The following is a 54680-nucleotide window of genomic DNA, read 5'->3' on the forward strand; positions in this document are numbered from 1 at the left end:
TCGAGCACTTGGGCAGGACTCCGACGGCCGAGCTGCGGCGGCTCGCGGACGAACGCGCCCGGAGCGCGCGGTTCATCCTCGACCTCGTCGACGCCACCCAGCCGGTCGGGTGAGTGTGGCGGCGACGTCCCGCCCGCGCGACCCGCGGGCCTCGGCGCTCGAGGGGGACGCGGCTCCTACCGCGCGAGGTTGTAGAGCCGCGACTCCCACGGCAGCAGGTCGAGGCCGTCCCGACCCGGGTGCGTGGCGAGCAGCACCCGGGCGCCCGCGAGGTCCGGCAGCTCGGCCGCCGGGGCGCTCACCGGCTGCGACGCGCAGTTCGCGAGCACGAGCAGCCGGTCGTCCCCGTGGGTGCGCACGATGACCCAAAGCTGGTCGTGGTCGGGCAGCAGGAGCGCGAAGTCTCCCTCGGAGACCACGGGGAGCTTGTGCCGCAGGGCGATGAGGGCGCGGTAGTGGGCGAGGACCGACTGCGGGTCCGCCTCGGCGGCAGCGGCATTGATGAAGGTGTGGTTCGGGTTGACCGGCAGCCACGGCTCGCCCGCCGAGAACCCGGCATTCGGCGAGTCGTCCCACTGCATCGGCGTGCGGGCGTTGTCCCGGCTCTTGATCAGGAGCGAGCGCATCACTGCCTCGCGGTCGAGGCCCAGGCCCATCGCGCTCGCGTAGTAGTTCACCGACTCGATGTCGCGGTACTGCTCGATGCTGCCGAAGTCGGCGTTCGTCATCCCGAGCTCTTCGCCCTGGTAGACGTAGGGCGTCCCGCGGTGCAGGTGCAGCACAGTGGCCAGCGTCTTGGCCGAGCTGACCCGGTGCTCGGGGCTGTCGTCGCCGAAGCGGGACACCGCCCTCGGCTGGTCGTGGTTGTTCCAGTAGAGGGAGTTCCAGCCGACGTCAGCTAGACCCAGCTGCCAGGACTGGAGGTTGCGCTTGAGCACCGGCAGCGGCAGGTCGGCGATGTCCCACTTCACCCCGCCGGGCTTCACGTCGAGGTCAACGTGCTCGAAGGTGAAGACCATGTCGAGCTCGCGGCGGGAGGCGTCGGTGACGTGGCGGGCGAGCTCGATGGTCGAGCCCGGCATCTCGCCGACGGTCAGCAGGTGGCGATCGGTGAGCCCGACCTCGCGGTTCATCTCGGCGAGGAACTCGTCGAGTCGCGGACCGTTCGCCGAGCCGGCGAAGGGAGACCCGAGCGCCTGACCGGGGAGGACGGGGCCGTCGGGCAAGGTGGGGTCCTTGGAGATGAAGTTGATGACGTCCATGCGGAACCCGTCGACACCGCGGTCGACCCACCAGCGCATCATCGCGTAGACGGCCTGCCTCACCTCGGGGTTCTCCCAGTTGAGGTCGGGCTGCTTCGCGGAGAAGAGGTGCAGGTAGTACTCGCCGCTCTTCTCGTCGAGCTGCCAGGCCGGCCCGGAGAAGGCCGCGGCCCAGTTGTTGGGCTCCGCGCCCGGGCTGCCCGCCTCGTGCCCGGGGCGCGGTGGCCGCCACCAGTACCAGTCACGCTTCGGCGAGCTCGGGTCTCGCGACTCGACGAACCAGGGGTGCTCGTCTGAGGTGTGGTTGACCACGAGGTCCATCAGGAGCCGGATCCCGCGGTCGTGACAGGCCGCGATGAGGGCGTCGAGGTCCGCGAGGGACCCGAAGAGCGGGTCGACGTCCTGGTAGTCGCTGATGTCGTAGCCGTTGTCGTCCATCGGCGAGGTGTAGACCGGCGAGAGCCAGAGGACGTCGACGCCGAGCCGTGACAGGTGGTCGAGCCGCGACGTGATGCCGGGGATGTCGCCGACCCCGTCACCGTCGCTGTCGGCGAAGGAGCGGGGATAGACCTGGTACACCACGGCGGTCTTCCACCAGTCGGGTGCACGCAGTTCCGTGCTTCCGGGCACGCTCGTGGGCGACGTCGACGGAGACATGCTCGGATCCTTGCAGAAGGCGACCCCTCAGATCGCGGACCAGCCTCCGTCGCAGGGCAGGATGGCGCCGTTGACGTTGCTCGCGTCGTCGCTGAGCAGATAGGTGATCGTGGCGGCCAGCTGCTCCGACGTCGCGACTCCCGGGATCGTGGCCTGCATGATGGGCCCCAGAACCGCACCCGCGTGGGCGGACTTGAAGGGGGCCTCGATGTTGGTCGCCACCGCACCGGGCGCCACCGCGTTGCAGCGCACGCCGTCGCCCTTGTAGAAGACGGCGACGCTCTTGGTGAAGCCGTTGACGGCGTGCTTGGACGCGGCATACGCCACCCCCGAGGCGGAGGCCCGCAGGCTGGCTTCGGACGAGACGTTGACGATGGCACCGCCCCCGGCGCCGATCATGATGGGCAGGACGGCCCGCGTGAGGCGCATGACCGCGTTGAGGTTCACGTCGAAGACCCGCTGCCACGTGGCGTCGTCGACCTCCGCCGGGGGGAGGAACGCGTCCATGATCCCGGCCACGTTGGCGAGGCCGTCGACCCGTCCCTCGGCGGCCGCGACGACGGCATCGACGCCGTCCTGGCCGACGATGTCACCCGCAACGGGCACGAGGTCGAGGTCGGGGAACTCGGCGACGAGGGCGTCGAGCCGCGGCCCGGAGATGTCGGCCGCGACGACGCGCGCGCCCTCCTGCGCGAGCCTGACGGCGGTCGCCCGCCCGATCCCGGAGCCGGCACCGGTGACGATGACGGTCCTGCCGTCGAAGCGGCCGGGCGTGTGTTGGACGGACATGGTGACCTCCTGCGGTGTCGTGGGGCGCGAGCCGGCGGCCGGAACTGGGTCGTCTCGCCGCGTCCTACCGGACAACTCTGTCCGGTTATAGGTTATCCCCGTGTCCGACACGCGTCCGGAGAATCGCGGACCTGCCGCCGCAGGGGAGAACCGCAGGGCACTGCTCGCAGCCGCCCTCGAGGTCTTCGCCGACGGCGGCATCGACGCGCCGCTCAGCGCGGTGGCCCGGAAGGCCGGAGTGGGCCAGGGAAGCCTCTACCGGCACTTCCCCGACCGGACGAGCCTCGCCCTGGCGGTCTTCGAGGACAACGTCGCCGAGCTCGAGGCGCTCGCGGCCGACCCCGCGTCGACGCTCGACGACCTCGTCGCGCTCCTCACGGACCAGACCATCCGATCGGTCGCCTTCGTCGACATCCTCACGGCGACATCGTCCGACCCCCGGGTGCTGGCCGTCGCCGAACGCGTCCGGGCGGCGCTCGCCCAGGTCCTCGACGGGTCACGCGGGCCGACCCGTCTGCGGCCCGTGGTCACCGCGGACGACGTGCTCCTGGCGGTCGGGATGGTCGCCGCCGTCGTGGCCAGGACACCCGCCGCCGAGCGCCGCGCCGTTGCCGACCGGGCGTGGTCACTCCTCGACAACGGGCTCCTCGAGGGCCCCACCCGCTGAGGTCCGGGCGGCGAGGAGCTGTTCCCGAAGGATGTCGGCGTGGCCGGCGTGCTGGGCCAGCTCCCGGAGGAGATGGAGGTAGATCCAGCGGAGGCTGAGCGGACCGAACCGGTGGCCCGTGACGACATCGTCCAGCGTGAGATGTGACGCGGTCTCCACCGAGGCCGCGCACACCCGCCTGTGCGCCTCCCGGATCGACGCGACGGTGTCGTCGTCGGCGAGGAGGAAGGAGTCGTCCGGCGACGCGGGGAGCCCCAGCTGCTGACGCCGCGTGCCGGTGACCGCCTCGACGAACCACACCTGCTCGACGTAGGTCGCGTGCTTCACCAGTCCGAGCAGGGTCGTTCGCGAGGGCACGAGCCGCCGTCGAGCCTCCTCCTCGGTGATGCCGTCCAACGACTCGTTGACCAGGCGGCGGTACGTGTCGAGGAAGGCCTCGAGCTGGCTCCGCTCGTCCGACGTGTGCACGGCGTGCACGTCTGCGGTGAAGAGGTTCATGGTGCCCAGTATTGGCCTCCGCGCACGCGGGACGGGCGCCTCCGTCGCGAAGGTGGCTCAGCGGCATACGGCATCGTCCGGGAGCACGAGGACAGGTACGTCGCGGCCGTCGTCAGCGCCGTCTTCGAGCCTGGCTGCTGACACGAGTGCGGCACGGGGTGCATGTCCAGGCATGCCGCGCCTGACGCACGGGCGAGGCGCGGGTGGGGCAGGTCCGGGGTGGCTACCATGCGTAGATGCCAAGACTCGTGCTCACTGTCATCGGGGACGACCGCGCCGGCCTCGTCAAGGCCCTCGCCGAAGTCGTGACCGCCCACGGCGGCAACTGGGAGCACAGCCAGATGGCCGAGCTCGCGGGCAAGTTCGCCGGCATCGTCGTCGTCGCCATCCCGGCCGAGCGGGGCGACGACTTCGTGGCCGCCCTGCGCGACCTCGAGGGCCTCATGGAGGTCTCCGTCCACCCGGGCGCCGAGGCAGAGGCCGGCGCCCGCGAGGGGTGGCAGCCGCTCACCATCGACCTGCTCGGCAACGACCACCCGGGCATCGTCAACGAGGTGACCGGCGTGCTGACGCGGCACGGCCTCAGCATCGACACCATCGCCACCGAGACCCGGGACGCGCCGATGGCGGGCGGGCGGCTCTTCGAGGCCCACGTCGTCGCTCTGGTGCCGCCGACGGCCGACCCGGTTGCCCTGCGCGCCGACCTCGAGGAGCTCGCGACCGAGCTCCTCGTCGAGCTGGCCGTCGAGTAGTCAGGCGCGGCCGTCGGGCGGGGCAGCCGGGCGCCCGGCCGCCCGGGCGGCCGGGCGATCGACACGCGCCACCTCCCTCGCCAGCCCCACGGCCCGGGAGAGGGCACGCAGCTCCTCGGCGGACTGGTTCGGGTCGTGGCGACGCAGCGCCTCGGCGTTTGCGAGGTGGTCGGAGTACGGGGTCCCGACGCGTCCGGCGAAGGTCTCGAGGACGGCGCGAACCGCGGCGCGCAGCCCGTCGTCACCGACCCCGACGGAAGCCAGCATCCCGTCGGTCACGACGACCTGCGCGAGGATCAGGGCGGTCATGGCGACGTCGAGGCCGGCGTGCCCCGGACGCGCGTTGGACCAGTCGATGACGACCGGGTCCGTGCCACGCACGATCACGTTGAGCGGGTGGAGGTCGAGATGGAGGATCGACTCGCCGGGCTCGGCCCCCGGCCAGTCGAGGGCATGCAGCCGGTCGTGCAGCCCGGCGAGAACCGCCCCGACCTGCTCGGGCTGGAGACCACCCGCCATCGCCTCGACCAGCGTGGTCCCGTCGACCCGCTCCATCACGATGTCCGGCCCCGCGGCCGAGTGCACCGCCGGGACCGGGTAACCCAGCGCCGCAACCGCACGGATCGTCGCCGCCTCGGCCTCGGCGGACCGGCCGTCACGGTAGCGGCGGAGCACGAGCCCGTCGCCGTGGTCGAAGACGTCCGAGTCCCGTCCCGAGGCGAGCAGCTTCACGCGGCCACCCTAGCGACCGGTCACCGGCCTCCGAGCCCGCCGTGAACCGCGAGGAGGTCACCCCACGTCCGGACCCAGATTGTCCGGAGGAGCCCCTATCGTGCCGGCATGACCACGACTCAGCCGCCTTGGGATCCACCGCTCGCGGGCACCGAGGTCGAGCAGCTCACCGGAGCACTCGACCGGCTCCGCACGACCTTCCGCTTCAAGACCGACGACCTCGATGCCGCCGGGCTCCAGCAGCGCATCGGCGCGTCCACCCTGACCCTGGGCGGCCTGCTCAAGCACCTGGCCGCAGTGGAGGACCACCACTTCACCGTCAAGCTCACGGGTGAGCCGCTCGGCGGCCCGTGGGACTCGAACGGTTGGGACGGCAGCAACGACTGGGAGTTCGCGAGCGCCGCTGACGACACCCCGGAGGAGCTCTACGGCCTCTGGGACAGCGCCGTCGAACGGGCGCACGCCCGGGTCCGCGCGGCGCTCGACCGGGGAGGTCTCGACCAGCCGGTCCACGCGTCGATGCCCGACGGACGCCACGCGAACCTCCGCCGGCTCCTGTGCGACCTCATCGAAGAGTACGGCCGGCACACCGGCCACGCCGACCTCCTCCGCGAGGCCGTGGACGGCCGCACGGGCGAGGACCCGCCGGACGGCTGGCAGCCGCGGAGCGGCCGCTTCCCCTGGGAGTCGTGACCGGCATCTCACGAGCGGGCCGCGTCCGGGGTGTGGCACGTATGCCGCTGGGCGGGGTCACGCTCGAAGGCGCGCAACCAGCCCGCGCTGGCCGGACCGCATCATCCAACGGTGGTTCGCGCGGAGCACCGCGCCCGCGACGGGCACGAGCCGCCGGAGCCCGGGTGCCGTGACGACGGCCTTCTGGGTGTACTCGGCCAAGGTGTACTCGGCAACCGTCCGGCCGGTGCCCTGGCCCCGGTCGGGGTGGTGGGGGTCCGGGTCGGCCACGAGGCGCCACTGGCTCCACCCCTCGAGGTCGCCGGCGATTCTCACCCGGAGCACGAGACCCACCGGATCAGCGACCTCGCGGGTCAGGAACAGGTCGAGCGTGTAGGGCAGGAGGCTGCGGACGAAGGCGTGGCCGCTCTCGTCGTCGAGCCGTTCGATGCGGCGCACCTGGGGCCACCACTCGGCGTACCGGTCGACGTCGGCCAGCACGGCATACGCCGTGGTGACGTCGATGGGGAGGCGCCAGCGGTCGCGGAACTGGAACGTCCCCATGACCGCCAGCCTGCCACCCCTTCCTGCCCGGACCACGTTCGACGATGGAGTCACTCGATCCGAGGCTGCGACCCGAAGCGGCGAACCTCCTGGGGCCAGCCGCACGCCTCAGCTAGCTTGCCCGCCCACATCGTTGCGGTCTCGTCGTCGGGCACGTCCACGACGGCGAACCCGCCGAGGAACTCCTTGGTCTCGACGTAGGGTCCGTCGGTGACCATGACGGTGCCACTGGTGGGGTCGGCACTGTAGACCGGGCCGTCCTCCTCCAGCCCCCCGGCGAAGACGTAGACGCCGGCAGCCTTCATCTCGTTGACCGCCGCCATGGCGAGCGGCGCGCGGCTGCGGAACCACTCCTCGGTGTGGTCGCCCACCCACTGCTGGTTGAAGTAGAGGAGGTACTCGGTCACGACTGCTCCTTTGCTCTGGCGGGCCTGGTGGACCGCGTCCATACCCACTCCACGAAAGGCGACGGGCGAATCCGACACGGCCCCACCGGAAATGAAACACCGGCTCGAACGGGTCAGTGACCTCCAGGGGCAAAATCGCGTGCATTCGCGCCTCTTCGTCGGCTTTGATCCCTTTTGGCGTGGCCACGTGTACCGCCCGCGTCTGACCAGCACCCGCGACCGTGAGAGCAGAGTGACCACCATGCTGAACTACCCGCTCCTCGATGTCCGCGTCAGCACGCCGACGCTGGAGCTGCGCGCCGCCACAGACGAGCTGTTGGACCAGCTCGCAGATCTCGTGCGCTCGGGCAAGACCCACGCCGACCCAGCGCCGTACGACGACCCGATGTCGTTCTACGAGACCGACCCCGACCTCCGGGTCGCCAAGTGGCTCCAGGCGATCTGGCGGGGCCGAGGCAAGGTCGGACCCGACGCCTGGCGGCTGTACTTCGTCGTCATGGTCGACGGCCGGCCGGTCGGGGAACAGTCCCTCGCCGGGGTGAGCTTCTCCACGCTCGGAACGGTCACCACCTTCTCCTGGCTGTCCACCGATCTGCGGGGCAGAGGGCTCGGGCACGAGATGCGCGAGGCGATCCTGCACCTGGCGTTCCACGGCCTCGGGGCGAAGGAAGCAGCCAGCGACGCGTTCGTCGACAACCTCGGCTCCAACGCGATCTCGCAGGGTCTCGGCTACGAGCCCAACGGGTTCGACTGGGCGACGCGTCAGGGCGAACCCGCCCTGCTCAACCGGTGGCGGCTGACCAGGGACCGCTGGGAGCAGCGACGCAGGGACGACATCCAGCTCCACAACATCGAGGCCTGCCACGCCCTCCTGCCCCTGTCCTGAGGCGTTCTGACGACAGGATGCAGGCCCACCATTCCTTCGGGCTCGGGCTTCAGCCGAGGCAGGATCCTTGCTCGAACTCTCGAAGGGTGGTCACACGCATGAAGTCGTCGTTCTCGGCCCGGGCTTGCTGCTCAGGGCTACCTGTGGGCTCGCCTGCAGGGAGGGGCCGGGTGGTGTCGTAGACGCGGACCTGACCCGGCTTCAAGGCTGTGAGGTCCTCGGCAGTGAAGAGGACGTAAAGGCTGACGCCAGAGCCATCGTCAGCGCCCGCCTCGAGGTGATACACGACCCCCGGCTTCAGCTTTGGGACTGGTCTTCCGAGCACCCATCCGCCCTCAGGACTGCCGAATGACCAAGACGTCGAGCCCGTTGCTGGGGCCGTACGTCCCCAAGAGGCAACCGCAGGGGTGGTGTCGTTCAGGGGCTCGGTGTCGAGAAAGGCGCCGTCCATGTGCTCGCCGCGGCACACTCGCAGATAGCCGACAGGGTGCCCCGCAGCGTCGACACCCACGCCGATCGTTCCGGTTTGAGCCGGGCCGCAGGCGGACAGCACGCCCACGACCGTTAGGACGGCCGCGCCGGCCCGAATCCTGCGAATCGTAGACACGTCCGCACCATACGGCGGGCCGTGATTCGAAGTGCCGCTCACCGCCAAGCTGACATCGCACCGTGGCGAGGCGATTATCCGCAAGACTGCTCGGCGGCACACGCGGACTCTCGCGCTCATCCGCCGGCAAGAGGTCACCTCGATGAGAGCGGGTTGCACCATGCTGGCACCATGACTCGAGACGACCTCAGGGTTGCGCTTGAAGGCGCGACGGGAGAGGCGGTGCCGACGTGTCGCGCCGTGCTTGACGAACCGACCGCGCAGGTGGATGCCGACGCGATCCTTGAGCGCCTGGCCTCCACAACCAAACTCGTGACGCTCTACCGGGGTCGGGCCAGCCACGTCGAAGACATCGGGCTCCCGACGCTTGGGTTCCGAGACGTTGTCGACCGCTTGGAGGCAACGCCTCACGAGAAGCTGCGGCTTGCTCTCATCACCGGCCCGAGCGGGTACCCATGGTGCGTTCTGTTCCTCGCACCCGATCAGACCGAAGTCGTTGCCGCGCTCGCAGTTCTCGCGCCATTGAAGCCTGTGTGAATCTCGGCCGACATGCGACGAACGCCAGCGTCCTACGTGATTCGCAGTCCACCGACCGCTCATCGACAGACCCGGTGTGTCACGTCCCTCACAGGGCCGCCCCTCTGACATAGCGGCGGGCAGCGCATCGGCACCCTCGGCCTTGGGTCCGGTCAGCCAACGGGCGCCGGCGGGAACGGCTGGATCGTCAGCCCGGGTGAAGAGAAGCCGTGGGCGCGGTCGCAGCACGCGGCATACGCGACGCCGCGCATGGTCACGCCGCGATCACCCGCTGGTCTCGCCGGGATCTCAGCGGACACGAAGCGTCATCAGTCGGGTCACGTCCCGGTAACCAGCGCTGTCAGCGCAGCAGCCCACTCCTACGGTCGATTCAACGCGCACTCAATGCAACTCAAGGATGAGGCAGGGGGCACCGCCATGGGAGTACTGAACCATCGCCGTCACATCACGCACGCCGCCATCGCAGTTGTGACCGCTCTGGCCGTGACGGCCTGTGCCGCCGGCGGGTCCAGCGACAGCGGGGCAGGCCGGTCGGGGCAGGCGCCCCCCGCCCCGCCACGCCTTGCCACGGACCTGCCGACGGCCCGCGACTTCGCCATGACCGACCCGGCCTCGGATCCGCTCTCCACCTTCGCGCTCGACATCGACACCGGCTCGTACACCCGATTCAGGGATGCGGTGAACCAGGGCCGCCGGATCGCCCCGAGCGAGGTCCGCACCGAGGAGTTCGTCAACTACTTCGAGCAGGGCTACCAGGCGCCACGCGAGGGACTCGACGTGAGCATCGATGCGGCGCCCCTGCCGTTCCGCGAGGGCCACCGCCTGGTCCGTGTCGGCATCAGGAGCGCGAACGCCGATCACGAGTCGCGCCCCGACGCGGACCTCGTGCTGGTCGTGGACTGTTCCGGGTCGATGGGTGAGGCCGGCAAGATGGACACCACCAAGGCCGCGCTGCGAACCCTCGCCACGTCGCTCCGGCCGACGGATCGCGTTGCCATGGTGTGCTACTCGACCGAAGCCGACGTGGCCCTCGAACCCACCCCTGCCGCGGACCGACTCGCGATCGACAGGGCGATCGACTCCCTGCACCCCCAGGAGTCCACCAACGCAGCGGCCGGTCTCGCCCTCGGCTACGACCTGGCGAGGTCCATGCACACGGAGGGTCGGATGTCTCGCGTCGTGCTCGTGAGCGACGGTGTCGCCAACGTCGGCGACACGACCCCGGGCGGGATCCTCGACCGGATCAGCGCCCAAGCGCGGGCAGGGACGAACCTCATCTCCGTCGGCGTGGGCATCGAGGACTACAACGACCACCTGCTCGAGCAGCTCGCCGACCGCGGCGACGGCTGGCACGTCTACGTCGACACCTCGGCCGAGGCCGAGCGGGTGTTCGCCACCGGGCTCACCGGCTCGCTCGTTGTGACGGCTCGCGACGCCAAGGCGCAGGTCGAGTTCGACCCGGCCCAGGTGGCGGCCTACCGGTTGCTGGGCTACGAGAACCGCGCCGTGGCAGACCGAGACTTCCGCAACGACGCGATCGACGGCGGCGAGGTCTTCGCCGGGCACGCCACCACCGCGCTCTACGACGTCGAGTTGCGGGAAGGAGCGCGCGACGCGTCCTTCGTGAAGGCCACCGTCCGCTACCTCGATGCGAGCGGCCGGCCGGTCGAGCGCTCCCGACAGCTCAGCGACGCCGAGTGCGCCCCCAGCATCGAGCATGCCTCACCACGCCTGCAGCAGGACCTGGTCGTCGCCATGCTGACCGACCGGCTCACCGGGGGCCCCTGGACGCAGTGGACCAGACCCGACGACCTGCGGCAGCGGGCCGCCGCCGTCACGGCGTCGCTCGACAGTGACCGTGACGTGGCCGAGCTGGTCGGCCTCATCGACCGCGCCACCACCTGAGCGACCGGAGCCCTTCGGGCCACCGCGAGTGTGCGACGGCGCTCGGGGGAGGAGCCACCCGCCTGTTCGAGCGGGTGGGGTCCCCCGCTGCGTGTGCCAGTCGCTGCTTCAGCACGGGATAGATGCCGACCGGGGCCGGCAGCACGACATTCCGCGAGCTCGCTCGCACGAGCTCAACCCAGGCGCGGCCGGAACGGGAGTGGCGCAACCGCACGTCACGCACCTCTGCCCATGGGATCCGTGTCCGACGGAACGCGTGGACGACGACGACAGCGTCCTGCTCGAGCAGCGTCCGCATGCGGAACTCGGCGAAGGCAATGACCAGGACGTAGAGGGCCAGCCCGAACGGGAGGACCAGCCCTATGGGGTGCCACAGTACGACGTCGTCGGGCCAGCCTGAGATGCCCATGTGCATGAACAACGACGCCTGCAGCAACCGTCCCACGAGCCTCTTACCGCGCCCGGGCGCATCGCCACCCCCGGCGTTCGGCCTCAGTCCACGGGCGACGGCGGGACCGGCGGGATGGTCAGCCCGGGCGGAGGGAAGCCGTGGGCGCGCTCGTACCAGGCGGCATACGCGACGACGGCGGTCGGCAGGGTCGGGAAGATCAGCGACTCCCCGACCTTCTCGACGAAGCCGGCGCCCTGGAGCGACTCGCGCATGTCCTGCTTGACCCGCGCCATCGCGAAGGCGATCCCCCGGCCAGCGAGGGTCTCGCGCAGCGTGTCGAGCGCGTCGACGGCCGTCAGGTCGACCTCGGTGTTGGCCTCGGCGTTGAGCAGGAACCACTCGACCGGGGCCCGGGTCTCGGCCAGCGCCACCGTCTCGAGCGCTCTCGAGACGAAGTCGTCGGAGTTGGCGAAGAAGAGCGGCGAGTCGTAGCGGTAGACGACGAGCCCGGGAACCTGCACCGCGTCCGGGTAGTCGTCGATGTCGTGCATCCCGGCGACGTTCGGGACGTAGCCGAGGACGCCGTCGTGCGGGTGGACGATCCGCCGGAGCAGGTCGAGGACCGAAAGCGCGATCGCGACGCCGATCCCCGGCAGCACGCCGACGACGAGGACGGCGGCCGTGGTCGCGAGCGCGAGGACGAGCTCGCTCCGTCGGAACGCCGCGATCCGCCGCAGCTCGGCGACGTCGACGAGCCGCAGTGCCGCGTAGACGACGACCGCACCGAGGGCCGCGGTCGGGAACGCGCCGATGACCGGCCCGAGCCAGAGCAGCGTCGCGATGACGAGGACGAGCGAGACGAGCGAGTGCAGCTGTGTCCGGCTGCCCATCGTGTCGGCGATGACGGTGCGGCTGCCGCTGGAGCTGATCGGGAACCCCTGGAGGAGACCGCTGCCGATGTTCGCGGCGCCGAGCGCGAGGAACTCCTGGTCGGCGTCGATCGACTCCTGGTGGCGGCCGGCGAACGCGCGCGCGGTGAGCACGTTGTCGGAGTACGCGACGACGGTGATGCCGAGCGCGGCCGGCAGGAGTGCCCACAGGTCGACGGAGCCGAGGTCGGGGACGTGGACCTGCGGCAGTCCCTGGGGCACCTCCCCGACGACCTTGATGCCGTATGCCGTGAGGTCGAGCACGCGCACCACCACCGTCGCGCCGAGCATCCCGAGGAGCGGCCCGGGCCAGCGCGGCGCCCAGCGCTGGAGGGCCAGGAGCAGCCCGAGCACGGCCAGCGCCAGCCACAGGGTCGGGAGGTGGACGTCGCCGAGGTGGGTCACGGCATACCGGAGCTCCTGGAGGAAGGAGTCGCCCTCGACCGCGATCCCGGTGATCTTGCCGATCTGGCTGACGATCATCAGGGCGGCGATCCCGGCCATGTACCCGACGAGGACCGGCTTGGAGAGCAGCTCGGCGAGGAAGCCGAGCCGGGACACCCGCCCGACGACGCAGATCAGACCGACTGCGACGGCGAGCAGGGCTGCCGTCTCGGCGTACCCGGCGGCGCCCAGGCCGCTCGCCGTCACGAGGGCGCCGACACCGGCAGCGGTCATGAGGGCCGTCGTCGACTCGGGCCCGACAGACAGCTGGCGCGACGAACCGAGGATCGCGTACGTGAGCAGCCCCGGCCCGACCGCCCAGAGGCCGGTGACGGCGGGCAGGCCGGCGACCTCGGCGTAGGCCAGGACCTGCGGCACGAGGTAGGCGGCCACGGTGATGCCGCCGAGGACGTCCCCCCGCAGCCAGGACCGGTCGTAGCGGCGGAGGACCCCGACACCGGGCAGGAGCCGCTCCCAGCGCGAATGGTCCGGAGCTCGGCCGCGCGGGTGCCGCTGCGCCCCGGCCCCCGCCGCCTTGTCCATACGGCGAGGGTAGGGCGGCTGCGCCGGTCATGCGGCAGATCACACCGAGTGCCTGCCCCAACCCCGGAACAGTTCCTCGGGCCCGGCGTACGGTGAAAGCAGAGGCGACTGCCCGTCGGAGGGCAGTGCCTGACGGGACAAACGGGGGATCGTCCAGCGGGAGGAATCGACATGGGACGGCTGAGCCTCGGCATCATGGCCCGCTCGCACAAGGAGCACGAGCGGCGACTCCCCCTGCATCCCCGCCACCTGACGCGGATCCCCGACGACCTCCGCGAGGACGTCCTCCTCGAGCACGGGTACGGCGCCGGTTTCGGCGTGACGGACGAGCAGCTCAAGGCGTCGGTCGGGGGCTTCCGGACGGCCGAGGAGCTGTACGAGGAGTGCGACATCATCCTGCAGCCCAAGCCCCTTCTCGCCGAGATCGCCGCGATGCGGATCGGGCAGGTCCTCTGGGGCTGGCCGCACTGCGTGCAGGACTCCGAGCTGACCCAGGTCGCCATCGACCGCAAGCTGACGCTCATCGCCTTCGAGGCGATGAACCACTGGAACCGCGACGGCTCCTTCAACCTGCACGTCTTCCACAAGAACAACGAGCTCGCCGGCTACTGCTCCGTGCTCCACGCCATGCAGCTCGCGGGGGCGACCGGTGACTACGGCCGGCGCCTCAGCGCCGTCGTCATCGGCTTCGGCGCGACCGCGCGCGGCGCGGTGACCGCTCTCGACGCCCTCGGCGTCCACGAGATCGACGTCCTCACCCACCGGGCCATCGCGGCGGTCGCGGCGCCGATCCACTGCGCGCGGATCGTCCACTTCGACAGCGACACCGGCAACGGCGTGAGCCACGCGGTCACCGAGGAGGGCCCGGTGCCGCTCGCCCGCTTCCTCTCCCAGCACGACGTCATCGTCAACTGCGTCCTCCAGGACACCGACGCCCCGGTGGTCTTCATGACGGACGACGACCTCTGGCTGCTCCGGCCCGGGTCCGTCGTCGTCGACGTCTCGTGCGACGAGGGCATGGGCTTCAGCTGGGCCCGGCCGACGAGTTTCACCGAGCCGACCTTCGTCGTCGGCGACCACGTCCTGCACTATGCCGTCGACCACAGCCCGTCGCTGCTGTGGGACTCCGCGACGTGGGAGAACAGCGAGGCGCTCCTGCCCTTCCTCCGTCCCGTCATGGACGGCCCGGAGGCCTGGGACGAGAACCCGACGATCCGCCGGGCGATCGAGATCCGCGACGGCTCGATCCTCAACCCGGCGATCATCTCCTTCCAGCACCGCGCGCCGATCCACCCGCACTGGCCCCTCGCGACGTAGCGCCGACGTCGGGAGGTCGGCCCCGCGGACGAGTACGAGGAGGGCGACCATGGGCAACGGTCGAGCCAGCCACCGACCGGGCCGTCTCGCGGTCGCCGTCGCAGCGGTCGCGGCCTTCGCCCTCCCGCTGGCCGCCTGCACGACAGGCTCACCGGGCGGGACCGGCACCACTGGTGCGAGCACCGGGGGGAGCGCCACCCCAACGGGCACCACGAGCGCCACCTCCACCGTCCCCGCGCCCGTCCCGACGCAGAGCCCGCCGTCGCCGACGACGACGCGCCCGACGAGCACCACCCGGCCCCCCACGTCGACCAGTCCGCGGCCGACCACCCGGGCCCCGAGCCCGACGAGCCCGACCACAAAGCCGCCGAGCACGACGTGCTCGATCCCGAGCAGCCTGCTCGGCCGCGACCTGACGACCCTCGGCACCTCCCGCAAGGTCCTCGCGCTCACCTTCGACGGCGGCGCCGACAACGCCGGGGTCGCCTCGATCCTGTCGACGCTGTCGGCCAAGGGCGTGCCGGCGACCTTCTTCCTCACGGGCGAGTTCGTCAACAGCTTCCCTGCGAGCGCCCGCGCCGTCTCCCGGTACCCGGTCGGCAACCACACCTTCAGCCATCCGGACCTGACGCTGAAGTCGGACAGTGCGATCCGGACCGAGATCCGGACGGCAGCCTCGCGGATCAAGGCCGTCACGGGCCAGGACCCGCGGCCGTACTTCCGCTTCCCGTTCGGCGCCGTCAACGCCCGGACCATCTCGGTCGTCAACAGCGAGTGCTACGTCCCGTTCCGCTGGACCGTCGACACGCTCGGCTGGAAGGGCACGTCCGGCGGCCAGTCCGTGTCGACGGTCGTCGACCGGGTCCTCGACGCGGCGCGGCCGGGCGAGATCGTCCTCATGCATGTCGGGGCCCACCCGACCGACCACTCCACGCTCGACGCGAGCGCGCTCCCGGCCGTGATCGACGGTCTGAGGGCTCGCGGGTACTCGTTCGTCACGCTCGGCGCGGTGATCGGACCGGCGCCCTGAGCCTCAGCACGGCACCCTCTCCACGGCACCCTGTCCATGGCGGGCTCTACCCGACAGGGGTATGCCGGCCGGCGGGGTCTACGCGGGGATGCGCAGCAGGCGGGACAGGACGGCCACGCCCCCGGCGATCGAGTGGCCGAGTGGCACGCAGCCGTCCTCGAGGGAGTCCTGGAACCGGCCGCCCACACCGATGACGACCTCGGGCTCGGCCGCGCGCAGGTGACGGACGATCGACTCCGCCGGCGGGATGTCGATGAGCCGGGGCACCGCCATGACGACCCCGCCGGCCTGGCGGGCCTCCATCGCCGTCACCCAGTCCTCGACTGGGAGGTCGGCGCCGACGTAGACCGTCGCGAGCCCGGCCCGGCGCGCCGCGACCGCGAACGCCAGCAGGCCGAGCTCGTGCCGGGAGCCCGGAGGCAGCCCGATGATGACGGTCGGCCCGTCGACCCGACCCGAGGCCGCCTCGTAGGCGGCCGCGAGACGGCGCTGGACGGCATACGACACGAGGTGCTCGCCGGCGACGGTGAGCCGGCCCTCGGCCCACGCCTCCCCGACGCGGCTCAGCGTCGGCATGAGCCAGCTGTCGACGACGTGCTCGAACGTGCCGAGGGCGAAGCGCGCGTCGAGGACGCTCGCCGCCGCCGCGGCGTCGAGCCGTTCGGCCGCGCGGACGAAGGCCTCCGCGTCGTCGCTGTCGGCCTGCGTGTGCCGGGTCGCGAGGAGCGAGACGACCGGGGCCACCGCCCCACCCATGAGCTCCGAGCGGTCGATCGTCGCGACCTCGGCGTCGGCCGGAGCCGCACGACGCTCGCCGGACAGCCGGACGAGCGTCTCCTGCGCGGCCTCGCGCGCCGACCAGCCCTCGTTGACGAGGGAGTTCATGATCGCGAGCGCGCGGACGTCGTCGGGACCGTAGAGGCGGTAGCCGCCCTCGGTCCGCTGGGGATGGACGACGCCGTAGCGCCGCTCCCAGGCACGCAGGGTCGCGACGCTGATGCCGGTCAGCTCCGCTGCCCGTTTGATGGTGTACACGCGGTCGCCTAGAGCCTCGTCAGGGCCTCGCGCAGCCCCTTCTCGGCCTCGTCGCCGAGCCGCTGGAAGGCCGGCGAGAGCAGGGGCGCGACGAACCTCGCGATCCCCTTGAGCTCGAACGCGGCGTGGTAGGTGACCGTCGTGCCCCCGTCCCCGCCCCCTCCGTCGCCGTTGGCGGCGTAGGTCCGGGCGAAGGTCATCGTGTCGTTGGCGACGACGGTGGCGTTCTCGCCGCGCAGGGCGAAGCGCTCGCCCGGGACGATGTCGGTGACGAGGTAGTCGAGCTCGGTCTCGCGGCCGAGGAACTTCGAGGTGTTGCGGTAGCGCGTGCCGACACCGCCGTCACCGGACACGACGACGGTCCGGACGGTCCCGGGGTCCCACTCGGTCGTCGTCGTGAAGTCGCTGAGGTAGGTGAACACCTCGTCGACGGGACGGTCGACGGTCACGGTACGCACGATGTCCATGGGTTCTCCAAACCTTTGACAGACCTTCGACAACCACTCTACGGTGTGGACGAACAATGGACAATCCATTGGCGGACCACCATCCGCGCAGCCAGCGGCACCGAACCACTCGGGACATGCCAGACCAGGAGGACCTCGGTGACCGTGACCGCCAGACCCACAGCCGCAGTGATCGGGGCGGGTGTCTCCGGGCTGACCGCCGCCCACGTGCTCAGCATGACCCACGACGTCACCCTCTTCGAGGCGGACACGCGCTTCGGCGGGCACGCCCACACCCACGACGTCCCCTCGGCCGGGCGGAGCCTGCGCATCGACAGCGGGTTCATCGTCCACAACGAGCGGACCTACCCCCACCTCCTGCGCCTCTTCCGGGAGCTCGGCGTCGCGACCCAGCCGACCGAGATGAGCATGTCCATCACGTGCGAGGGCTGCGGCCTGTCGTATGCCGGGGGGCGGGGTCCCAAGGGCCTCTTCGCCCAACCGTGGCGGGCCGCCGACCCGCGCCACGTGCGGATGCTGGCCGAGGTGCCGCGCTTCCACCGGGCGGCCCGGCGCCTCCTCGCCGACGACACGAGCGACCCGACGTGGGGCGAGTTCCTCGCCACCGAGGGCTTCTCGACCCACTTCGTGCGGCACTTCGCCATCCCGCTCGTGTCGTGCGTGTGGTCGTGCGGCGACCTCGACGCGACGACCTACCCGGCGCGCCACTTGTTCCGGTTCCTCGACCACCACGGGATGCTCACGGTGACCGGTTCGCCGACGTGGCGGACCGTCGTCGGCGGGTCGGGGACCTACGTCGACCGGCTCGTCGAGCGCCTGCCCGACGTCCGGCGGGACAGCCCCGTCGCGGCGGTGACGCGCCACGACGACGGCGTAGACGTCCGCGTCGAGGGGCAGCCCGTCGTCACCTTCGACCGGGCCGTCATCGCGACACACGCCGACCAGTCCCTCGAGATCCTCGCCGACGCGACACCCGACGAGAAGCGCGACCTCGGCGCGATCCGCTACTCCCGCAACACGACCTGGCTGCACCGCGACTCCTCGGTCCTTCCCCGCGCCCGCCAGGCCCGCGCGTCGTGGAACTACCGGATGCGCTCGTGCGACGCACCCGCACCCGACGTTCTGGTCAGCTACTGGATGAACAGGCTGCACGGCATACGGGACGTCGACGACCACGTCGTCACGCTCAACCCCGGTGCCCACGTCGACCCCGCCACGGTGACGGCCCGGATGACGTACGAGCACCCGGTCTTCACCCGCGAGGCCGTCGCGGCCGCGGGGCGCCTGCGGACCGCCGGCGGCGACCGGCTCGCCTTCGCCGGGGCCCACCTCGGCTGGGGCTTCCACGAGGACGGCTGCCGGTCCGGCGTCGAGGCCGCCGAGTCCCTCGGAGCGCGGTGGTGACGATGCGCGTCAGCCCGCCACCCGTCCCCGCCCTCGTCGAGGGGACCGTCACGCACTCGCGCCGCGCACCGCTGACCAACGCGTTCACGCACCCGCACTACCAGTGGCTCGTCGACGTGGACGACCTGCCCCGGTTCCCTTGGCTCCTAGGGTTTTTCGCGGGTTTCGACGCGCGGGACCACCTCGACGGGGGCCGCCTCGGCGGCGGCATCCGCGGAGACGTCGAACGATTTCTCGAGGCCCGAGGCGTGACGCTCGCCGCCGACGACCGGGTCCTCATGCTCGCCAACGCGCGGGTCCTCGGGCACGTCTTCGACCCGCTCTCCGTCTTCTGGTGCCTGCGCCCCGACGGCGAGCTCGTCGCGGTCGTCTTCGAGGTCCACAACACGTACGGCGAGCGCCACGCCTACCTCCTCGACGTCGCCGAGGACGGGACCGCCTCCGTCGACAAGGCGTTCTACGTCTCGCCCTTCAACGACGTCTCCGGCACGTATGCCGTCAGCCTCCTCCTCGACGAACGCGTCGTCGGCGTCTCGGTGCGTCTCGACCGGGACGGCGAGCGCGTCCTCACGGCCGTCACGCGCGGCACCGCCTCGCCGGCCACGCCGCGCGCCCTGCGTTCCGTCATCCGCCGCCACGGGCTCATGACCCAACGCGTCACCGCCCTCATCCGCCTGCACGGGATCCGGTTGTGGCTGCGCCGGCTGCCCGTGACGCCCCGACCACCACACCCCGAGGAAGCCGTCCGATGACCGCCCTGCCCGCCGTCACCCAGCCCATCTGCCTGCGCAAGCCGGCCCTCCGCGTCCTCTGCGTCCGCGCCCGCGTCGCCCGCGAGATCCTCGCCCAGGTCGCCCAGCGCGTCCCGGTCGACGTCCTCATGCCCGACGGGTCGCTCCTCGGGGGCGGCGCGCCCCGGGCCGACCGGCCCACCCTCGAGATCGTCCGGCCCACCGCCGTCTTCGAGCGGCTCGCTCACCACCCGAAGATCGGCATCGGCGAGGCCTACATGGCCGGCGACTGGCGCGCCGCCCCGGGGACCGACCTCGCCGAGCTGCTCCTGCCCTTCGCCGAACGCCTCACGACCGCGGTCCCGCCGCGGCTGCTCGCGCTGCGCGGGTTCGTCGACCGGCGCATCCCCGCGGCCCAGCGCAACTCGCTCCTCGGCTCGCGCAGGAACATCGAGGCCCACTACGACCTCAGCAACGAGCTCTTCGCGACGTTCCTCGACGAGACGCTGACCTACAGCTCCGCCCTGTTCGACCCGGCCCGGGCCGTGGAGGAGCAGGACCTCGCCGAGGCCCAGGTGCGCAAGGTCAACGCGATCCTCGACGAGGCCCGCGTCACCGAGGGCAGCCGCGTTCTCGAGATCGGCACCGGCTGGGGCACCCTCGCCATCGAGGCGGCCCGCCGTGGGGCCGACGTCACCTCGCTCACCCTCTCGCGCGAGCAGGCGACCCTCGCCCGCAAGCGCGTCGCCGAGGCCGGGCTCACGGACCGGGTCGACATCCGCATCGAGGACTACCGCGAGGTCGAGGGTAGCTACGACGCCATCGTCAGCGTCGAGATGATCGAGGCCGTCGGCGAGGAGTACTGGCCCGCGTACTTCCGGACGATCGACGAGCGACTCGCCCCGGGCGGGGTCGCGGCCGTCCAGGCCATCCTCATGTCGCACGAGCGGCTCATGGCGACGAAGCACTCCTACGGCTGGATCCAGAAGCACATCTTCCCGGGCGGGCTCATCCCGAGCCTGCGGGCGATCGAGGAGACGACCGCCGACCACACGGCCCTGACGGTGACCGGCGTCCACGCCTTCGGCAGGGACTACGCCGAGACCCTCCGCCGCTGGCGCGAGACGTTCACCAGCAGGTGGCCCGAGGTCCACGCGCTCGGGTTCGACGAGACCTTCCGGCGCAAGTGGGAGTTCTACCTCGCCTACTGCGAGGCCGGCTTCGCGTCGGGCTACCTCGACGTCGCCCAGGTCCGCCTCGAGCGGGCGCAGGACCGGACCGCGGGAGGCGAGGCGCCCTGATGACCCGTCGGCCGCGGCCCGGACCGGGCACCCTCCTCGTCACCCGGCAGGGAGGGGCGGCATGACGACGTCCGTCCTGTGGTTCCGCAGGGACCTGAGACTCGGCGACCACCCGGCCCTCCTCGCCGCGATCGCCGGCGCGGACGAGGTGCTGCCGCTCTTCGTCCTCGACCCGTCGCTCCTGCACGAGGGGACCCCGCGGGCCGACCGCCTCCTCGCCTCGCTCGCCGCCCTCTCCGCGTCGACGGACGGCGCGCTCGTCCTCCACCGCGGCGACCCGCGGGAGGTCGTCCCCGCGGTCGCCGCCGAGGTCGGCGCCGGCGAGGTCCACGTCTCGCGGGAGACGACGCCCTACGGCCGCCGCCGCGACGAGGCCGTCGCCGCCGCCCTCGAGGGGTCGGGACGCCGCCTCGTCCCCACCGGCACGCCGTATGCCGTCGGGCCAGGTCGCCTCCTCAACCAGGCGGGCGCGCCCTACAAGGTCTTCACCCCGTTCGCCCGGGCCTGGCGCGCGCACGGGCGGCCGGCACCGGCGCCGACCCCCGACTCGGTGCGATGGCGGCGCGGCGTCCCCTCCGAGGCCCTGCCCCCGACCACGGGCGACCCCGCCACCGACGCGGGGGAGGCAGCCGCCCTCGCCCGCTGGACGGCATACGTCCAGGGCGGTCTCACCGACTACGCGACCGAGCGCGACCGGCCCGACCTCGACACGACGAGCCGCATGTCGGTGGCCCTCAAGTACGGCGAGATCCACCCCCGGACGATGCTCGCCGACATCGCCGCCCACTCGGCCGGGCGGCTGCGTGCCACCGAGACCTACGTCAACGAGCTCGTCTGGCGGGAGTTCTACGCCGACGTGCTCTGGCACCACCCCGAGTCGGCGTGGCACGACCTGCGACCCGAGCTCTCCCGGCTCCCCTACGACGACGGCCCCGAGACCGAGGCCCGGATCGACGCGTGGCGTGAGGGGCGCACCGGGTTCCCCATCGTCGACGCGGGGATGCGCCAGCTGCTCGCCGAGGGCTGGATGCACAACCGGGTCCGGATGATCACGGCGAGCTTCCTCACCAAGGACCTCCACGTCTGGTGGCCGGTCGGGGCCCGGCACTTCCTCGCCCACCTCCTCGACGGCGACCTCGCCTCCAACAACCACGGCTGGCAGTGGGTCGCCGGGACCGGGACCGACGCCTCGCCGTACTTCCGGGTCTTCAACCCCGTCACCCAGGGCCGGAAGTTCGATCCCGACGGCGACTACGTCCGCCGCTGGGTGCCAGAGCTCCGGCACCTGCCCGGGGCGGCCGCGCACGAGCCGTGGAAGCATGCGAAGGGACACGACGCGGGCTACCCGGCACCGATCGTCGACCACGACGTCGAACGCCGGGAGGCCCTCGCCCGCTACGAGACAGCACGGAGGTGACCGTGCGCGGACCCGTCCAGGAGCTCCGGGCCTTCCTCGAGGCCGCCCTCGTCGACCCGGTCCCAGGCCAGCGACCCGACCCGCCGGCGTCCCGGATGCGGCGGCGCGTCGTCGTCGCGGCGACCTTCGTCATCGGCACGGCCGTGCTCGCCTACGCGCTGCGCATCCAGCCCGGCGACGCGCGCTTCTACGGAGCGACGCTCGCGCTCGCGGCGGTCTGGGGGATCGGGGCGATCGCGTCCGGCCCCCTCCACGTCGGCTGGGGACACACGCGGAGCGGAAGCCGCGCCCGGCCCGTCGTCCAGTCCCTCGCCCTCGGCGCGCTCCTCCTCGCGATCTTCCTCGCGGGCGCACTCGTCGTCGCCCGGTTCCCGCTGCTGCGCCAGCCCGTCGACGAGCTGCTCGACCACGCCCGGTTCGGCTCCCTGCCGGCGGTCCTCGGCATCACGATGCTCAACGGCCTCGTCGAGGAGCTCTACTTCCGCGGCGCGCTCTATGCCGCCCTGCCGACCCACCCGGTCGCCATCACGACGGTCCTCTACGCCCTGACGACGGTGGGCAGCGGCATCCCCCTGCTCGTCCTCGCCGCCGTCGCCGTCGGGGTCGTCACCGCGCTGCAGCGGCGCGTCACCGGTGGGATCCTCGCCCCGATCATCACGCACGTGACGTGGTCGACCGGGATGCTCCTGCTCCTTCCCCCCGTCCTCCAGCTGGCCAGGTGATGTGCGTGCCCCACTCCCCCGCTCCCGTCCCGACCGCACCATCGGCAGCGAGCCCGCCCGGGACCGTGCCCGACACGGCCCCCCGGACGGCGACCCGCCACGAATCCTCCACCGCCCGAACGGCGCTCGTCACGGGCGCGTCCGGGTACATCGGCGGCCACCTCGTCCCACGGCTGCTCGAGGACGGCTGGTCGGTTCGAGTCCTGACCCGCCACGCCTCTTCGCTCGACGACCGGCCCTGGCGCCGGTGGGTCGACGTCCTGGAGGGCGACGTCGCGTCCGCGGACGACATGCGGCGGGCGCTGAGCGGCATACGGACGGCGTACTACCTCGTCCACTCGATGGACGACCGGCCCGACTTCGCCCGCCGCGACCGGGAGGCGGCGACGATCTTCGCCACCGCCGCACGAGAGACCGGCGTCGAGCGGATCGTCTACCTCGGCGGCCTCCACCCCGACGACGAGGTCCTCTCCCCGCACCTCGCGTCCCGCGTCGAGGTCGGGCGGATCCTGCTCGACTCCGGCGTGCCCACCGCGGTGCTGCAAGCGGCCGTCGTGCTCGGAGACGGGTCGGCGTCGTTCGACATGCTGCGCTACCTGACCACCCGACTGCCCGCGATGATCGCGCCGAAGTGGCTCGACAACCGCATCCAGCCGATCGCGATCGACGACGTCATCACGCTCCTCGCCGGGGCCGGCAGCCTGCCCGCGGACGTCAACCGGACCTTCGACATCGGCGGGCCGGAGATCATGACGTACCGGGAGATGATCCAGCGGTTCGCCGACGTGACCGGGCGCCGCCGCCGGCCGGTCGTCACGGTCCCCGTCCTGACCCCACGCCTCGCGAGCCACTGGGTCGGGCTCGTCACGCCGATCTCGGCGGGCCTCGCCAAGCCGCTCGTCGGCAGCCTCGTCCACGAGGTCGTCGCGAAGGAGGACGACCTGCTCGACCTCGTGGTGGTCCCCGGGGGCCTCGAGGGGTTCGACACCGCCGTCCGGTCGGCGATGAAGACGGTGCGCCCCGACACGGCCCCGCGCAACCTCGCCATCGCGGTCGGTGCGACGGTCGCCTGTGCGGTCGCCGGCGGGCTCGCGACCAAGCCCGGCTCCCAGTGGTACCGCTCGCTCGACCTGCCGCCCTGGCAGCCGCCCCCCGCGACCTTCGGGCTCGTGTGGACGCCCCTCTACACGGCGATCGCGGGCAGCGCGGCGACGACGCTCAACGCCCTCGACCGGGCCGGCGACGCACCGGGGCGGAGCGCCTACCTCAAGGCGTTCGGGACCAACCTCGCCCTCAACACCGCCTGGAGCTGGCTGTTCTGGCGGGCCAGGCGCCCGGGTGTGGCGGCCTTGGAGTGCGCGGCCCTGACGGCGAGCTCGGCCGCCCTCGCCCGCCGTTCGATGGCCACGCACCGGACCGCAGGGCTCGCTCTCGTGCCGTATGCCGCGTGGACCGGTTTCGCGACCGTGCTCTCCACGGCGATCGCCCGGCGAAACCGCCGGCGCTAGGTCTCGATGCGGGTCGCTAGTGCTCTCTAGGTCTGGGGCAAGAGTGCGTTAGAGGCGGCTACGTTCCGGCTGACGACCACGAGCTCGGCCGTCTGGGCCCGGTCGGGCGCGAGGAGCCCGTGCGGTGGGCGATCGTGGTCGTCAGGCGGAACGCGCTCACGCCGAGGCCGAGTCGCCGGTGAAGGTCCGGCGGTACTGCAGGGGCGCGACCCCTAGCTGCCGCTGGAAGTGGTGGCGCAGGACCGCCGCCGTGCCGAAGCCGCTGCGCTGCGCGATCCGCTCGACATCGAGGCCGGTCGTCTCGAGGAGGTGTCGCGCCCGGAGCACCCGCTGGGCCGTCAGCCACTGGTGCGGGGTCGTGCCGACCTCCTGGCTGAAACGCCGCGCGAACGTCCGCTCGGACATGGTCGCCCGGGCAGCGAGCGACGGGACCGAGTGCTCCTCGTCGAGGTGCTCGATGACCCAGTCCATGACGTCCTGAAGGCCGTCGCACGGCTCGGTCGGCACCGGCGCCTCGACGAACTGGCGCTGCCCTCCCGCCCGGTGCGGGGGCACGACCATCCGGCGGGCGATGCGGTTGGCGACCTCCGACCCGTACTCGGTCCGGACGAGATGGAGGCAGGCGTCGATCCCCGCGGCGGTGCCTGCGCTCGTCACCACCGGTCCGTCCTCGACGTAGAGGACGTCGAGGTCGACGGAGGCGAGGGGGTGGCGCTCGGCGAGCTGAGCGGCATACCGCCAGTGCGTCGCGCACGCACGGCCGTCCAGCAACCCTGCCGCGCCGAGGGTGAAGGCGCCCGAGCAGACCGAGAGGACCCGCGCTCCGCGCTCCACGGCGATCCGAAGGACGTCGAGGACGGCCTCGTCAGCCGGCCCGTCAGCCAGAGCGTCGGTCGAGCCGCCGGGGACCGCGACGAGGTCGGCGTCCAGGGCGGCGTCGAGGGAGTTTGGTGCCACGATCCCGATGCCCGTCGTCGACCGGAGCACCTCTCCCGGGCGCGAGGAGCAGACTCGGAAGTCGAAGGCCGGCACCCCGTCGTCGGTGCGGTCGATCCCGAACACCTCGCAGAGCACGCCCAGCTCGAACGTGGCGACCGGCTCCTGGATGACGACGGCGATGGTTCGCAGCATGGTTCGAGTATGGCAGGAAATTCACGTACAGTGTCGGTCCTGCCACTCGTGGCAGCATCACGATGCGCGCAGACTTTCTGCCATGAACACCGTCGTCTTCATCCTCATGATCATCGCCATCGTCGCCGCCACCGGCCCCGCACACCGACGCACCGCGCGCCTCCCCCATGCCCCGTTCGGCTCGGACGTCGTCGACGTGGACCTCGAGCGCGTCCTCCACGACACGAACGCCGGGACGTCGACTCGCTCGTGACGGCCCGCCGGACATAAGTTACGCTTCTTTCTATGCCAATACATGGTTATGGGATGCGATGTCCCGTCCACTCCGCCTGACCTGACCGCCGGCTGGCGACAGACCGGGTCCGGAATGCCGCGACCCGGCCCAGCCCCAGGCCCAGCCCCAGGCCCAGCCCCTGGCCCAGCCACGCGACGCAGCCACGCGACGCGCAGCCACCCGGCTCAGCCCCGCGACGCAGCCACGCGGCTCGGACACCTTCCGCGACAGCCCGCCCAGCGGCATACGCACCGACATCGCCCACTTTCGCCCCGAGAGGCCCCTGACCATGAGCACCATCTCCCGCACGCCCATCGCCATCGCCGAGACGGCACGCCGGCTCGCCCGCCACCGTGCCCTCTGGCAGCCCCGCGTCGACTTCGACCCGGTCACGCGCTACTACGCCCGGCTCGCGGCCGAACCCGACCACGAGGCCTGGCTGCTCACGTGGCTGCCCGGCCAGGGCACCCCGTGGCACGACCACGGAGGCAGCTCCGGCTCCTTCGTCATCCTCCAGGGCGTGCTGACCGAGGAGGTCGCCGGCTACCGCGCCGCGGCCGACCTCGACGACGTCCGCCGTGCGTCCGGACCCGCCGTCACCCTGAGCCCCGGCGACCAGCGCACGTTCGGACGCCGGCACCTCCACCGCGTCACGAATATCGGTCCCGATCCAGCCGTCAGCCTGCACGTCTACGCACCTAGGCTCACCGTCATGACGAACTACGAGGAGGTGGAGGGCGTTCTCGAGGCCGCCGAGAACGCCCGGGCGGGGGTGGACTGGTGACGGCGTCGGCGGCGACACCGGGGCGCACCGCGAGGACCATCGCGGAGGTGCTGGCCGAGGCGCGCGGTCGACTCCACCGCCTGACCCCCGCCGAGGCTGAGCTGGCCGCGGCGCGCGGTGCGGTCGTCGTCGACATCCGCCCCAGCGAGCAGCGCCGCGAGCACGGGGAGCTCGACCTCGCCATCCCGATCGAACGGAACGTGCTCGAGTGGCGCCTCGACCCGTCGAGCGACGCCGCGCTGCCGTTCGCCGGCCATGACCTCGAAGTCATCGTGCTCTGCCAGGAGGGGTACACCTCCAGCCTCGCGGCCGCCGCGTTGCAGGACCTCGGCATCGACCGGGCCACCGACGTCATCGGCGGGTATGCCGCGTGGCGGGCCCACGCTGAGGCCCTGGCCTCCGAGGCCGGGGAGGGCGCGGAGGCCAGGGAGGACTCGCCGGTCGACCCTGAGCCGTGATCTGAGGTAGGCGCCGGGCAGGTGAGCCACGGATCTGAGGTAGTCGAGCCCCCATAGATAGGGAGCACACCCGATGTGGGGGCCTACCTCAGAAGCCGAATCTGGAGAAGTCCAACCAGCAACGGCACGAAGGAAGCTCACCATGAACATCTACGCCTACGGCGACGTGCGACTCGTCAAGGCCGAGCTCGACAGCCGGTACCTCGCGGGGCACATCCGCCGCGAGCGCCCGGAATCCTCGCTCCAGGTCATCCGTCGGAGCCTCGCCCGAGCCAGGCGGCTCGAGCTGCCCCGCGACTGATCGCCGGCGATGACGACCGAGATCGCCCCGCTGTCAGTGGTGTGGTCGATAATTCAGGCCATGCCACTGCGCAGCGGGGCCCTCATCGGCCGAGGCGACGACCTCGCCCGACTCAGTGACGCCACCGGCCTCGACGAGAGGCGCGGTGGCGTCGTCGTGCTGTCCGGAGATGCCGGCATCGGCAAGACCCGACTGCTGTCCCAGCTCGAGACCGACGCGGCGGACCGCGGCTGGCTCACCGCGATGGGGCACTGCGTCGGGCAGGCCGGGAGCGCCCTCGCCTACCTCCCCTTCGTCGAGCTCCTCGGCAACCTCGACTCGGCGCGCCCCGAGACCGTCGAGCGCGTGCTCGCCACGCACCCGAGCCTCGGACATCTGCTGCCCGGGCGACGAGACGCCGCCCAGTCCCAGGCTGCGCCCGGTGGGCCCGGCTCGACGGCGGAGCCCGGCCAGGTGGCCGAGTCCGTGCACGCGCTGCTCTCGGAGCTCGGCGCGGAGGAGCCGACGCTGGTCATGGTCGAAGACGTCCACTGGGCCGACCACTCCTCGCGAGACCTCCTGACCCTCCTGATGACCCGCGGGTTCACGACGCCCGTCGCCCTCGTCGTGACCTACCGCTCCGACGACCTCCACCGCCGCCACCCGCTCCACGAGACCCTCGCCGTGTGGGCCCGGATCGCCGGGGTCGAGCACATCGAGCTCGCACCCCTGCCCCCCGAGGCGGTCCGCGAGCTCGTCGCCGGTCTCGAGGGCGCCCCGACCGACGTCGTCACCGCCGGTGAGATCGCCCGGCGTGCCGAGGGCAACCCCTTCTTCGCGGAGGAGCTCGTCGCGAGCGCCGCCGCGGGCCAGATGCTCACCGGGGGCCTCTCCCGCGTGCTCCGCTCCCGCGTCGAGCAGCTCGACGAGACCGCCCAGCAGGTCGTTCGGATCATCGCCCTGTCCGGGCGTCAGATCGGCCACGACCTCCTGGCCCGAGTGTCGGGGCTGCCCGACGACGTCCTCGACCGGGCGGTGGCCGAAGCCGTCGAGCACTACGTGATCGAGGCCTGCTGGCCGCCCTCCTACACCTTCCGCCACGCGCTCCTCGGCGAGACCGTGGCCGACATGCTCCTGCCGGGAGAGCGGCTGCGCCTACACCGGGCGTATGCCGCCGTGCTGGCCGAGCGTCCCGACCTCGCTCCCGCGTCGGAGCTGGCCCGGCACTCCGCCGCGGTGGGAGACCTGCCGACCGCCGTGGCCGCGAGCCGGGCCGCCGCCGAGGCCGCGCTCGCCGTCGGCGGACCACAGGATGCGCTCCAGCACCTCGAACGGGCCCTCAGCTGGCTCGACGAAGACGACACCGAGCGCGACGAGGTGACCCTCCGCGCCTCTGTCGCCGCGATGGTGGCGGGTGAGCCGGTGCGCGCCGTCGACCTGCTCCGCGACCGGCTCGACCACCCCGGCAGCAAGCAGCGCCCCGAGGCTCGCGCCGATCTCCTGGCGGCGCTCGTCGTCCGGGCCCGGTCCATCGACCTGCCCATCGATCCGCTGGCGCTGACGAGGGAGGCGGTCGGGCTGATCGACGAGGACGTCGCCGGTGAGGTGCGTGTGCGGGTGCTCGTCGCGCACCTGCAGGCTCTCGTCGACGCCGGTCAGTTCGTCGAGGCGGCGCTCGTCGGCAACGAGGTCGCCCTGCTCGCCGAGCGGCTCGGCATGGGCGGCTCCCTCGTGGAGGTCCGGACGATCTTCGCCCGGGTCGTCGAGGCTCAGGAAGACCTCGACTCGGTCGAGCGGCACCTGCGCTCCATCGTCGCCGACCTGCCGGTCGACGACCCCCTGCTCCTACGTGCGCAGCACCAGCTCGCGTCGATCATCCACCGTCGTGGCGACCTGCCCGCCTCGTTCGCGAGCTATGACGCCGGGGCCGAGGTGGCTCGCCGCCTGCACCGCGAGTGGGCCCCCTGGGGGCAGGAGTCGCGGCTCCTCGCGGGGATGACGGCCTACGAGCTCGGCGACTGGGACGGCGCCGTTCGGCGGCTCGACCTCGGTGGCCGGCCCGCGCCGCAGCCCGGGCGATCGCTCTTCACCGGCGCCCTGTTGAGCATCCGGGCCGGACGCGGCGAAGAGGTCGACCCCGCGGTCTTCGAGGAGATCCGCGAGTGGTGGCCCGTCGACGGCATGTGTGTCGTGCTGTCGGTCATGTCAGGTGTCGACATCCTGGGCCAGGCGGGCGACTTCGAGGGCCTGATCGAGCTGACCAACGCGGCGACCCGGGCTCTCGACCGGATCTGGGGCGAGTACCACGCCGTCGTCCGGCTCGCCGCCCTCGTGTCGGGGCAGACCGCTTCGGCGGTGGCTCACGTCGATGCGGCGATGCGCGATCGGCTGATCGCCCTTTCCGACGAGCTCACGGTTCGGGCCCGAAGGATCGGGACCGTGGGGCCCGTCGTCGAGGGTGCGAGCAAGCCGATGTTCGAACGGCCGCCGGGCGAGGACCTCTCGGAGACGAGCCGCGAGACGTGGGCCTGGCTGTCCAGGGTCGAGGCGGAGGCGCTTCGTCTGCGGTGGCGCTCCGGCAGCGGTGAGCCACCGACGACCGGCGAGATGGTTGACGCCTGGCAAAGGAGCGTCGCGGCATTCGAACGCTATGGCCATGTCTTCGAGACCGCCCGATCTCAGGCCCGGCTGGCTGCTGCATTGCACGCACATGGTGACGAAGCCGGCTCGCGGGCGGCGGCGGACGCAGCTCGAGAGGTCGCGGAGCGCCTCGGCGCGAAGCCGCTCCTCGCCGAGCTCGCCACGCTTCGCCAATCCGGTTCCCCGGGCGGCGGCACTGGCGACTCGTCGCTGACGCCGCGCGAGGTCGAGGTGCTCGCCCTGCTCGCTCGCGGTCTCTCGAACGGCCAGATCGGCAAGCAGCTCTACATCAGCACGAAGACGGTGAGCGTCCACGTCTCCAACCTGCTCGCCAAGCTCGGCGCCGCCGGTCGAACCGAGGCCGCCGCCATCGCTCGCGACCGGGGGCTGGTTTAGGACCCCACCACCCCTACGTCACTGCCCACCAATCGTGAGCAGTGACGTAGGCGCGGGCACTCACCCCGGACCCCTACGGCGCTGCCCACCAATCGTGAGCAGTGCCGTAGCGCCGGCGGCTAGGTGGGTATGCCCGCGGCCTCCGCGGCGCGGACTCGGGAACGGCGTAGTCCCGGCGTCAGCGCCAGGGTGGCCGCGACGGAGGCGAGGGCCATGAGGGCCATCGCCTGTGCCGCCGACCCGACGCGAGCCGCTTCACCGCCCCCGGTCTGGTGGGTCAGGAGCTGGGCCACGACGCCGCCGAGCAGGGCGCCGAACGCCTGACCGACCATGAGCCCGGTGCCGTTGAGCCCGAACACCTGGCCGCGAACGTCCCCCTCGGTTCGCTCGACGAGCCGCTCCTGCAGCGGCAGGCTGGCGCAGTAGCCGACCGACGCGACAAACGCGAGGCCCGCAGCAGCCGGAACCGACGGGACCAGGAAGAAGGCCAGGTAGGGCACCGCCAACAACAACCGCAACGGTTCGATCAGCCTGTCCCGCAACGCAGCCGGGACGAATCTCCCCACCACGACATCACCCGTCAGCATCCCTGCTGCGCTCGCAGCGAAGAGGTACCCGGCGCGACTTCCGGCATACGGCACGAAGAGGGCCTCGCATCCGACGATGAGCCCGTTGGGCACCCAGAGGCTGAGGAAGACCGGGCGGATGACCGGTGACCCCAGCAGTCTCCGGTTCACCTCACGGGTCCGACGCACGAGGGACGCCCCAGCCGCCCGAGGCGGGTGGTCGCCGAGGCCGAGGCGGACGAGCAGAGCTGCGAGCGCCAGGCCACCGGCGGCCCCGAGGAAGAGCTGCGACGTCGGGACGTGCAGCTGCAACAGGCCCGCCACCCCGAACCCGACGACCTGCATGACGCCCACCGCGATGTTCATCGTCGCCCGACCGAGGATGAACGCCTCAGTGGGCAGGACATCGGACATGAGCGCGATCAGGCTCCCGCCGAGCGCCGAGGTGATGAGCGGCGGCAGGGCGAGCAGGGCGAACCTCCACCCCCACAGCAGGTCCGGGATCGCCTGAAGGACGTTCGCGCCCAGGCTGGCGAGCGCGATGAGGATGAGCGCACGTCGTGGCCGGACGAGGTCCGAGCCCGATCCGAACCACGACTGCCCCAGAATGCGAACGAGGGGCGCACCGAACATCGACAGGGCCGTCGGGATCGCGGACCCGGTGGCGGCGAAGGTGATCGTCCCGAGCGCGAGGCTCGACACGGCATACGCACCGACGTTGAGGCACTGGACGAGGAAGAGGACCCGGAACGCACCGACGGAGAACAGCTCGCGATACGTCTTCACCGGCCCGAGGATGGCGTTCAACGAGAGGGGGTCGGTAATCTTTCGGATGGAGGCGAAAGATGGGGACGTGGCAGATCTCGGCCGACCTGCTCGCGCGGAGCCGGTTCGTGGTGTCCGCGCGGATCGAGGCGTGCGGCGTCCTCAACGACCTCGTCCGCCCGTCGGACCCGGCCGGGCGGGCGCTCGCGGTGGGTCACCGGGAGGCGTTCGAGGCCATGCTCACTGCTCACCCGGCGCGGCGGGCAGTCCTCGACCACAACTGGCGTCGCGGCTGGATCTCCGACTGGCTCAGCCTGCCTCCGACCGCCGCCGACCTGCCCTTCAAGGTGGAGCTCGAAGAGATCCGCCGCCTCGGTGACGATCGCGTCCGCGCCGAGCTCCGCGAGGTGCGCCCGGACCGCCCGCTCCCCCCGATCCTCCTCGAGCCGGGAACGGCCGAGCACGCGGCCGCCCTCCTCTCCTGGGTGTGGACCCACGTCCTCTCCTCCGACTGGGCGCGGCGACGACGGATCCTCCACGCGGACATCGTCTCCCGGACGGCGCGGCTCGCGAGCCACGGCTGGGCAGCGGTCCTGCGCGACCTCGGCCGCGACCGCGAGTGGCTCGGTGACGGACAGCTCCGGATCAACCGCTACGACCTGGCGTCCCGCATCCTCGACGACGACGCCGAGCTCTTCTTCGTCCCCGTGCACGGCACGGCGACGTGGGTGGGCTGGGACCTGCCTCGCCGGTATGCCGTCTACTACCCCGTCACGGGAGCACTCGCCACCGTCGACGGGCGAGCCGCCGGCGGCTTGTCCCAGCTCGTCGGCCGCCCCCGGGCCCGGCTCCTGCTCGCCCTCGAGACACCCGCCAGCACGACGGGGCTGGTCGCCACGACGGGTATGCCGCTCGGCTCGGTCGGCGACCACCTCAAGGTCCTGCTGGCGTCTGGCGCAGTCCTGCGCCGGAGGTCGGGGCGCGAGGTGCTCTACTGGCGAACCGGCCTGGGCGACGCGCTCGTCGCGGCCGGCTCAGCCTGACGACCGGCCCCGGTCTCCCGGTTTCGCCTGCTCGGCCTCGCCCCGGCCGGAGTGCTCAGGCCAGCGCAGCGGCGACGAGGGCCTCGGCGGACGCCTTGGCGGCAGCGGGGGCGTCGGGGTCGGCGTCAAGGGCCCCGCTCGCGAGCCCGCCGTCGAGGAGCAGCGTCAGCGATCGGGCCAGGACCTGGGGGTTCGCCGCGCCGGCCCGGGACGCGAGCCCGGTGACCCAGTCGAGGACGGCGGCCTTGTGGGCAACGGTCCGGTCATGGACGGGCGTCCCCGGCTGCGACTCCGCCGCCGCGTTGATGAACGCGCAGCCGCGGTAGCCGTCCTGGCGACAGGCCGATGACAGGGCGTCGAAGAGCCCGACGAGCTGGTCGGCCGGTGCCGGACCGGCAGCCTCGGCGGCGTCGTGCAGCTGGCCCGACCAGATCCCGTCGACCGTGTCGAGGTAGGCGACGACGAGGTCGTCCTTGGCCGGGAAGTGCTTGTAGAACGTCGCCTTCGCCACACCGGACTCGGCGATGATCAGGTCGACACCGACCGCGCGGATCCCCTTGGCGTAGAAGAGCCGGAAGGCGGTGTCGAGGATCCGCTGGCGAGCCGACCCGGTGCGCGGGGTCGCGACCGCCGCCGCCGGAGGCGAGACCTCGGGCGCACCGCGGCCGGCGTGCGCTGCAGGGTGTTCAGCCAGGGGATCCATGCCTCCATTGAAGCAGACAGATCTGTCTGCTAGGTTCTCTCCGCAGACGTAGACAGACCTGTCTGCTCACCCTTAACCCCCAGGAGCACCCATGAAGATCGCTGTCCTCGGAACCGGCATGGTCGGGCAGACCATCGCTGCCCGCGTCGCTGGTCTCGGCCACGACGTCACGATCGGCACCCGCGACCCGGAGGCGACCCTCGCGCGAAGCGGCGACGACGGCTCCTTCGCGGACTGGGTCGCCGCCAACCCGACCGTCACCCTGGCGACCTTCGCGGAGGCCGCAGCGGGGGCCGACCTTGTCGTCAACGCCACGAGCGGCTCGGCCACCCTCTCCGTCCTCGAGGCGGCCGGCGCCGACAACCTCGCCGGCAAGACCCTCCTCGACATCGCCAACCCGCTCGACTTCTCGAACGGCTTCCCTCCCACCCTCTTCGTCAAGGACACTGACTCGCTGGGCGAGCAGGTCCAGCGCGCCTTCCCGGAGACCAAGGTCGTCAAGTCCCTCAACACGCTGACGGCCCAGCTCATGGTCAACCCGGCCGGGCTGGGCGCCGACTCGTCGGTGTTCGTCTCGGGCAACGACGCCGACGCCAAGGCGACCGTGACCCAGCTGCTCCGCAGCTTCGGGCACACCGATGTCATCGACCTCGGCGACATCACGACGGCGCGCGGCACCGAGATGCTGCTGCCGGTCTGGCTGCGCCTCATGGGCGCCCTCGGCACGCCGATGTTCAACTTCAAGATCGCTCGCTGACGCTGTCCCGGGCCGGGCCCGGCCCGGCCCGGTCGAGCGAGCTTCTCGGGCCGGGAGCGTCAGCGCGGTCAGCTCGCCGCCTCGCCCGTATGCCGCTGGGCGAGGTCCCCGGGTCCGATGAGCTCCCAGCTCACTGGGTCGGCCCAGATCGAGCTCGGGCTGACGTAGGGCCGGATCAGCTCGGCCAGGTCCGGGTCGGGCCGTCCGGCGAGGGCGTCCGAGGCGATCCGGCGCGCCGCGCCCGCGAGCAGGTCGGCGAGCTGGACGCGCGGGTCGGTGCGTGAGTCCACGAACCGGATCCCGGCCAGGGCGCCACTCTGCGCCATCTGTTCGATGTGCGCGACCCGTTCCGGAGTCAGAGCGGCCTGGACGTCGTGGACGACCTGCACGCGTCGGCCCTCGGCTCCCCAGAAGGCGACGACGGCCGCGACGGCCGGGACGATCGGGTCGAGCGCGGGCAGAACGTGCTCGCGCGCCGCCACGACCCCGCCGACCCCGGCACCCCACGCAGGCAGACCGAGAGCGATCCGGCCGAGCAGGGAGGCGACGGCCGTGTCCCGAGCCGCCTCGGCGAGGCCACGAAGGTGCTCGCGGAGGTGAGCGGCATACCTCACGGCATCCTCCGGGGTGCGAGCGCGCACGAGGTCGTTGAACGCCCCGAGCAGGGCGAGCCAGGCGTCCTCGCCGATGCGCGTGACGGCCTCTCGACCGAGCAGCATCGCGTTGCGGGCGAGCGCGGCGTCTCCCACGGCGGCGGTCCGGACGAGCGCTGTCGTCAGGTGGAAGACCTTGTCGGTGAGGTGGACGTGCGCCGCCCCGTGCAGGGGACCGTCGGGACCGAGCAGCCACTCCAGAACGCGGCGGTTCTGCTCCCGGAGCACGACGCTCGCCTTGACCTCGGTCGCGGGCGAGCGCGCCTCGACCCGGATCCGCGCGATCGTCTCGACCGCGGTGCGGGTGTCGACGACGAGGCTCGCATGAGCGAAGACGTCGGTGCTCCCGCCGACGAGCTTGTCCCCCTCCGAGCCCGACTCGTCGCACGCGACCTCCACCGGAGCCGATGGTCGGGTCGAGGCGGTCATGGGCCCATCATGAGCCGGGGTGCCCCCGCACGACCATCGCGTTTCCGGTGCGGGTCAGGGTCACGATGCGGTCACGTCCCGCTGCTCGTCGAGGCGCGGTCGCGACGAGCGGGTATGTCTGACCCGTCAAGACACGGCGCCCCCGGCCATCAGGCCACCGGCCAGACGGCCGCTCCGAACAGGAGACCCCATGACGTCGCGTCCGACCGCACCCGAAGACTGGCTCGACCTGCTCGAGTCGACCCTGGAGGCCTTCGACGAAGCGGGCGGGCACCGAGTCCTCAGCCGGCTCTTCGAGGACGTCCCGGTGGAGGAGGCACTCGCCACCGTCGTGCTGCCCTACCTCCACGCCATCGGGGAGCGCTGGGCGAAGGGGTCGATCGGCGTCGCGCAGGAGCACTTCGCGAGCAACGTGCTGCGCTCCCGGCTGTCGCTGCTCATGCAGGCCGAGTCGCGAGACAGCGGGCCGCTCGCGGTGCTGGCCTGCCTGCCGGGGGAGCACCACGAGTTCGGTCTCATGGCCATGGCACTCACTCTCTCGCGCCTCGGATGGCGCACCTGCTACCTCGGCCCGAGCACCCCGACCGCCGAGCTCGCGCTGACGTGCCACACGCTCCAGCCGGCCGCTGCGATCCTCTCCGCCCACCGACCGACGGCGTATGCCGCTCGCGGGCCTGAGCTGCGCCGGCTCGCCCGCACGACGAACGTCTACATCGGGGCGCAAGGGGCATCGGGTGAGCTGGCCGGGCTCTGCCACGCCACGCACCTGAAGGGGGACCCGGTCTCGGGCGCACGCGAGGTTCATGCGGCTCAGGGCGCCGACGCCGGGTCGGCACTCGAGGCGTCGGCTGCCGGCTGACCCCCGGCCCACCGCCTCACCCTCCCCCCGCCTCACCCTCCCCCGCCTTTTCTTCGCCGGGGCGGACTTGTTTCGGCCTGTGGGCGGTACCGGCCCGGATTCCTTCGCCCGGGCGGGGAAGTTAAGGCCCGTGCGCGGTTCCGGGCCGGATTCCTCCGCCCGGGCGGAGAAGTTGAGGCCCGTGCGCGGTACCGGCCCGGATTCCTTCGCCCGGGCGGAGAAGTTGAGGCGGGTCAGGAGCCGGGCGCCGTCCGAGGCCAGGGCGCGAGGCGCTCGATCAATGCGGCCATGCCGAGCAGGAGCCGTTCCCCGCCGTCGGGTGCGACGAGCTGGACGGCGAGCGGAGTCCCGGTCCCGGGGTGCAGACCGGCCGGGACGGAGACCGCGGGGTAGCCGGCGAAGTTCCAGGGCGCGGCATACGGCGCGTAGCGGGCGTTCGCTGCGAAGACTCGGGGCCAGGCGCGCTGACCCCACCGCGCCGCCTCGATCGGCGGTGCGGCGAGCGTGGGGGTCACGAGCAGGTCGAACCCGGAGAACCAGTCGCCGAGCGCGGCCCGGAACCGGTCGCGGTCGGCGGCCTTGACGAGGTTGCGCGCTCGGACTCGGTCGCCGAGGGCGACGTGGGCCCGGGTCGCGCGGTCGAGCCGGGAGCGGTCGAGCCCGTCGGCATCGGCCGAGGCCCCGGCGACCCAACGGGCCAGGGCGGGAAGGGGGTTCACCGGATAGGGCGGGTCGGCGCGCGTGACCCCGTGCCCAGCGGCCTCGAGGAGGCGGACCGTCCGGACGACGGCCCGGACGTGTTCGAGGTCAGGGCGGACTCCCGCGATCGGGGGCTTGGTCGACACGGCCACGCGGAGCGGCCGGTCCGGCTCGTTGACGTCGGCGAGGTCCGGTCGGTCGGCCATGACCGAGAGCATGAGGGCGGCATCGGCGACGGTCGTCGCGAGCGCACCGTTCTCCGCCATGCCGTACCAGTCGTTGGGCCCGAGACCCGCGGGAACGACGCCACCGCCGGGCTTGATGCCGACGAGCCCGCAGCAGGCGGCGGGGATCCGGATCGAGCCCATCCCGTCGGCGGCGTGAGCGACCGGGACCATCCCCGAGGCGACGGCCGCCGCCGAGCCGCCGGACGAGCCGCCCGGCGTCCTCGTCCGGTCCCACGGGTTGCGGGTGATGCCGAAGGGCGAGTCCGTCGCCGCGAACACGCAGAGCTCGGGCACCCGGGTGATCCCGACGACGACGGCACCGGCCGCCCGCAGCCGGGCCACGACCGCGTGGTCGGTCGGCTGGGGCGCGTCCGCCGTGAGCGGCGAGCCGTTGCGCATCGGCTCGCCCCTGACGGCCACGTTGTCCTTGACGGCGACCGGCACGCCCGCGAGGGGCAGCCCGAAGCGGTCGGGACGACGGTCGACCGTCTCGGCCTCAAGCAGGGCCCGCTCCGACCGGACGACGTGGAAGGCGCCCAGCCCGCCGTCGCGCTCCGCGATCCTGCGCAGGGCGTCGGTCACGACGTCGACCGCCGAGCGGTCCCCGTGGTGGACCTGCGCCGCGATCTCGCCGGCGGTCGGGGCCGGCGCACCGGACGAGGTGGGCACGCCTGTCGAAGCCGTCGTCCAGGCGGGCATGGATCCGTGTTCACCCGTCGACGCAGGGATGGGACGCGCCGTCGTGTCGCTCATGAGCCGACATTACGACTCCGAACCGCGCATCGGAGCGAGGACGGCGCCGACGACGACCACCGCGAGGAGGGCGTCGGCGACCGGAACCGGCAACGCCGGGCCGGCCAGCCCGACGAGGGCACACGCTCCTGCCGCGGCGGCGAGGAGGCGCGCGTCCCGGGTACGGCCGTTGGCGGCCTGCTGCAACCAGGCGATCGCCGCGAGCGAGAGCGCCACCGGGACGGCGACGACGAGCACGGCGAGGCCCTGCCCGACGTCGGCACCGACGCCGTGCCCGCCTCCGAGGAGGTCGAGCTGGGCCTGGACCCCCGCGCCGATGGCGGCCAGGGCGGCATACAGGGCGTAGTGGCCGTAGCCCCACGTGAATGCGGCGCGGCGGTGTCGCGTCAGGGCGTCGCGACCCAGCGCGTCGAAGTACGTCCACCACATCCCGAAGGCGATGACGAGGGCGCTCCCCACGACGACGAACGCCGACGAGCGCCGTCCGGCATCGCCGAGGGCGTCGGTCAGCCCGACCGTGACGGCGAGGATCGTGTCGCCGAGCACGATGAGGGTGAAGAGCCCGTAGCGCTCGGCGATGTGCCCCGGGTGGAAGACCCGGTCCGGGGTGCGGCGAACGGCCAGAGCCGGGGTGGCGAGCTCCACCCCGAGCGCGACGGCGAAGCCGACCGCCCGCGCGGGCCCGCCGGCCAGCGCCGAGCCCACCCACAGGGCCTGTGCGAGGAGGGAGCCTGCCGCGTACGTCAGGGCGAAGCCGTGGTGGGGCGGGTCGTCGCGCGCGGACCGGAGCCACTGGAGCACGAGGGGCAGGCGCATCGCGGCATACGCGAGGGCGAAGGGCACGAGGTCGCCGTCGGCCGCGGTGGGCACGGTCGCCGCGACCGCGAGCACGCCGGCCATCTGGCCGAGCGTGAGCAGCCGGGTCACGGGGACGAAGAGCAGGGCGTATGCCGCTGTGGCGGCGGCCGCGTGCCCCTCCGTGACGCCGTGGTGGAGCTCCGCCGCGAGCGCCGCGACGGCGACGACGAAGCAGAGGTCGAAGAGCAGCTCGAGGGGCGTCGAGGCCCGCTCGTGCTCCTCGGGGTCGCGCAAGACTGACGGCGCGAGCGGCGGAAGGCGGGGGCTGTCGGCGGACACGGGACGCACCTCCGATGCGGGTCAGCGTCCCAAGGTCTCGATGACGAGCCGGGCGGCCGCGGCACCGGAGTACTGCTGCTGGCCCGTGATGAGGTTGCCGTCGCGCACGGCGTGCGCGCGGAACCGGCCCTGGACGATGAAGTTCGTCCCCTCGATGGCCCGGGCCTCGTCCTCGATCCAGAACGGCTGGATCCGCTGGCCGACGAACTCGTCGGCGTAGGCCTCCTCCGAGTTGGCGAAGCCGGTCCACGTCCGCCCGGCGACGACGAGCTCGCCGTCGGGGGTCGTCGCGTCGAGCAGGACGCACGTGGCGTGGCAGACGACGGCCGCGACCTTGCCCCCGGCGACGAACCGGCCGACGAGGTCCTTGACCGCCTGGTCGGCCCGGAAGGTGAACATCGGCCCCTGGCCGCCCACGAGGAAGACCGCGTCGAAGGAGTCGGTGTCGAGGTCCGCCAGGGCGGGGGTGTCGGCGACGAGCGCGGCGTGCTCCGGGCTCGCGATGAAACCGCGGCTGATGAGGTCGTGGGCGGAGTAGCCGGAGTCGTCCGTCGGGTCGGAGTACGCGTCGGCGACGAGTGCGCCGCCCACGTCGTCGCGCCCCGGCGGGCCCGACTGCGCGCGATCCTGACGAGCGCCGTCGCGCGCGGTGAGCTCCCCGAGACCGCCGACCTCCTCGTCGCCGGCTCGTTCCTGACCGGCTCGTGGTATGCCCTCGCTGTCAGCGAGCCCCCTCCGCCGAGCGACTGGGCCCGACGCGTCGCCTCGCTGGTCTGGCGGGGCTGCGGCGGGACCGTTCCGAACTGAGGCGTGAACATCCATGCCGGAGAGACGAGCTCATCGCAAGCCGCGCCACCACCCTTGCGGCTCAGGCACGCTGGCAGACCATGAGGGGATTGCCGTCGGGGTCGAGAAACTGGACGAAGAAGACGCTGCCGATGTCCTCGACGTCGGACGTGATCGTCACCCCCAGTCCCTGCAGGTGTCGCACGGTCGCCCCCATGTCGTCCGTCCAGAAGAAGAACCGCGGTGGCCCCGACGGGGAGAAGTCGGGACGGTTGGCGTCGAGAGCGAGGCGCGTCTCCCCCTCGGTCGGGATGTCGAAGATGGTGCCCCCGTGCGAGACGTCGCCGGGCTCGAAACCGAGCACAGCGGCATACCAGCTGATGGAGGCGTGCATGTCGCGGACGGGGACGAAAACCTGGCCGACACGTCGTTGGATGGGGCTGTTCACCCGGGGGACACTACGCGTTCACACCGACATCCGGTTCGCCCGGATTACGCCACGATCTTGCGGTTCCCGCTGGACCCACAGGCGGCTCGCCGGAAGACTGCGGCCATGGTCGCGTCCCTCCCCCCTTCCCTCGAGACGGCCGAACAGGTCGAGCAGGTCGTCCTCGTCAGCCCGGAGGGCGAGCCGACCGGGTGGCTGCCCAAGACCCTGACCCACCATGCACGGACGCTGCTCCATCTCGGGTTCTCGTGCTACGTCGTCGACGACGACGGGCGGGTCCTGCTGACGCGCCGCGCCCACGACAAGGCGACGTTCCCGGGGGTCTGGACCAACTCCTTCTGCGGCCACCCCGCCCCCGGAGAGCCCGTCGCGAATGCCGCTCGGCGGCGTGCGCGGGACGAGCTCGGTGCCACCCTGGGCTGGGTGCGGCTCGTCCTGCCGGAGTTCCGCTACCGGGCCGAGATGGACGGCGTCGTCGAGCACGAGCTGTGCCCGGTCGTGGTCGCCGGACTCGCTGACGGGGGCCGGCTCGACCCCGACCCGCGCGAGGTCGACGGGCTCGAGTGGGTCGAGTGGGACCACTTCACCGTCCAGGTGAGCGCCGGGTGGTTCGTCGTCTCGCCGTGGTGCGTCGAGCAGGTCGAGCAGCTCACGGCCCTCGGACCCGACCCCTTGCAGTGGCCCGAGGCCGACGCGGCACGGCTGCCCGCCGCGCTCCGGCCGCCGCACACGCCCACCCCCTGACTCGTCCTCGCAGGCGGCCCCCCGGCGGGTCGGGACCGCCCGGCGACGCTGCAGTGGACGGGCCCGGGTTCGACCTGATGGCCGTCGGTCGCGGGCCTCAGACGGAGCGCGCCTCGTCGAGCAGCGCGAGCTCCTTGGCCAGGGACGGTCCGACCTGCCCGGCGATGGCCTGCTCGACGAGGCCGCCGACGAGCGGGACGGACACGGCGATCCGCAGGTCGACCGCGATCCTGCTGCCCGAGGCCACCGACCGGACCGTGCCCGAACCGTCGACCGTCGCACTCACCCCGTCGATCTCGAAGAGCAGCTCCCCGGCCAGGTGGTCCGACGCGACGACCCGCCAGCGCTCGACCCGCCTGATCGACGGCAGGGCCGGGACGCGCTTGCGGACCGCCGACGGCAGCCACGAGAGCGGCACGTCCCCGACGAGCCGCGCCTCGAGAGCGTCCGGCTCGACGACCAGACCCTCGAACCGCAGGCTCGCCTCAGGCGCGATGGCCGCTCGGCGCTCCCAGTGGGCGCGGTCGCGGAGGGTCGCGAGGACGTCGGCGACCGACACCCCGAGGTCCCTGCTCTCCTGGACGTCAGTGGCCATACCCCAGCGTCCGTCGGATCGCCATCGGGCGCAACAGCAGGCAAGCAGCCGTCGACAAACGATCCGACGCAGGTGAGACTCAGGGCACTCTCATGCAAGATGGTGAGAGAGTGCATGGAACGCCGCCCACCCGAGGAGCAGAGTGAGCTCGCAACGATCTGACGCAGGCAGGGACGTCTCATCGCAGATGCGGGATGTGCACCGAAACGGGGTCGCCGTCGACACACCACCGCCGCGGGTCGACCACCGCGGACCGCGTCAGCTCGAGCAGGGACGCGACGAGCGGGGACGCGACGAGCGGGGACGCGCCGAGCCGGGACGGCCCGGACAGGGCGGGCCCGACCGTGCCGAACCGGCCCGGACCATGGACGCCATCGACGGGCTGCTCCGCGAGGTGTGCGACGACATCGCCCTCGGCTGGGCCGAGCGGGTCCCCGAGTCGGCCGACATCCTCCCCGCGGACCTGCCCGAGACGCTCCTGACCTGGCTGCTCCCCGCGAGCGGCAAACGGCTCCGCCCGCTCATGTGCCACTGGGGCTGGGTCACCGCCCACGGCGCGGTCGACGGCGCGGGCCACGACGACATGGTCCGGGCCGCCGCGGCCCTCGAGCTGCTCCACCTCTTCGCCCTCGTCCACGACGACGTCATGGACCGCGGCGCCTCGCGCCGCGGACGCGAGACGGTCCACGTCGCCGCTGCCAAGGCCCATGCCGGCAGCGGCGCGCTCGGCGACTCCGTCCTCTTCGGTGACAGCGTCGCGATCCTGCTCGGCGACCTCGCCCTGAGCGAGGCCTCGATCCTCATCTCCGGCACCCCCAGGCCGCTCCTCGACATGTGGCGCGAGATGCTCCGCGAGCTGGTCCACGGCCAGCTCCTCGACATCACGGCCGCCGCCGCCCGGCGCCGCGACCTCGAGCACTCGCGGCGGGTGGCCCGGCTCAAGTCCGGCGCCTACACGATCCAGCGGCCGCTCCTGCTCGGGGCGCTGGCCGCCGGGGCCGGCCCCGAGACGCTCTGCGCGCTGGCGGCCTACGGCGACCACCTCGGGGAGGCGTTCGCGCTGCGCGACGACGTCCTCGGCGTCTGGGGCGACCCCGCGGCGACGGGCAAGCCCGTCGGCGACGATCTCCTCGCCGCGAAGGCCACGGTGCTCCTCGCCGAGGCGCGGCGGCTCCTCCCACCGGCGACGAGCGAGCGTTATCTCGGGCCGGCCTCGGTGATCACCCCCGACGACGTGCCCGAGCTCCAGCGGCTCATGGTCGAGGTCGGGGTGCTCGACGAGGTCGAGTCACGCATCACCGACGAGGTGGCCCGGGCGCTCGACGCCCTGGACGACCGCGGTCTGCACCCCGACGGGGTCCGCAGCCTGACCGAGCTCGCCCACGCGACGGCCTGGAGGAGCGCGTGAGCGTCGTCGTCATCGGGGCGGGGCTCTCGGGGCTCTCGGCGGCCTGCCATCTCGTCGGCCGCGGCCACGACGTGACCGTCGTCGAGCGGCACGAGGCACCCGGAGGCCGTGGCCTGCGCCTCCACCAGGACGGGTTCACCTTCGACACCGGCCCTACCGTCATGACGATGCCCGACCTTGTCGCGGACGCCCTCGCGGCGGCCGGCACGAGCCTGTCCGATGCCCTGCCGATGACCCTGCTCGACCCCGCCTACCGGGCGCGGTTCGCCGACGGCAGCCAGATCATGGTCCGGCACGGCATCGAGGCGATGCGCCAGGAGATCGCCGACACGTGCGGGAGCGTCGACGCCGCCGCCTTCGTCGACTTCGCGGCGTGGCTGCGCCAGCTCTACCGCGTCGAGATGCCGCACTTCATCGACGCCAACTTCGACTCCCCGCTCGACCTCGCGTCCTCGCCGCGGGCCGCCGCCCGGCTCGTGCGGCTCGGTGGCTTCCGACGGCTCGGCCCGGTCATCCGCGAGTGGTTCCGCGACGAGCGCCTCCACCGGCTGTTCTCGTTCCAGGCCCTCTATGCGGGCCTCTCCCCCGAGAAGGCCCTCGCGCTCTACGCCGTCATCACCTACATGGACTCCATCGAGGGCGTGTGGTTCCCCGAGGGTGGGATGGACGCCGTCCCCGCGGCGCTCGCGACCGCCGCGGCCAAGGCCGGTGCCGACGTCCGCTACGGCGCGACGGTGAGCCGGCTCGCCCTCGACCGGCGCGGAGCCGTCGCCGGCGTCGTCCTCGACAGCGGCGAGCAGCTGCGCGCCGACGCCGTCGTCTGCACCCTCGACCTGCCGACCGCCTACGACCGCCTGCTCCCCCAGCTGACGCCACCGCGCGTCGTGAGGTCCGGCAGCTACTCGCCGTCGGCCGTCGTCTGGCACGTCGGCGCCAAGGGGCAGCCCGAGGCCGGCGTGGCGCACCACAACATCCACTTCGGCGACGACTGGAACGGCGCCTTCCGGGCTCTCATCGACGACAAGCGGCTCATGCCGGACCCGTCGCGGCTCGTCACCGTGCCGACCGTCACCGACTCGAGCCTCGCCCCTGACGGCGACTCCGTCCTCTACGTCCTCGAGCCCGTCCCCAACCTGTCCGGTCGCATCGACTGGACGACCGAGCGCGAGCCCATGCGCGAGCGGCTCCACGGCTTCCTCGCCGCCAACGGGTACCCGACCCAGGTGCTCACCGAGCACCTCGTGACCCCGCTCGAGTGGCAGCAGCTGGGCATGCACGAGGGGACGCCCTTCGCGCTTGCCCACACCTTCCTCCAGACCGGCCCGTTCCGGCCCGGCAACCTCGAACGGCGCGTTCCCGGCCTCGTCTTCGCCGGGTCCGGCACCGTGCCCGGTGTCGGCGTGCCGATGGTCCTGGTCAGCGGCAAGCTCGCGGCCGAGCGGGTCGACGCCTACCTGCCCGGTCGCGGACCCTCGGGGGCGGGAGGCGCGTCCGGCGCCGGCGCTCGGAGCCGGCCCAGCGGCATACGCCGTCTCTCGCGGACGGGAGGACGGCGGTGACCGCGGTCGACGTGCCCAGCGACGCCCTCCTCGAGGAGGGCTACCGTCGCTGCGCGCGGATCACCCGCCAGCACGGCACGACCTACTACTGGGGGACGCTGCTCCTCCCGCCCGAGCGCCGCCGCCACGTGTATGCGGTCTATGCGTTGTGCCGGCTCGCCGACGACATCGTCGACGACCCGGGCGCGACGTCGGCCCCTCAGGTGGCGCGGACGGCGGAGCGGCTGCGCGAGTTCGCCGACACCTTCCGGCGGGTGGCCGAGGGCGCACCGACCGACGACCCCGTCATCGCGGCCGTCGGGCACAGCGTCCGGTCGTGCCAGATCCCGTCCGAGTGCTTCGACCGCTTCTTCGGGGCGATGGCCCAGGACCTCACGCAGACGACCTACGAGACGTGGGACGACCTTCTCGGCTACATGGACGGGTCGGCCGCCGTCATCGGCGAGATGATGCTGCCCGTTCTTCGGCCGACGTCGGCGGCGGCCCTCGCCCCGGCCCAGTCGCTCGGGCTCGCCTTCCAGCTGACGAACTTCCTCCGCGACATCGGGGAGGACCTCGGGCGCGGCCGGGTCTACGTGCCGCAGGAGGACCTCCGACGGTTCGGCGCCGACCCGTGGGCGCGGACCGTGACCCCCGAGTGGCGCGAGCTGATGCGGTTCGAGATCGAGCGCAACCGCGAGCTCTACCGCCACGCCGACGAGGGCATCGCCCTGCTGCCCCGGGCCTCGGCGCGCTGCGTCGGGACGGCCCGGACGCTCTACGCCCGGATCCTCGAGCGGATCGAGGCCAACGACTACGACGTCTTCTCCACGCGGGCGCGCGTGCCCACCTGGCGCAAGGCCGCCGTGAGCACCCGCGTCCTCGTCCTCGGACCCACGCGACCGGAAGCGGTGACCCCATGACCCTGCGCACGACTCCCGAGACCTCGCGGCACGACCGGAGCGACGCCGATGCGGCGGTCCGGCACGTCGCCGGTGGGCTGACCGAGCGGATCTCCCAGCGCATCTCCCAGCGGGTGTCCGGGCGGATGGCCGAGGTGAACCCCCTGCGACGCCTGCCGGTCGAGCCCCGCGACCGCCTCGAGGGGACGTGGCGCCAGGCCCGGCCGGCCCGGATCCGGCGGGCCTTCGAGGTCGCCCAGGGCCGGGACCCTGGCGGCTGGCACGTCGTCGGAGCCTCGTCCGAGCTGCGCCCCACCCGGTCCGTCACGCGGACGGTGGGCGGACGCGAGGTGGTGCTGTGGCGCGGCGAGGACGGCCGGGCCCTGGCCGGCCCCGGCGCGTGCCCGCACCTCGGCGCGCTCCTCGAGGACTGCGAGGTCATGCACGGCAAGGTCTACTGCCGCTGGCACGGTCTGGCCCTGGGCGAGGGCACGCGCAAGGACTGGCTCACCTACCCGGCCCACGACGACGGGGTGCTCCTCTGGGTTCGCCTGCCCACCGAGGGCGAGACCCCGACGGAGGCGCCGACGATCACGAGGCGACCGCCGGTGGACGCATCGTTCGCGACGGTCATCGCCGAGCGCGGCACGTGCGAGCCGGCCGACGTCATCGCCAACCGCCTCGACCCGTGGCACGGCACGTGGTACCACCCCTACGCTTTCAGCCACCTCACCGTCGACGACTCGGCCTCCAGCGACGAGGTGCTGACGGTCGACGTCGCCTTCCGCGTGTCGCGGACGTGGGGCGTGCCGGTGCGGGCGGAGTTCGCCTGCCCCGACGCGCGGACGATCGTCATGACGATCGTCGACGGCGAGGGGACCGGGAGCGTCGTCGAGACGCACGCCACCTTCGTCGGTCCCGACGCCCAGGGACGGCCGGTCACGATCATGACCGAGGCGACGATCGCGCACTCGGAACGCAAGGGCTTCAGGGTGGCCCGCGCGCTTGCCGGGGTGATCCGCCCCGCCGTCGCGTCGACCGCGCGCCAGCTCTGGGTCGACGACATGGCCTATGCCGAGCGTCGCTGGCTGCTGCGCAGCCGGGGCGAGACCTACGGCGCCTGATCCCTCCGCCACCGCGTCCACGTTGCCGCGTCCACGTGGACCAGGGCGTATGCCGCTGGGCCGCGTCCCGGGATCAGCGGCGGGTGAGCAGGCGGCGGGCCGCGTGGGCAGCAGCCTGGCCCCGGCCTCGGGTCGGCACGGTCCAGACGTCGTGACCGACCAGGCCTCGGTCCCGCAGGAGGGCATTGGCTGCCAGCCAGCCGGTCGTCGCGGCTCGCTCCATGAGGGCGACCGGATGCTCGCACCGGATGCCGTCGCCGGCGAGGACGACGCGCGGGTCGGGCGTCGTGACCCCGGGACGGTCCGCCCACGGATCGGTGCCGGCGAGCGGGCAGTCGTCCCTGACGAGCCACTCGTCGTGCAGCACCTGTGCACCCTCGAGCTCGGGATGGATCCGGTGGAGCTGCGCGAGGAGCTCGGCGCGGAGGGCGCCTTCGTCGGGAGAGGGTGACACGGCATACGCGTGGAGCTCGACGAGACAGCCGCCGACCTCGCGCGCCCACGCGCGAGCTCCGTCCTCCATCTGCTCGACGAAGGAGACGTTGTCGAGCGGGCCGAAGCGGCTCGTCCCGAGGAAGGGCGGTGCGCCGGCGGCGGGCGGACGGTCGAGCCAGAGCCGCCACACCGCGAAGGGCGGCGCGATACGCAGTCCGGCGACCCGCGAGCGCCAGCCCTCGTCGCCGAGCCACGGCGCCCCGGCGACGAGGCGCTGCAGCGGCGCCCGGTCGGTCGCGAGGACGACCGCGTCCGCCTCGAGGACCCCTCCGTCGGCGAGGACGACGGCCACGCCGTCGGGGCGCTCGTCGAGGGCGGCGACCTCGCGCCCCGTCTCGATGTTGACGCCGAGGCGCCGCAGGTGCGCGGCGAGCGGCTGCCACAGGGCCTCGTCGTAGGGCGCGTCCGGCACGTCGAAGAGCAGCCCCTCGGCCGAGCCCGTGAAGTAGGTGTGGAACATCGCGACGAGCTCGCCGCCGGAGAACTCGCGCGGGTCGGCGAAGAAGCTGCGCGCAAAGACCTCGAGGGCGAGGTGCCGCGCCTGCTCCGGGAACCGCAGCCGGTCGAGGACGTCGGCGGCGCTCACCCCGTCGTACTCGGAGTACGTCTCGGGGAAGCGCACGTCGAGCAGCCCGAGCGCGGCGCCGACGTCGACCCGTCGGAGCGCCGACATCGGGAAGCTCGGGCTCTGGACGACGAAGGCGGCGATACTGAGCGGCGGCGTGCGGGGGATCCGGGCGAACGAGTCGGTCGGGCCGTCGGCGAGGCGGAGCGGGTAGTCGTCGACGGGCCGGAGCCGCTCGAGCGCGGGGTCGGCGCGACGGAGCAGGGACCGGAGGTTGTAGTACTGGCGGAAGAAGGCGTGGAACCCGCGGCTCATCGAGCCCGCCCGACCTCCCGGCAGCTCGACGTCCCAGGACCTCACCCGGCCGCCGAGGGTGTCCTCGCGCTCGACGACCGTCACCGGGACACCGCGCTCGGCGAGCCCGGTCGCCGCGGTCAGCCCCGCGATCCCGCCACCCACGACGACGACACCGCGGGTGGTCCCCGTCCGTGCGCCCGTGGCGGGCGTGAGCGGCGCCTCGGCCGTATGCCGCTCGGCGCGCGGGTCGAGTCCCGGCCGCCAGTGTGAGGTGCCCATGCGTGTCCCGGTCCTCAAAGGGGGCGCCGGGCCGAGAAGGTGTGGATGATGCCCCGCTGCCAGCCGCCGATCGTCCGCGACCCGACCCCCTCGAACCCAGCCGTGCGGAGGCGGCCCTCGAGCTCCTCCACGGAGTCCATGTCCATGACGCTGCGCCACAGGTAGCGGTAGAGGCGGGTCCGGCGCGAGGTAAGCCACCCGAGGGGCACGACGATGACCTGGCAGACGGCGGTCCACACGGCGGTCGCGACGCGGTTGCCCTTGACGGAGTACTCGTGGACGACGAGCGTCGCGCCCGGCCGGAGCTGGTCGTGCAGCGAGGCGAGCAGCTCGTCACGCTCGGGGACGTTGCGGACGAGGTACGCGGCGAAGATGCCGTCGAGCCCTCCGGCCGCCCGCGCCTCGGCGAGCTCGGGCAGCTCGCCGATCTTCTCGGCGCGACCCTGCGCGAACGCGACGCTCGCCGGCCACGTCTTGGCGCGGGCCTCGCGAAGCATCCCGGCCGAGCCGTCGATCCCGACGAGCGTGAACGCCCGGCCCTTCCTCTGGAGCTCGGTGACGAGCGCACGGGTCGAGGCGCCGGAGCCGCAGCCGAGATCGACCATCCGCACCGGGTCGGCCTGTGCCGGAAGGGACTCCACGAGAGCCCTCGCCGAGGTGCGTAGGTGTGCGTGGTAACCGGGGTTGAGCCCGACCATGAGGTCGTAGCGGTCCGCGACCTCGTCGAACGCCTCGGGGACCTCGCCGCGGTTCACCGGCTGCGTCGTCGTCATGCACTGCTCCCTCTCTCGGTGTCGAAGTGCCTGTCGGGCTGCCTGTCGGACTGCCTGTCGGACTGCCTGTCGACCTGCCTGTCGGACTGCCCGTCGACCTGCCTGTCGACCGGTGTGGTCTCCCCGCGCGTCCGCTTGCCCCACTCCCACAGCACGATCGTGCTCGTGACCATGGAGAACCCGAAGAGGTAGTCCTCGACGGGGATGTCCCACGGGAAGCGGACCCCGAGGAAGTGCTCGGGGCTGTAGATGACGATCGGCGCGCTGAGCTTGGTCAGCCACCCGTCGACGAGGACCTGGAAGGCGAAGACGATCGCGAGGGCGATCCAGTACTGGGCCCGGCGAAAGACGTGGACGCCGAGTCGCCGATCGAGCAGCAGGGTGACGACGACGGACAGGACCGCGAGGACGGTGTACTCACGCATGCGTCCGCCACCACCCGTCCGAGCGCCACCGCCGCACCCACGTCAGGACGGTGCCGACGGCCTCGTAGGAGAGGAGCCCGCAGATGGGGATGACCACGAAGAAGACGAGCTCCTCGAGCGGCATACGGAGGGGGAGGAGGATCCCGGTGACGTAGGCCTCGTTGTAGCTCCAGTGGCCCCGCCAGATGCCGACGACGTCCCACGCGGAATACGCGAGAACGACGGGCAGCATCGCGGCGAGGAGCAGGCGCGGCCGGCGGTAGACGCGGGCGGCGAAGGCGAACTCGAGCGGGAGGGTGACGAGGACGCACAGGGCCATGAGGGCGAGGTACTGATACCGGTCCATCGGCCCCGTTCTCGTGTGGTCGTCTCAGCCGTCGTATGCCGCCGGGCCGGGTCCCGGTGGGAGCCGGCCCCGCGCGGCGCGTTCGTTGCGTCAGCCTACGTGAGCAGGCGTCAGCGCGTCGGGTCTCGGGAGCTCGCCGGGCGCCGGATGCCGCGCCGAGGGTCCTAAGGTGGCTGGATGAGTACCTCGATCACGCGTGTCGTCGTCACGGGAGCAGCGGGCAAGGCCGGTCGGGCCGCCGTCGCCGAGCTGAAGGAGCACGGCTACGACGTGCTCGCGACGGATGCCGCGGAGCGACCGTCCGACCTCGAGGGCGAGTTCCTCCGGGCCGACCTGACGGTCTACGGCGAGGCGATCGACGTGCTTGCGGGCGCCGACGCCGTCGTGCACCTCGCCAACATCCCGGCGCCCGGCCTGCGACCTGCGGCGGCGACGCTGACCGAGAACACGTCGATGAACGCCCACGTCTTCCTCGCCGCCCAGCAGCTCCGCCTCAAGCGCGTCGTGTGGGCCTCGAGCGAGACGACGCTCGGGCTCTCGTTCGGCCCGGACAGACCGCCGCGCTACGTCCCGGTCGACGAGGACCACTTCCCGCTCCCGGAGTCGACCTACGCGCTGTCGAAGGTCGTGTCGGAGACGATGGCCGAGCACATCGCGACGTGGTCGGGCATCCCCTTCGTCGGCCTGCGCTTCTCCAACATCTTCACCGCGGCGGACTACGAGCGGGTCCCGGGGTTCAAGGACGACCCCGAGTCGCGGATCTGGAACCTCTGGGGCTACATCGACGTGCGCGACGCCGCCGCCTCGTGCCGCAACGCCCTCGAGGCCGACACGACGGGGTCGGTCAACGTCATCATCGCCAACGACGACACGATCGTGAGCGACGAGTCGGCCGTCCTCATGGCCCGCTTCTTCCCCGACGTCGAGGTGCGTGGCGAGCTCATCGGGCACCAGACGCTCCTGTCCAACCAGCGCGCCAAGGACCTCATCGGCTACCGCCCCCAGCACGGCTGGCGTCGGCCGATCGACGCCTGAGACCGCGCTTCGGCGGTCGGGCCCTCAGCGCAGGTGCGCGTCGAGGAACGCCGTCGTCCGCCGGATCGACAGCGGCCACTGACCGACGAACGTATGCCGCTCACCCGGGTAGACGTAGAACGTCACGTCCCGGCCCGCGGCCTTGAGGGCGGCGACGGTGTCGCGTGACCACTGGATCGGGCAGTCCTCGTCGAGGGTGCCGTGGTGGATCATGAGCGGGTCGGAGATGCGTCCGAAGAAGGTGCGCGGGCTGACGTCGGCCCAGGCCCGGGGCTGGGCCTCGGGCGTGCCGAGCCGGGCGATGACCTCCTTCGCGACCCCGGACCGCGCCGGGTCGCGGCGGACCCACCTGTCGAAGTTGTCGACCGCGTCGGAGCTGACGGGCGAGTAGGCGACCGCCGCCTTGAACAGGCCGGGCCGGACGATGAGCGCGTTGTAGACGACACCGCCGCCCATTGAGCGGCCGACGAGGCCGATCCGGTCGGGGATGACGCGCGGGTCCTTCTGCAGGGCGAGCGCCGCGTTGATGACGTCCTCGGTGTAGCCGATCCGCAGGTCCGCGTCGGCATTCGGGTCCCGGCTCGACTGGGCGTGGTTGCGGTAGTCGACGTGGAGGACGACGTAGCCGTGCCGGGCGAGGTAGTCGCGCTCGCGCAGCATCGTCTGACCGTTGACATATGCGGCCGGGTCGACGTAGCCATGGGCGGTCACGACCGCCGGGAACGGGCCTCGCCCCCGTGGGATCGCGATCCGACCCGAGATCGTCAGGCCGCTGCCCTGGTACGTCACGGCATACTCGCGGTAGGCGTCCGTGCTCCCGCCCTCACTCCCGAGGCGGAGCCCGTGACCGTCGTACGTCTTCGCGATGAGCGCGGGGATCGAGACGGGGTTGGGCGCGGTGGTCGACGTCCCCGGTGCGGAGGTCGTCGATGTCCCGGTGGGGGCGGCCGTGGTCGTCTGCGCGGCGGTCGGGCTCGGTCCCCCGCCGCTCGCGGGGACGCCACTGACCGTCGGTCGCGCGGGTGAGGGCCCTGGTGACGGCGCGGGCGAGGTGCACGCGACGAGGAGCGAGGCCGCCATGAGGAGGCACCCGCCGATCGTGGCCACCCGGGTCGGTTTCACACCCTGAGTGTCGCCCGGGCGAGCCTGATGGACCAGGTGCCCTGATGGACCAGTTGCATAGTGCTACCGCAGCGCGCTCAGGCCGCCCGGCTCGTGGATCGTGCGGGCGCGCGCGAGCGAGAGCAGGCACCATCCGACGGCTCCGGTCCAGACGAGCAGCAGGATCCCGTACACGGCGTAGCCGCCCTCGATGACCGGGCGGAGCACCTCGCTGACGATGCCGAGTGCGCCGGTGGCGATCCCGAGGTAGGCCACCCACCGCGGGAACCCGCCCTTCGCCATCGCGACGGAGACGAGCAGCATGCCCACGGTCGTGAGCACGCCGACGGCGCTCGGTGTGCGATTCTGCGCGATGAGCGTCTCGGCGGCCGCGGCGAGCGCGGCCTTCCGGGCCGGGTCGAGGGTCAGGGCCGCCTGGTCGCTCAGGTAGACGAGAGCAGGCGCGCCGGTGCTCGTCGTGGGAACCGCCAGGGTGAGCGCCCACGCCGCGCCGCCCACCGCCGTCCCGAGCGTGGCGAGGCTCTGGTCGACCCGGCGCAGCGCCGGGTAGAGGGCGAGGTACGTCACGGCCGCGAATGCCCCGGGCACGAGCCACAGCTCCTGGTGGACGACGTAGAGGGTCCGGTGCCCGGCGATGTAGGCGAGGGTCGCGGCCCCTCCGTCGATCGGCGGCGCAGGCGTCGTGACCGACAGGACGATCGCCACGACGAGGAGGAGCACGAAGATCCAGGCGCAGACGCCGCCGACGCCCAGAAGGAGGTGCCAGACCGGGTCCGGTGGTCGCATCGCTGCCGCCCTCGGCCCCGGCCCCGTGCGCGGGCGCGTCGCCTTCCCAGAACTCCTCCGACGCGCGTCGTGCAACGACACCCCCAACACCCCCTGAGCGTCATGCTCGTCGGGTATGCCCTGCGGGCACAGGGCCAAAGGTCCCTGCGGTGGCCCGAGCTCCCGTTCTCAGAACGCGGTCGAGGGCAGGTCGCGCTCGTCGTCGAGGATCGCCTGCACGATGCGGGCGGCCACGACCGCGGGGTCGAGCCCCTGCGGGAGGCGGGGGGCGCTGCCGGCGATGGGTCGGTCGGCCAGCCCCGTCTCGGTGTGCGGCGGCCTCGCGTCGAGGACGCGGATCCTTCTCCGGCGCAGCTCCGTCGCGACGGCTGCGTCGAACGCGGTGAGTCCGGCCTTGACGGCGCTGTATGCCGCCATGCCGGGCATCGGGCGCTCGGCCACGACCGCGCTCACCTGGGCCACGAACCCGCCCTCGGCGAGATGCTCGGCAGCGGCCCGGACGAGCCTGACCGGCGCGACGAGGTCGAGCAGGAGCAGCTCGTCGAAGGTGTCGTCGTCGAGGTCGGCGGCGTCGCCGAAGGCCACGACCCCGGCGGCATTGACGATGCCGTCGAGGGGCGCGGCCGCTGAAGCCCTTGCGAGGACCGCCGTGGGCGCGTCCGGTCGGGTCAGGTCGGCCGGGACCGTCGTCAGGACCGAGTCTCCCAAGGAGTCTGCGAGTGTCGCCAGGCGTGCGGGGTCGCGTGCCGAGAGGGTGAGGCGGGCTCCCTCGCCCGTGAGACGGTGGGCGATGGCCGAGCCGAGGCCGCCCGTCGCGCCGAGGACGAGGACATGCGCTCCGTCGAGTGTGGTCACCCCCTCATCCTGACCCAGCACGAGCTGTTGCGTCGGGGCGCGCGCGGCCGCAGGGGTGCAGCGGAAGCCGGCCCAGCGGCATACGACGCTGCCGTGGCAGTGGGCGATATGACCTTCCCGTCATTTGCTGAGGAGGACGCGGCACACGCGACATAGTGGAAGTTAGTCCACTGCGTCGATGTGGAGGTGCCTCCGTGATCCAGCTGCTCGACAGCCTGCCCGACAACGTCATCGGCCTCGTGGCCCACGGGGACGTGCGCGCGGCCGACTACCGGAAGGTCGTCGCCCCGGCGGTGGAGCGGGCACTGGCGCACGGCGAGAACGTCCGCCTGCTCTACGTCCTCGGTGACGACTTCATCAGCTTCAGCGCGGGTGCGCTCCGCGAGTCGCCGATCCTCGGGCTCGCTCGCGGAGGCCGCTGGGAACGGATCGCCGTCGTCACCGACACCGACTGGGTGAACCTCGCATTCAAGGCCCTGGGCTGGCTCATCCCGGGCGAGGTGCGACGCTTCCCGTCCGAGCAGCAGCAACAGGCGGTGATCTGGCTCTGCGAGCCGTGACGGCGTAAACCCCGCGCAAGCGGTAGAAATCGAGCATGGAACTCAGCCGGCTCGAAACGGTGTCCCCCGCTCTCGCAGCCCGGATCCTCTCCGCGTCGCCCGACAGTGCCCGCCAGTTCGCCTTCCAGGCGGCCGAGCTCGCCTGCGCCGCGGTTCGGCTCGACGACCCGGCCGTCCTCGAGGCGCTCGCCGTCGGCACACGTGGCCGGCTGCCCTCGCCGGGGGCGATCGAGGAGACGAGCCGGCTCTGCGCAGACTTCGAGCAGGCCTACTTCGAGGCCCTCGCCACTTCCGGTCCGGGAGTGGGTGGCGACGACGCCGGGATGCTGCGCAGCTTCGCCCTGGCGCGGGCCGCCTCGGCGGTGGTCATGGCGGCGCGGGCCGACGCCCACGAGGCGGCGATCGAGGCGGCCTACGAGACGTGGACCGTCACCGACGATCTCGACGGGCTCGAGGACCTAGCCTCCCGGCTGCTCTGAAGCCGCTGCCCGTGCGGCCGACTCGATCTCTGAGCGGTAGTCGGCCCACCACTGGTCGTCGTGCGGCTCCTGGTTGAGGTTGTCCTTGCGCAACCCGGCTCGACCGTCGAGCTGCTCGCGGAGGATGTCGGCATGCCCGGCGTGTCGGGTCGTCTCTGCCAGCACGTGGACGAGGATCGTGTGCAACGTGACGTCCGGCTGGGGCCACCACGGCACGTGTCCGCGGACGTCGAGGTCGAGCGAGCGGATCGTCTCGTCGGCGTGGGCGATGGCAGCCCGGTAGGTGTCGAGTGTGCCCTGACGGCTCTCCGACGCGGGCACCCACATGTCGGCGCCCTCCGGGGCGTCGTCGTCCCACCACGGCAGGTGCGGCTCGAACGGTCGGTCGAA

The 54680-nt window shown here is 72.4% G+C and carries 60 protein-coding genes (2 of these 60 cut by a window edge); 34 read left to right on the forward strand and 26 right to left on the reverse strand.

What is annotated here, in order from left to right; all coding sequences use genetic code 11:
• Nucleotides 1-113: the final stretch of a phosphotransferase gene (locus N865_RS06220; RefSeq protein WP_169735707.1), read on the forward strand. It extends 1063 nt beyond the left edge of the window; 113 of the gene's 1176 nt are visible here — the last part of the coding sequence; its start codon lies beyond the left edge, outside the window; the stop codon is at nucleotides 111-113.
• Nucleotides 114-176: 63 nt separating this feature from the next.
• Here N865_RS06220 and N865_RS06225 read toward each other — a convergent pair whose 3' ends face one another.
• Both N865_RS06225 and N865_RS06230 read right to left on the reverse strand, forming a co-directional pair.
• Nucleotides 177-1919 carry an alpha-glucosidase gene (locus N865_RS06225; RefSeq protein ID WP_051510262.1) on the reverse strand — a complete coding sequence of 581 codons (1743 nt, stop codon included), beginning with the start codon at nucleotides 1917-1919 and terminating at the stop codon, nucleotides 177-179.
• A 27-nt stretch (nucleotides 1920-1946) separates the two neighbouring features.
• Nucleotides 1947-2708 carry an SDR family NAD(P)-dependent oxidoreductase gene (locus N865_RS06230; protein ID WP_034802962.1) on the reverse strand — a complete coding sequence of 254 codons (762 nt, stop codon included), beginning with the start codon at nucleotides 2706-2708 and terminating at the stop codon, nucleotides 1947-1949.
• Nucleotides 2709-2808: 100 nt separating this feature from the next.
• Here N865_RS06230 and N865_RS06235 point away from each other — a divergent pair, with 100 nt between their 5' ends.
• The gene (locus N865_RS06235; protein ID WP_157557584.1) at nucleotides 2809-3375 is read left to right on the forward strand and encodes a TetR/AcrR family transcriptional regulator; all 567 of its coding nucleotides are present in this window, start codon (nucleotides 2809-2811) and stop codon (nucleotides 3373-3375) included.
• Here N865_RS06235 and N865_RS06240 read toward each other — a convergent pair.
• On the reverse strand, nucleotides 3334-3873 hold the full coding sequence (locus tag N865_RS06240) for a DinB family protein (protein WP_051510263.1): 540 nt from the start codon (nucleotides 3871-3873) through the stop codon (nucleotides 3334-3336). The genes N865_RS06235 and N865_RS06240 overlap by 42 nt on opposite strands.
• Before the next feature lie 236 nt (nucleotides 3874-4109).
• On the opposite strand from N865_RS06240, the gene N865_RS06245 reads away from it, so the two are divergent.
• Nucleotides 4110-4625: a glycine cleavage system protein R gene (locus N865_RS06245; protein WP_034802968.1), complete on the forward strand. Its 516-nt coding sequence runs from the start codon at nucleotides 4110-4112 to the stop codon at nucleotides 4623-4625.
• On the opposite strand, the gene N865_RS06250 is transcribed toward N865_RS06245, so the two are convergent.
• Nucleotides 4626-5357, reverse strand: coding sequence for a phosphotransferase (locus tag N865_RS06250; protein WP_051510264.1), 732 nt, complete (start codon nucleotides 5355-5357; stop codon nucleotides 4626-4628).
• A 108-nt stretch (nucleotides 5358-5465) separates the two neighbouring features.
• On the opposite strand from N865_RS06250, the gene N865_RS06255 reads away from it, so the two are divergent.
• Nucleotides 5466-6050: a mycothiol transferase gene (locus tag N865_RS06255; protein ID WP_034802971.1), complete on the forward strand. Its 585-nt coding sequence runs from the start codon at nucleotides 5466-5468 to the stop codon at nucleotides 6048-6050.
• Between the two features lie 57 nt (nucleotides 6051-6107).
• On the opposite strand, the gene N865_RS06260 is transcribed toward N865_RS06255, so the two are convergent.
• Together N865_RS06260 and N865_RS06265 are read right to left on the reverse strand one after the other, a co-directional pair.
• Nucleotides 6108-6593, reverse strand: coding sequence for an SRPBCC family protein (locus tag N865_RS06260; protein WP_034802985.1), 486 nt, complete (start codon nucleotides 6591-6593; stop codon nucleotides 6108-6110).
• Between the two features lie 50 nt (nucleotides 6594-6643).
• A complete protein-coding gene (locus tag N865_RS06265) occupies nucleotides 6644-7000 on the reverse strand; it encodes a YciI family protein (protein WP_034803131.1) in 357 nt (118 codons plus the stop codon).
• A 241-nt stretch (nucleotides 7001-7241) separates the two neighbouring features.
• Here N865_RS06265 and N865_RS06270 point away from each other — a divergent pair, with 241 nt between their 5' ends.
• From N865_RS06270 to N865_RS22650, 5 genes are all read left to right on the forward strand, one after another.
• The gene (locus N865_RS06270; protein ID WP_034803134.1) at nucleotides 7242-7886 is read left to right on the forward strand and encodes a GNAT family N-acetyltransferase; all 645 of its coding nucleotides are present in this window, start codon (nucleotides 7242-7244) and stop codon (nucleotides 7884-7886) included.
• A 67-nt stretch (nucleotides 7887-7953) separates the two neighbouring features.
• Nucleotides 7954-8238 (forward strand): hypothetical protein, encoded by a 285-nt coding sequence (locus N865_RS22645; RefSeq protein WP_157557585.1) that lies wholly within the window; start codon nucleotides 7954-7956, stop codon nucleotides 8236-8238.
• Between the two features lie 426 nt (nucleotides 8239-8664).
• The gene (locus tag N865_RS06280) at nucleotides 8665-9030 is read left to right on the forward strand and encodes a hypothetical protein (RefSeq protein WP_034802991.1); all 366 of its coding nucleotides are present in this window, start codon (nucleotides 8665-8667) and stop codon (nucleotides 9028-9030) included.
• 417 nt (nucleotides 9031-9447) lie between these two features.
• Nucleotides 9448-10935 (forward strand): vWA domain-containing protein, encoded by a 1488-nt coding sequence (locus N865_RS06285; RefSeq protein ID WP_034802994.1) that lies wholly within the window; start codon nucleotides 9448-9450, stop codon nucleotides 10933-10935.
• A 256-nt stretch (nucleotides 10936-11191) separates the two neighbouring features.
• Entirely contained in the window at nucleotides 11192-11335 is a 144-nt protein-coding gene (locus tag N865_RS22650; protein WP_157557586.1) for a hypothetical protein, read from the forward strand.
• Nucleotides 11336-11427: 92 nt separating this feature from the next.
• Here N865_RS22650 and N865_RS06295 read toward each other — a convergent pair whose 3' ends face one another.
• The gene (locus N865_RS06295) at nucleotides 11428-13242 is read right to left on the reverse strand and encodes a SulP family inorganic anion transporter (RefSeq protein ID WP_084328000.1); all 1815 of its coding nucleotides are present in this window, start codon (nucleotides 13240-13242) and stop codon (nucleotides 11428-11430) included.
• A gap of 171 nt (nucleotides 13243-13413) precedes the next feature.
• Here N865_RS06295 and N865_RS06300 point away from each other — a divergent pair, with 171 nt between their 5' ends.
• Both N865_RS06300 and N865_RS06305 read left to right on the forward strand, forming a co-directional pair.
• Nucleotides 13414-14559, forward strand: coding sequence for a N(5)-(carboxyethyl)ornithine synthase (locus tag N865_RS06300; protein WP_034803000.1), 1146 nt, complete (start codon nucleotides 13414-13416; stop codon nucleotides 14557-14559).
• Nucleotides 14560-14608: 49 nt separating this feature from the next.
• Nucleotides 14609-15589 (forward strand): polysaccharide deacetylase family protein, encoded by a 981-nt coding sequence (locus N865_RS06305; RefSeq protein ID WP_034803003.1) that lies wholly within the window; start codon nucleotides 14609-14611, stop codon nucleotides 15587-15589.
• Between the two features lie 78 nt (nucleotides 15590-15667).
• Here N865_RS06305 and N865_RS06310 read toward each other — a convergent pair whose 3' ends face one another.
• On the reverse strand, nucleotides 15668-16624 hold the full coding sequence (locus N865_RS06310; protein WP_034803006.1) for a MerR family transcriptional regulator: 957 nt from the start codon (nucleotides 16622-16624) through the stop codon (nucleotides 15668-15670).
• Between the two features lie 8 nt (nucleotides 16625-16632).
• Nucleotides 16633-17091 carry an SRPBCC family protein gene (locus N865_RS06315; RefSeq protein WP_034803009.1) on the reverse strand — a complete coding sequence of 153 codons (459 nt, stop codon included), beginning with the start codon at nucleotides 17089-17091 and terminating at the stop codon, nucleotides 16633-16635.
• Between the two features lie 138 nt (nucleotides 17092-17229).
• Here N865_RS06315 and N865_RS06320 point away from each other — a divergent pair, with 138 nt between their 5' ends.
• The 6 genes from N865_RS06320 (at nucleotide 17230) to N865_RS06345 (ending at nucleotide 24174) form a co-directional block, all read left to right on the forward strand.
• Nucleotides 17230-18495 carry an NAD(P)/FAD-dependent oxidoreductase gene (locus tag N865_RS06320; RefSeq protein ID WP_084328001.1) on the forward strand — a complete coding sequence of 422 codons (1266 nt, stop codon included), beginning with the start codon at nucleotides 17230-17232 and terminating at the stop codon, nucleotides 18493-18495.
• A gap of 2 nt (nucleotides 18496-18497) precedes the next feature.
• A complete protein-coding gene (locus tag N865_RS06325) occupies nucleotides 18498-19247 on the forward strand; it encodes a DUF1365 domain-containing protein (RefSeq protein ID WP_034803142.1) in 750 nt (249 codons plus the stop codon).
• A complete protein-coding gene (locus tag N865_RS06330; protein ID WP_051510265.1) occupies nucleotides 19244-20527 on the forward strand; it encodes an SAM-dependent methyltransferase in 1284 nt (427 codons plus the stop codon). The genes N865_RS06325 and N865_RS06330 overlap by 4 nt, the downstream gene beginning before the upstream one ends.
• Before the next feature lie 61 nt (nucleotides 20528-20588).
• Complete coding sequence (locus N865_RS06335) at nucleotides 20589-21944, forward strand: cryptochrome/photolyase family protein (protein ID WP_034803012.1); 1356 nt, start codon at nucleotides 20589-20591, stop codon at nucleotides 21942-21944.
• A 2-nt stretch (nucleotides 21945-21946) separates the two neighbouring features.
• Complete coding sequence (locus tag N865_RS06340; protein ID WP_034803147.1) at nucleotides 21947-22666, forward strand: CPBP family intramembrane glutamic endopeptidase; 720 nt, start codon at nucleotides 21947-21949, stop codon at nucleotides 22664-22666.
• A gap of 5 nt (nucleotides 22667-22671) precedes the next feature.
• Nucleotides 22672-24174, forward strand: coding sequence for a tryptophan-rich sensory protein (locus tag N865_RS06345; RefSeq protein ID WP_245603689.1), 1503 nt, complete (start codon nucleotides 22672-22674; stop codon nucleotides 24172-24174).
• A gap of 156 nt (nucleotides 24175-24330) precedes the next feature.
• Here the strand turns inward: N865_RS06345 and N865_RS06350 are convergent, their stop codons facing one another.
• Nucleotides 24331-25305, reverse strand: a complete 975-nt coding sequence (locus N865_RS06350; RefSeq protein WP_034803018.1) for a helix-turn-helix domain-containing protein — start codon at nucleotides 25303-25305, stop codon at nucleotides 24331-24333.
• Between the two features lie 82 nt (nucleotides 25306-25387).
• On the opposite strand from N865_RS06350, the gene N865_RS22655 reads away from it, so the two are divergent.
• The 5 genes from N865_RS22655 (at nucleotide 25388) to N865_RS23715 (ending at nucleotide 30137) form a co-directional block, all read left to right on the forward strand.
• Entirely contained in the window at nucleotides 25388-25558 is a 171-nt protein-coding gene (locus tag N865_RS22655; protein ID WP_157557587.1) for a hypothetical protein, read from the forward strand.
• A gap of 310 nt (nucleotides 25559-25868) precedes the next feature.
• Nucleotides 25869-26363 (forward strand): cysteine dioxygenase, encoded by a 495-nt coding sequence (locus N865_RS06355; RefSeq protein ID WP_034803021.1) that lies wholly within the window; start codon nucleotides 25869-25871, stop codon nucleotides 26361-26363.
• The gene (locus N865_RS06360; protein ID WP_051510266.1) at nucleotides 26360-26821 is read left to right on the forward strand and encodes a rhodanese-like domain-containing protein; all 462 of its coding nucleotides are present in this window, start codon (nucleotides 26360-26362) and stop codon (nucleotides 26819-26821) included. Before N865_RS06355 ends, N865_RS06360 begins: the two co-directional genes overlap by 4 nt.
• A 142-nt stretch (nucleotides 26822-26963) precedes the next feature.
• Nucleotides 26964-27122 carry a hypothetical protein gene (locus tag N865_RS22660; RefSeq protein ID WP_157557588.1) on the forward strand — a complete coding sequence of 53 codons (159 nt, stop codon included), beginning with the start codon at nucleotides 26964-26966 and terminating at the stop codon, nucleotides 27120-27122.
• A 60-nt stretch (nucleotides 27123-27182) separates the two neighbouring features.
• Nucleotides 27183-30137 (forward strand): helix-turn-helix transcriptional regulator, encoded by a 2955-nt coding sequence (locus N865_RS23715; protein ID WP_034803024.1) that lies wholly within the window; start codon nucleotides 27183-27185, stop codon nucleotides 30135-30137.
• Between the two features lie 119 nt (nucleotides 30138-30256).
• On the opposite strand, the gene N865_RS06370 is transcribed toward N865_RS23715, so the two are convergent.
• On the reverse strand, nucleotides 30257-31489 hold the full coding sequence (locus tag N865_RS06370) for an MFS transporter (RefSeq protein ID WP_034803152.1): 1233 nt from the start codon (nucleotides 31487-31489) through the stop codon (nucleotides 30257-30259).
• Nucleotides 31490-31548: 59 nt separating this feature from the next.
• Between N865_RS06370 and N865_RS06375 the strand changes: the two genes are divergently transcribed.
• Nucleotides 31549-32511, forward strand: coding sequence for an ArsR/SmtB family transcription factor (locus N865_RS06375; protein ID WP_034803026.1), 963 nt, complete (start codon nucleotides 31549-31551; stop codon nucleotides 32509-32511).
• Nucleotides 32512-32566: 55 nt separating this feature from the next.
• Here N865_RS06375 and N865_RS06380 read toward each other — a convergent pair whose 3' ends face one another.
• Nucleotides 32567-33214, reverse strand: coding sequence for a TetR/AcrR family transcriptional regulator (locus N865_RS06380; protein WP_084328004.1), 648 nt, complete (start codon nucleotides 33212-33214; stop codon nucleotides 32567-32569).
• 91 nt (nucleotides 33215-33305) lie between these two features.
• Here N865_RS06380 and N865_RS06385 point away from each other — a divergent pair, with 91 nt between their 5' ends.
• Nucleotides 33306-33971, forward strand: a complete 666-nt coding sequence (locus tag N865_RS06385) for an NADPH-dependent F420 reductase (RefSeq protein WP_034803028.1) — start codon at nucleotides 33306-33308, stop codon at nucleotides 33969-33971.
• A 68-nt stretch (nucleotides 33972-34039) separates the two neighbouring features.
• Here the strand turns inward: N865_RS06385 and N865_RS06390 are convergent, their stop codons facing one another.
• Nucleotides 34040-35053, reverse strand: coding sequence for a DUF3800 domain-containing protein (locus N865_RS06390; RefSeq protein WP_034803030.1), 1014 nt, complete (start codon nucleotides 35051-35053; stop codon nucleotides 34040-34042).
• A gap of 190 nt (nucleotides 35054-35243) precedes the next feature.
• On the opposite strand from N865_RS06390, the gene N865_RS21640 reads away from it, so the two are divergent.
• Nucleotides 35244-35912: a cobalamin B12-binding domain-containing protein gene (locus N865_RS21640; RefSeq protein ID WP_051510267.1), complete on the forward strand. Its 669-nt coding sequence runs from the start codon at nucleotides 35244-35246 to the stop codon at nucleotides 35910-35912.
• 233 nt (nucleotides 35913-36145) lie between these two features.
• Here N865_RS21640 and N865_RS06400 read toward each other — a convergent pair whose 3' ends face one another.
• Genes N865_RS06400 through N865_RS06410 form a run of 3 tightly spaced genes read right to left on the reverse strand, consistent with a single transcriptional unit; the run spans nucleotide 36146 to nucleotide 39319 of the window.
• Nucleotides 36146-37591 (reverse strand): amidase, encoded by a 1446-nt coding sequence (locus N865_RS06400; protein WP_211244868.1) that lies wholly within the window; start codon nucleotides 37589-37591, stop codon nucleotides 36146-36148.
• Nucleotides 37592-37600: 9 nt separating this feature from the next.
• Nucleotides 37601-38728: a low temperature requirement protein A gene (locus N865_RS06405; protein ID WP_051510269.1), complete on the reverse strand. Its 1128-nt coding sequence runs from the start codon at nucleotides 38726-38728 to the stop codon at nucleotides 37601-37603.
• Nucleotides 38729-38749: 21 nt separating this feature from the next.
• Nucleotides 38750-39319: a type 1 glutamine amidotransferase domain-containing protein gene (locus tag N865_RS06410; RefSeq protein ID WP_051510270.1), complete on the reverse strand. Its 570-nt coding sequence runs from the start codon at nucleotides 39317-39319 to the stop codon at nucleotides 38750-38752.
• Here N865_RS06410 and N865_RS23890 point away from each other — a divergent pair.
• A complete protein-coding gene (locus N865_RS23890) occupies nucleotides 39254-39535 on the forward strand; it encodes a TetR-like C-terminal domain-containing protein (RefSeq protein ID WP_211244869.1) in 282 nt (93 codons plus the stop codon). The genes N865_RS06410 and N865_RS23890 overlap by 66 nt on opposite strands.
• Before the next feature lie 61 nt (nucleotides 39536-39596).
• Here N865_RS23890 and N865_RS06415 read toward each other — a convergent pair whose 3' ends face one another.
• The gene (locus N865_RS06415; RefSeq protein WP_034803032.1) at nucleotides 39597-39962 is read right to left on the reverse strand and encodes a VOC family protein; all 366 of its coding nucleotides are present in this window, start codon (nucleotides 39960-39962) and stop codon (nucleotides 39597-39599) included.
• Between the two features lie 105 nt (nucleotides 39963-40067).
• Here N865_RS06415 and idi point away from each other — a divergent pair, with 105 nt between their 5' ends.
• Nucleotides 40068-40706: an isopentenyl-diphosphate Delta-isomerase gene (idi, locus tag N865_RS06420; protein ID WP_034803034.1), complete on the forward strand. Its 639-nt coding sequence runs from the start codon at nucleotides 40068-40070 to the stop codon at nucleotides 40704-40706.
• A gap of 97 nt (nucleotides 40707-40803) precedes the next feature.
• On the opposite strand, the gene N865_RS06425 is transcribed toward idi, so the two are convergent.
• A complete protein-coding gene (locus N865_RS06425; RefSeq protein ID WP_034803037.1) occupies nucleotides 40804-41301 on the reverse strand; it encodes a DUF2505 domain-containing protein in 498 nt (165 codons plus the stop codon).
• A gap of 196 nt (nucleotides 41302-41497) precedes the next feature.
• On the opposite strand from N865_RS06425, the gene N865_RS06430 reads away from it, so the two are divergent.
• From N865_RS06430 to N865_RS06445, 4 genes are read left to right on the forward strand one after another with little or no spacing between them, the layout of a single operon-like run.
• Complete coding sequence (locus N865_RS06430) at nucleotides 41498-42709, forward strand: polyprenyl synthetase family protein (protein ID WP_169735708.1); 1212 nt, start codon at nucleotides 41498-41500, stop codon at nucleotides 42707-42709.
• Complete coding sequence (gene crtI, locus N865_RS06435; protein ID WP_211244870.1) at nucleotides 42706-44268, forward strand: phytoene desaturase family protein; 1563 nt, start codon at nucleotides 42706-42708, stop codon at nucleotides 44266-44268. The genes N865_RS06430 and crtI overlap by 4 nt, the downstream gene beginning before the upstream one ends.
• The gene (locus N865_RS06440; RefSeq protein ID WP_084328007.1) at nucleotides 44265-45170 is read left to right on the forward strand and encodes a phytoene/squalene synthase family protein; all 906 of its coding nucleotides are present in this window, start codon (nucleotides 44265-44267) and stop codon (nucleotides 45168-45170) included. Before crtI ends, N865_RS06440 begins: the two co-directional genes overlap by 4 nt.
• On the forward strand, nucleotides 45167-46273 hold the full coding sequence (locus N865_RS06445; protein WP_211244871.1) for a DUF5914 domain-containing protein: 1107 nt from the start codon (nucleotides 45167-45169) through the stop codon (nucleotides 46271-46273). Before N865_RS06440 ends, N865_RS06445 begins: the two co-directional genes overlap by 4 nt.
• 73 nt (nucleotides 46274-46346) lie before the next feature.
• Here N865_RS06445 and N865_RS06450 read toward each other — a convergent pair whose 3' ends face one another.
• From N865_RS06450 to N865_RS06465, 4 genes are read right to left on the reverse strand one after another with little or no spacing between them, the layout of a single operon-like run.
• A complete protein-coding gene (locus N865_RS06450; protein ID WP_051510272.1) occupies nucleotides 46347-47909 on the reverse strand; it encodes an NAD(P)/FAD-dependent oxidoreductase in 1563 nt (520 codons plus the stop codon).
• A gap of 14 nt (nucleotides 47910-47923) precedes the next feature.
• Nucleotides 47924-48682: a class I SAM-dependent methyltransferase gene (locus N865_RS06455; RefSeq protein WP_034803040.1), complete on the reverse strand. Its 759-nt coding sequence runs from the start codon at nucleotides 48680-48682 to the stop codon at nucleotides 47924-47926.
• The gene (locus N865_RS06460; protein ID WP_084328008.1) at nucleotides 48679-49107 is read right to left on the reverse strand and encodes a lycopene cyclase domain-containing protein; all 429 of its coding nucleotides are present in this window, start codon (nucleotides 49105-49107) and stop codon (nucleotides 48679-48681) included. Before N865_RS06460 ends, N865_RS06455 begins: the two co-directional genes overlap by 4 nt.
• Nucleotides 49100-49453, reverse strand: a complete 354-nt coding sequence (locus N865_RS06465) for a lycopene cyclase domain-containing protein (protein ID WP_034803043.1) — start codon at nucleotides 49451-49453, stop codon at nucleotides 49100-49102. The genes N865_RS06460 and N865_RS06465 overlap by 8 nt, the downstream gene beginning before the upstream one ends.
• A gap of 177 nt (nucleotides 49454-49630) precedes the next feature.
• Between N865_RS06465 and N865_RS06470 the strand changes: the two genes are divergently transcribed.
• Nucleotides 49631-50488, forward strand: a complete 858-nt coding sequence (locus tag N865_RS06470) for an NAD-dependent epimerase/dehydratase family protein (protein ID WP_034803046.1) — start codon at nucleotides 49631-49633, stop codon at nucleotides 50486-50488.
• 24 nt (nucleotides 50489-50512) lie between these two features.
• On the opposite strand, the gene N865_RS06475 is transcribed toward N865_RS06470, so the two are convergent.
• The 3 genes from N865_RS06475 to N865_RS06485 form a co-directional block, all read right to left on the reverse strand.
• Nucleotides 50513-51610 (reverse strand): alpha/beta hydrolase family protein, encoded by a 1098-nt coding sequence (locus N865_RS06475; RefSeq protein WP_245603690.1) that lies wholly within the window; start codon nucleotides 51608-51610, stop codon nucleotides 50513-50515.
• A 63-nt stretch (nucleotides 51611-51673) separates the two neighbouring features.
• Nucleotides 51674-52396, reverse strand: coding sequence for a DUF4386 family protein (locus N865_RS06480; protein WP_034803049.1), 723 nt, complete (start codon nucleotides 52394-52396; stop codon nucleotides 51674-51676).
• Between the two features lie 168 nt (nucleotides 52397-52564).
• Nucleotides 52565-53251, reverse strand: coding sequence for an SDR family NAD(P)-dependent oxidoreductase (locus N865_RS06485; protein WP_034803052.1), 687 nt, complete (start codon nucleotides 53249-53251; stop codon nucleotides 52565-52567).
• Between the two features lie 194 nt (nucleotides 53252-53445).
• On the opposite strand from N865_RS06485, the gene N865_RS06490 reads away from it, so the two are divergent.
• Nucleotides 53446-53811, forward strand: coding sequence for a SpoIIAA family protein (locus tag N865_RS06490; protein WP_034803055.1), 366 nt, complete (start codon nucleotides 53446-53448; stop codon nucleotides 53809-53811).
• Nucleotides 53812-53846: 35 nt separating this feature from the next.
• Complete coding sequence (locus tag N865_RS06495) at nucleotides 53847-54290, forward strand: hypothetical protein (protein ID WP_034803058.1); 444 nt, start codon at nucleotides 53847-53849, stop codon at nucleotides 54288-54290.
• On the opposite strand, the gene N865_RS06500 is transcribed toward N865_RS06495, so the two are convergent.
• Nucleotides 54270-54680, reverse strand: partial view of a DinB family protein gene (locus N865_RS06500; RefSeq protein WP_034803061.1) — the 3' portion only. 183 nt of this gene lie beyond the right edge of the window; 411 of the gene's 594 nt are visible here — the last part of the coding sequence; the start codon falls outside the window, past its right edge; the stop codon is at nucleotides 54270-54272. The genes N865_RS06495 and N865_RS06500 overlap by 21 nt on opposite strands.

It is taken from the genome of Intrasporangium oryzae NRRL B-24470, assembly GCF_000576595.1.
Taxonomy (GTDB): Bacteria; Actinomycetota; Actinomycetes; order Actinomycetales; family Dermatophilaceae; genus Intrasporangium_C; species Intrasporangium_C oryzae.

Bases quoted from the DNA above. Each gene is read 5' to 3' on its own strand.
- N865_RS06225 (WP_051510262.1), bottom strand. From the start codon at position 1,919: ATGTCTCCGTCGACGTCGCCCACGAGCGTGCCCGGAAGCACGGAACTG.
- N865_RS06230 (WP_034802962.1), bottom strand. From the start codon at position 2,708: ATGTCCGTCCAACACACGCCCGGCCGCTTCGACGGCAGGACCGTCATC.
- N865_RS06240 (WP_051510263.1), bottom strand. From the start codon at position 3,873: ATGAACCTCTTCACCGCAGACGTGCACGCCGTGCACACGTCGGACGAG.
- N865_RS06245 (WP_034802968.1), top strand. From the start codon at position 4,110: ATGCCAAGACTCGTGCTCACTGTCATCGGGGACGACCGCGCCGGCCTC.
- N865_RS06255 (WP_034802971.1), top strand. From the start codon at position 5,466: ATGACCACGACTCAGCCGCCTTGGGATCCACCGCTCGCGGGCACCGAG.
- N865_RS06260 (WP_034802985.1), bottom strand. From the start codon at position 6,593: ATGGGGACGTTCCAGTTCCGCGACCGCTGGCGCCTCCCCATCGACGTC.
- N865_RS06270 (WP_034803134.1), top strand. From the start codon at position 7,242: ATGCTGAACTACCCGCTCCTCGATGTCCGCGTCAGCACGCCGACGCTG.
- N865_RS06280 (WP_034802991.1), top strand. From the start codon at position 8,665: ATGACTCGAGACGACCTCAGGGTTGCGCTTGAAGGCGCGACGGGAGAG.
- N865_RS06285 (WP_034802994.1), top strand. From the start codon at position 9,448: ATGGGAGTACTGAACCATCGCCGTCACATCACGCACGCCGCCATCGCA.
- N865_RS06295 (WP_084328000.1), bottom strand. From the start codon at position 13,242: ATGGACAAGGCGGCGGGGGCCGGGGCGCAGCGGCACCCGCGCGGCCGA.
- N865_RS06300 (WP_034803000.1), top strand. From the start codon at position 13,414: ATGGGACGGCTGAGCCTCGGCATCATGGCCCGCTCGCACAAGGAGCAC.
- N865_RS06305 (WP_034803003.1), top strand. From the start codon at position 14,609: ATGGGCAACGGTCGAGCCAGCCACCGACCGGGCCGTCTCGCGGTCGCC.
- N865_RS06315 (WP_034803009.1), bottom strand. From the start codon at position 17,091: ATGGACATCGTGCGTACCGTGACCGTCGACCGTCCCGTCGACGAGGTG.
- N865_RS06325 (WP_034803142.1), top strand. From the start codon at position 18,498: ATGCGCGTCAGCCCGCCACCCGTCCCCGCCCTCGTCGAGGGGACCGTC.
- N865_RS06330 (WP_051510265.1), top strand. From the start codon at position 19,244: ATGACCGCCCTGCCCGCCGTCACCCAGCCCATCTGCCTGCGCAAGCCG.
- N865_RS06335 (WP_034803012.1), top strand. From the start codon at position 20,589: ATGACGACGTCCGTCCTGTGGTTCCGCAGGGACCTGAGACTCGGCGAC.
- N865_RS06350 (WP_034803018.1), bottom strand. From the start codon at position 25,305: ATGCTGCGAACCATCGCCGTCGTCATCCAGGAGCCGGTCGCCACGTTC.
- N865_RS22655 (WP_157557587.1), top strand. From the start codon at position 25,388: ATGAACACCGTCGTCTTCATCCTCATGATCATCGCCATCGTCGCCGCC.
- N865_RS06355 (WP_034803021.1), top strand. From the start codon at position 25,869: ATGAGCACCATCTCCCGCACGCCCATCGCCATCGCCGAGACGGCACGC.
- N865_RS22660 (WP_157557588.1), top strand. From the start codon at position 26,964: ATGAACATCTACGCCTACGGCGACGTGCGACTCGTCAAGGCCGAGCTC.
- N865_RS23715 (WP_034803024.1), top strand. From the start codon at position 27,183: ATGCCACTGCGCAGCGGGGCCCTCATCGGCCGAGGCGACGACCTCGCC.
- N865_RS06375 (WP_034803026.1), top strand. From the start codon at position 31,549: ATGGGGACGTGGCAGATCTCGGCCGACCTGCTCGCGCGGAGCCGGTTC.
- N865_RS06380 (WP_084328004.1), bottom strand. From the start codon at position 33,214: ATGGATCCCCTGGCTGAACACCCTGCAGCGCACGCCGGCCGCGGTGCG.
- N865_RS06385 (WP_034803028.1), top strand. From the start codon at position 33,306: ATGAAGATCGCTGTCCTCGGAACCGGCATGGTCGGGCAGACCATCGCT.
- N865_RS06390 (WP_034803030.1), bottom strand. From the start codon at position 35,053: ATGACCGCCTCGACCCGACCATCGGCTCCGGTGGAGGTCGCGTGCGAC.
- N865_RS21640 (WP_051510267.1), top strand. From the start codon at position 35,244: ATGACGTCGCGTCCGACCGCACCCGAAGACTGGCTCGACCTGCTCGAG.
- N865_RS06400 (WP_211244868.1), bottom strand. From the start codon at position 37,591: ATGAGCGACACGACGGCGCGTCCCATCCCTGCGTCGACGGGTGAACAC.
- idi (WP_034803034.1), top strand. From the start codon at position 40,068: ATGGTCGCGTCCCTCCCCCCTTCCCTCGAGACGGCCGAACAGGTCGAG.
- N865_RS06425 (WP_034803037.1), bottom strand. From the start codon at position 41,301: ATGGCCACTGACGTCCAGGAGAGCAGGGACCTCGGGGTGTCGGTCGCC.
- N865_RS06445 (WP_211244871.1), top strand. From the start codon at position 45,167: ATGACCCTGCGCACGACTCCCGAGACCTCGCGGCACGACCGGAGCGAC.
- N865_RS06450 (WP_051510272.1), bottom strand. From the start codon at position 47,909: ATGGGCACCTCACACTGGCGGCCGGGACTCGACCCGCGCGCCGAGCGG.
- N865_RS06455 (WP_034803040.1), bottom strand. From the start codon at position 48,682: ATGACGACGACGCAGCCGGTGAACCGCGGCGAGGTCCCCGAGGCGTTC.
- N865_RS06460 (WP_084328008.1), bottom strand. From the start codon at position 49,107: ATGCGTGAGTACACCGTCCTCGCGGTCCTGTCCGTCGTCGTCACCCTG.
- N865_RS06465 (WP_034803043.1), bottom strand. From the start codon at position 49,453: ATGGACCGGTATCAGTACCTCGCCCTCATGGCCCTGTGCGTCCTCGTC.
- N865_RS06470 (WP_034803046.1), top strand. From the start codon at position 49,631: ATGAGTACCTCGATCACGCGTGTCGTCGTCACGGGAGCAGCGGGCAAG.
- N865_RS06480 (WP_034803049.1), bottom strand. From the start codon at position 52,396: ATGCGACCACCGGACCCGGTCTGGCACCTCCTTCTGGGCGTCGGCGGC.
- N865_RS06495 (WP_034803058.1), top strand. From the start codon at position 53,847: ATGGAACTCAGCCGGCTCGAAACGGTGTCCCCCGCTCTCGCAGCCCGG.